This window comes from Alteromonas sp. ABH2_165, from assembly GCF_056159945.1.
Genome location: NZ_JBSWWF010000007.1, coordinates 173,014 through 230,684, shown reverse-complemented (window position 1 = coordinate 230,684; position 57,671 = coordinate 173,014). Strand labels below are relative to the sequence as shown.

General features: G+C 49.9%; 50 protein-coding genes (2 of these 50 only partly in view). 32 read left to right on the top strand and 18 right to left on the bottom strand.

Annotated features, from left to right (window positions below; translation table 11 throughout):
* The 4 genes from ACXAFQ_RS15040 to ACXAFQ_RS15025 form a co-directional block, all read right to left on the bottom strand.
* On the bottom strand, positions 1 to 1,199 hold the start of the coding sequence (locus ACXAFQ_RS15040) for a TonB-dependent receptor plug domain-containing protein (protein ID WP_474824044.1). It extends 1,423 nt beyond the left edge of the window; 1,199 of the gene's 2,622 nt are visible here — the first part of the coding sequence; the start codon lies at positions 1,197 to 1,199; its stop codon lies off the left edge, out of view.
* Between the two features lie 197 nt (positions 1,200 to 1,396).
* On the bottom strand, positions 1,397 to 2,068 hold the full coding sequence (locus ACXAFQ_RS15035; protein ID WP_474824042.1) for an HAD family hydrolase: 672 nt from the start codon (positions 2,066 to 2,068) through the stop codon (positions 1,397 to 1,399).
* Positions 2,069 to 2,105: 37 nt separating this feature from the next.
* Positions 2,106 to 4,145, bottom strand: a complete 2,040-nt coding sequence (locus ACXAFQ_RS15030; protein WP_474824040.1) for a phosphocholine-specific phospholipase C — start codon at positions 4,143 to 4,145, stop codon at positions 2,106 to 2,108.
* A gap of 90 nt (positions 4,146 to 4,235) precedes the next feature.
* Positions 4,236 to 6,575, bottom strand: a complete 2,340-nt coding sequence (locus ACXAFQ_RS15025) for a TonB-dependent receptor (protein ID WP_474824038.1) — start codon at positions 6,573 to 6,575, stop codon at positions 4,236 to 4,238.
* A 205-nt stretch (positions 6,576 to 6,780) separates the two neighbouring features.
* On the opposite strand from ACXAFQ_RS15025, the gene ACXAFQ_RS15020 reads away from it, so the two are divergent.
* On the top strand, positions 6,781 to 7,539 hold the full coding sequence (locus tag ACXAFQ_RS15020; protein ID WP_474824036.1) for a DeoR/GlpR family DNA-binding transcription regulator: 759 nt from the start codon (positions 6,781 to 6,783) through the stop codon (positions 7,537 to 7,539).
* A 57-nt stretch (positions 7,540 to 7,596) separates the two neighbouring features.
* Entirely contained in the window at positions 7,597 to 8,904 is a 1,308-nt protein-coding gene (locus tag ACXAFQ_RS15015) for a DUF5690 family protein (protein ID WP_474824034.1), read from the top strand.
* On the opposite strand, the gene ACXAFQ_RS15010 is transcribed toward ACXAFQ_RS15015, so the two are convergent.
* On the bottom strand, positions 8,855 to 12,232 hold the full coding sequence (locus tag ACXAFQ_RS15010; RefSeq protein WP_474824031.1) for an ATP-binding protein: 3,378 nt from the start codon (positions 12,230 to 12,232) through the stop codon (positions 8,855 to 8,857). The genes ACXAFQ_RS15015 and ACXAFQ_RS15010 overlap by 50 nt on opposite strands.
* Positions 12,233 to 12,534: 302 nt before the next feature.
* Here ACXAFQ_RS15010 and urtA point away from each other — a divergent pair, with 302 nt between their 5' ends.
* The 13 genes from urtA to ACXAFQ_RS14945 all read left to right on the top strand — a co-directional run bounded on the left by urtA (position 12,535) and on the right by ACXAFQ_RS14945 (position 23,553).
* Entirely contained in the window at positions 12,535 to 13,821 is a 1,287-nt protein-coding gene (gene urtA / locus ACXAFQ_RS15005) for an urea ABC transporter substrate-binding protein (protein WP_070126030.1), read from the top strand.
* A gap of 116 nt (positions 13,822 to 13,937) precedes the next feature.
* Positions 13,938 to 15,539, top strand: coding sequence for an urea ABC transporter permease subunit UrtB (urtB, locus tag ACXAFQ_RS15000; protein WP_474824029.1), 1,602 nt, complete (start codon positions 13,938 to 13,940; stop codon positions 15,537 to 15,539).
* Positions 15,539 to 16,651, top strand: coding sequence for an urea ABC transporter permease subunit UrtC (urtC, locus tag ACXAFQ_RS14995; RefSeq protein WP_474824027.1), 1,113 nt, complete (start codon positions 15,539 to 15,541; stop codon positions 16,649 to 16,651). Before urtB ends, urtC begins: the two co-directional genes overlap by 1 nt.
* Entirely contained in the window at positions 16,648 to 17,445 is a 798-nt protein-coding gene (urtD, locus tag ACXAFQ_RS14990) for an urea ABC transporter ATP-binding protein UrtD (protein WP_474824025.1), read from the top strand. The genes urtC and urtD overlap by 4 nt, the downstream gene beginning before the upstream one ends.
* Positions 17,438 to 18,133, top strand: coding sequence for an urea ABC transporter ATP-binding subunit UrtE (gene urtE / locus ACXAFQ_RS14985; RefSeq protein ID WP_474824023.1), 696 nt, complete (start codon positions 17,438 to 17,440; stop codon positions 18,131 to 18,133). The genes urtD and urtE overlap by 8 nt, the downstream gene beginning before the upstream one ends.
* A gap of 6 nt (positions 18,134 to 18,139) precedes the next feature.
* Positions 18,140 to 19,033, top strand: a complete 894-nt coding sequence (locus tag ACXAFQ_RS14980; protein WP_474824020.1) for an urease accessory protein UreD — start codon at positions 18,140 to 18,142, stop codon at positions 19,031 to 19,033.
* Between the two features lie 21 nt (positions 19,034 to 19,054).
* The gene (gene ureA / locus ACXAFQ_RS14975) at positions 19,055 to 19,357 is read left to right on the top strand and encodes an urease subunit gamma (RefSeq protein WP_070126025.1); all 303 of its coding nucleotides are present in this window, start codon (positions 19,055 to 19,057) and stop codon (positions 19,355 to 19,357) included.
* 13 nt (positions 19,358 to 19,370) lie between these two features.
* Positions 19,371 to 19,709 (top strand): urease subunit beta, encoded by a 339-nt coding sequence (locus ACXAFQ_RS14970; RefSeq protein WP_474824178.1) that lies wholly within the window; start codon positions 19,371 to 19,373, stop codon positions 19,707 to 19,709.
* Complete coding sequence (gene ureC, locus ACXAFQ_RS14965; RefSeq protein WP_474824017.1) at positions 19,696 to 21,399, top strand: urease subunit alpha; 1,704 nt, start codon at positions 19,696 to 19,698, stop codon at positions 21,397 to 21,399. Before ACXAFQ_RS14970 ends, ureC begins: the two co-directional genes overlap by 14 nt.
* A gap of 9 nt (positions 21,400 to 21,408) precedes the next feature.
* Complete coding sequence (locus tag ACXAFQ_RS14960) at positions 21,409 to 22,032, top strand: urease accessory protein UreE (protein WP_474824015.1); 624 nt, start codon at positions 21,409 to 21,411, stop codon at positions 22,030 to 22,032.
* Positions 22,025 to 22,717, top strand: coding sequence for an urease accessory protein UreF (locus tag ACXAFQ_RS14955; protein ID WP_474824013.1), 693 nt, complete (start codon positions 22,025 to 22,027; stop codon positions 22,715 to 22,717). Before ACXAFQ_RS14960 ends, ACXAFQ_RS14955 begins: the two co-directional genes overlap by 8 nt.
* 26 nt (positions 22,718 to 22,743) lie before the next feature.
* Positions 22,744 to 23,355 (top strand): urease accessory protein UreG, encoded by a 612-nt coding sequence (gene ureG / locus ACXAFQ_RS14950; protein WP_474824011.1) that lies wholly within the window; start codon positions 22,744 to 22,746, stop codon positions 23,353 to 23,355.
* Positions 23,356 to 23,370: 15 nt separating this feature from the next.
* On the top strand, positions 23,371 to 23,553 hold the full coding sequence (locus ACXAFQ_RS14945; protein WP_474824009.1) for a hypothetical protein: 183 nt from the start codon (positions 23,371 to 23,373) through the stop codon (positions 23,551 to 23,553).
* Between the two features lie 128 nt (positions 23,554 to 23,681).
* Here ACXAFQ_RS14945 and ACXAFQ_RS14940 read toward each other — a convergent pair whose 3' ends face one another.
* Positions 23,682 to 25,775, bottom strand: coding sequence for a TonB-dependent receptor (locus ACXAFQ_RS14940; RefSeq protein WP_474824006.1), 2,094 nt, complete (start codon positions 25,773 to 25,775; stop codon positions 23,682 to 23,684).
* Between the two features lie 113 nt (positions 25,776 to 25,888).
* Between ACXAFQ_RS14940 and ACXAFQ_RS14935 the strand changes: the two genes are divergently transcribed.
* The 11 genes from ACXAFQ_RS14935 (at position 25,889) to ACXAFQ_RS14885 (ending at position 40,660) form a co-directional block, all read left to right on the top strand.
* Positions 25,889 to 26,326, top strand: coding sequence for a BlaI/MecI/CopY family transcriptional regulator (locus tag ACXAFQ_RS14935; RefSeq protein WP_474824004.1), 438 nt, complete (start codon positions 25,889 to 25,891; stop codon positions 26,324 to 26,326).
* Positions 26,326 to 27,246: a M56 family metallopeptidase gene (locus tag ACXAFQ_RS14930; RefSeq protein ID WP_474824002.1), complete on the top strand. Its 921-nt coding sequence runs from the start codon at positions 26,326 to 26,328 to the stop codon at positions 27,244 to 27,246. The genes ACXAFQ_RS14935 and ACXAFQ_RS14930 overlap by 1 nt, the downstream gene beginning before the upstream one ends.
* Before the next feature lie 186 nt (positions 27,247 to 27,432).
* On the top strand, positions 27,433 to 28,326 hold the full coding sequence (locus tag ACXAFQ_RS14925) for a response regulator (protein ID WP_474824000.1): 894 nt from the start codon (positions 27,433 to 27,435) through the stop codon (positions 28,324 to 28,326).
* An 8-nt stretch (positions 28,327 to 28,334) separates the two neighbouring features.
* The gene (locus tag ACXAFQ_RS14920) at positions 28,335 to 29,903 is read left to right on the top strand and encodes a tetratricopeptide repeat-containing sulfotransferase family protein (RefSeq protein ID WP_474823998.1); all 1,569 of its coding nucleotides are present in this window, start codon (positions 28,335 to 28,337) and stop codon (positions 29,901 to 29,903) included.
* 224 nt (positions 29,904 to 30,127) lie between these two features.
* Positions 30,128 to 32,563, top strand: coding sequence for a TonB-dependent receptor (locus ACXAFQ_RS14915; RefSeq protein ID WP_474823996.1), 2,436 nt, complete (start codon positions 30,128 to 30,130; stop codon positions 32,561 to 32,563).
* A 54-nt stretch (positions 32,564 to 32,617) separates the two neighbouring features.
* On the top strand, positions 32,618 to 34,090 hold the full coding sequence (locus ACXAFQ_RS14910; protein ID WP_245680383.1) for an agmatinase family protein: 1,473 nt from the start codon (positions 32,618 to 32,620) through the stop codon (positions 34,088 to 34,090).
* A 73-nt stretch (positions 34,091 to 34,163) separates the two neighbouring features.
* Complete coding sequence (locus tag ACXAFQ_RS14905; RefSeq protein ID WP_474823993.1) at positions 34,164 to 34,955, top strand: peptidyl-prolyl cis-trans isomerase; 792 nt, start codon at positions 34,164 to 34,166, stop codon at positions 34,953 to 34,955.
* A 3-nt stretch (positions 34,956 to 34,958) separates the two neighbouring features.
* A complete protein-coding gene (locus tag ACXAFQ_RS14900; protein WP_474823991.1) occupies positions 34,959 to 35,966 on the top strand; it encodes a HupE/UreJ family protein in 1,008 nt (335 codons plus the stop codon).
* Positions 35,967 to 36,007: 41 nt separating this feature from the next.
* Positions 36,008 to 37,489, top strand: a complete 1,482-nt coding sequence (locus ACXAFQ_RS14895; RefSeq protein ID WP_474823989.1) for an agmatinase family protein — start codon at positions 36,008 to 36,010, stop codon at positions 37,487 to 37,489.
* Between the two features lie 194 nt (positions 37,490 to 37,683).
* Entirely contained in the window at positions 37,684 to 39,198 is a 1,515-nt protein-coding gene (locus tag ACXAFQ_RS14890; protein WP_474823987.1) for an agmatinase family protein, read from the top strand.
* Complete coding sequence (locus ACXAFQ_RS14885) at positions 39,188 to 40,660, top strand: agmatinase family protein (protein WP_474823985.1); 1,473 nt, start codon at positions 39,188 to 39,190, stop codon at positions 40,658 to 40,660. The genes ACXAFQ_RS14890 and ACXAFQ_RS14885 overlap by 11 nt, the downstream gene beginning before the upstream one ends.
* Before the next feature lie 95 nt (positions 40,661 to 40,755).
* On the opposite strand, the gene ACXAFQ_RS14880 is transcribed toward ACXAFQ_RS14885, so the two are convergent.
* The 7 genes from ACXAFQ_RS14880 to ACXAFQ_RS14850 all read right to left on the bottom strand — a co-directional run bounded on the left by ACXAFQ_RS14880 (position 40,756) and on the right by ACXAFQ_RS14850 (position 47,572).
* The gene (locus tag ACXAFQ_RS14880) at positions 40,756 to 41,766 is read right to left on the bottom strand and encodes a LysR family transcriptional regulator (protein ID WP_474823982.1); all 1,011 of its coding nucleotides are present in this window, start codon (positions 41,764 to 41,766) and stop codon (positions 40,756 to 40,758) included.
* Positions 41,767 to 41,834: 68 nt separating this feature from the next.
* The gene (locus ACXAFQ_RS14875; protein WP_474823980.1) at positions 41,835 to 42,335 is read right to left on the bottom strand and encodes a c-type cytochrome; all 501 of its coding nucleotides are present in this window, start codon (positions 42,333 to 42,335) and stop codon (positions 41,835 to 41,837) included.
* A 60-nt stretch (positions 42,336 to 42,395) separates the two neighbouring features.
* A complete protein-coding gene (locus tag ACXAFQ_RS14870) occupies positions 42,396 to 42,944 on the bottom strand; it encodes a methylamine dehydrogenase light chain (protein ID WP_070126007.1) in 549 nt (182 codons plus the stop codon).
* Between the two features lie 17 nt (positions 42,945 to 42,961).
* On the bottom strand, positions 42,962 to 43,567 hold the full coding sequence (locus ACXAFQ_RS14865) for a thioredoxin-like domain-containing protein (RefSeq protein ID WP_070126006.1): 606 nt from the start codon (positions 43,565 to 43,567) through the stop codon (positions 42,962 to 42,964).
* A gap of 13 nt (positions 43,568 to 43,580) precedes the next feature.
* The gene (locus ACXAFQ_RS14860; protein WP_474823977.1) at positions 43,581 to 44,117 is read right to left on the bottom strand and encodes a MauE/DoxX family redox-associated membrane protein; all 537 of its coding nucleotides are present in this window, start codon (positions 44,115 to 44,117) and stop codon (positions 43,581 to 43,583) included.
* A gap of 9 nt (positions 44,118 to 44,126) precedes the next feature.
* Positions 44,127 to 45,245, bottom strand: coding sequence for an amine dehydrogenase large subunit (locus tag ACXAFQ_RS14855; protein ID WP_474823975.1), 1,119 nt, complete (start codon positions 45,243 to 45,245; stop codon positions 44,127 to 44,129).
* Between the two features lie 77 nt (positions 45,246 to 45,322).
* Positions 45,323 to 47,572 carry a TonB-dependent receptor gene (locus tag ACXAFQ_RS14850; RefSeq protein ID WP_474823972.1) on the bottom strand — a complete coding sequence of 750 codons (2,250 nt, stop codon included), beginning with the start codon at positions 47,570 to 47,572 and terminating at the stop codon, positions 45,323 to 45,325.
* A 698-nt stretch (positions 47,573 to 48,270) separates the two neighbouring features.
* On the opposite strand from ACXAFQ_RS14850, the gene ACXAFQ_RS14845 reads away from it, so the two are divergent.
* The gene (locus ACXAFQ_RS14845) at positions 48,271 to 48,576 is read left to right on the top strand and encodes a c-type cytochrome (RefSeq protein WP_474823970.1); all 306 of its coding nucleotides are present in this window, start codon (positions 48,271 to 48,273) and stop codon (positions 48,574 to 48,576) included.
* A gap of 100 nt (positions 48,577 to 48,676) precedes the next feature.
* The gene (glf, locus tag ACXAFQ_RS14840) at positions 48,677 to 49,795 is read left to right on the top strand and encodes a UDP-galactopyranose mutase (RefSeq protein ID WP_474823968.1); all 1,119 of its coding nucleotides are present in this window, start codon (positions 48,677 to 48,679) and stop codon (positions 49,793 to 49,795) included.
* Positions 49,796 to 49,860: 65 nt separating this feature from the next.
* On the opposite strand, the gene ACXAFQ_RS14835 is transcribed toward glf, so the two are convergent.
* Complete coding sequence (locus tag ACXAFQ_RS14835) at positions 49,861 to 50,880, bottom strand: glycosyltransferase (RefSeq protein WP_474823966.1); 1,020 nt, start codon at positions 50,878 to 50,880, stop codon at positions 49,861 to 49,863.
* Between the two features lie 267 nt (positions 50,881 to 51,147).
* On the opposite strand from ACXAFQ_RS14835, the gene ACXAFQ_RS14830 reads away from it, so the two are divergent.
* A complete protein-coding gene (locus tag ACXAFQ_RS14830) occupies positions 51,148 to 52,077 on the top strand; it encodes an AraC family transcriptional regulator (RefSeq protein ID WP_474823963.1) in 930 nt (309 codons plus the stop codon).
* A gap of 1 nt (position 52,078) precedes the next feature.
* Here the strand turns inward: ACXAFQ_RS14830 and ACXAFQ_RS14825 are convergent, their stop codons facing one another.
* The 4 genes from ACXAFQ_RS14825 to ACXAFQ_RS14810 all read right to left on the bottom strand — a co-directional run bounded on the left by ACXAFQ_RS14825 (position 52,079) and on the right by ACXAFQ_RS14810 (position 55,529).
* On the bottom strand, positions 52,079 to 52,885 hold the full coding sequence (locus ACXAFQ_RS14825) for a sensor histidine kinase (RefSeq protein WP_474823961.1): 807 nt from the start codon (positions 52,883 to 52,885) through the stop codon (positions 52,079 to 52,081).
* Positions 52,886 to 53,056: 171 nt separating this feature from the next.
* Positions 53,057 to 53,419, bottom strand: coding sequence for a RidA family protein (locus tag ACXAFQ_RS14820; RefSeq protein ID WP_474823959.1), 363 nt, complete (start codon positions 53,417 to 53,419; stop codon positions 53,057 to 53,059).
* A 93-nt stretch (positions 53,420 to 53,512) separates the two neighbouring features.
* Positions 53,513 to 54,292, bottom strand: a complete 780-nt coding sequence (locus ACXAFQ_RS14815; protein ID WP_474823957.1) for a glycosyltransferase family 2 protein — start codon at positions 54,290 to 54,292, stop codon at positions 53,513 to 53,515.
* Between the two features lie 139 nt (positions 54,293 to 54,431).
* On the bottom strand, positions 54,432 to 55,529 hold the full coding sequence (locus ACXAFQ_RS14810) for an MBL fold metallo-hydrolase (protein WP_474823955.1): 1,098 nt from the start codon (positions 55,527 to 55,529) through the stop codon (positions 54,432 to 54,434).
* 219 nt (positions 55,530 to 55,748) lie between these two features.
* On the opposite strand from ACXAFQ_RS14810, the gene ACXAFQ_RS14805 reads away from it, so the two are divergent.
* From ACXAFQ_RS14805 to ACXAFQ_RS14795, 3 genes are all read left to right on the top strand, one after another.
* Positions 55,749 to 55,955 carry a ParD-like family protein gene (locus tag ACXAFQ_RS14805; protein WP_070125995.1) on the top strand — a complete coding sequence of 69 codons (207 nt, stop codon included), beginning with the start codon at positions 55,749 to 55,751 and terminating at the stop codon, positions 55,953 to 55,955.
* Complete coding sequence (map, locus tag ACXAFQ_RS14800) at positions 55,948 to 56,718, top strand: type I methionyl aminopeptidase (protein WP_474823952.1); 771 nt, start codon at positions 55,948 to 55,950, stop codon at positions 56,716 to 56,718. Before ACXAFQ_RS14805 ends, map begins: the two co-directional genes overlap by 8 nt.
* Positions 56,719 to 57,132: 414 nt before the next feature.
* A protein-coding gene (locus ACXAFQ_RS14795; protein WP_474823950.1) for a TonB-dependent receptor crosses the window boundary here: on the top strand, positions 57,133 to 57,671 show its 5' portion. It continues 2,344 nt past the right edge of the window; 539 of the gene's 2,883 nt are visible here — the first part of the coding sequence; it begins with the start codon at positions 57,133 to 57,135; the stop codon falls past the right edge of the window.

Sequence of the window (57,671 nt, the reverse complement as noted above, 5' to 3'; positions counted from 1 at the left end):
AAGTCGTGATAGTAAGACGTACTCTTACCGTAGTTCACGGTACCTTTTAACTTCCAGGTATCAGTTAGCTGATAAGTCAGGGTTGGCGTGATTTGCCATTGCTCATACATGGACGGGTTCGCGCCAGCGCTGCCCCATACATCCGCATACGAGAATGAAACGGTGTTAGAGGTTTCATCACCTACAGCCACAAAATAGGGGTTGTCAGAGGTAATCGTTGCAGAAGCACGAATATCGGAAGGGTCGTAATCGGTTGCTTCACGGCGAGAATAGTACGCCAGCACATCTAAACTCAGGCGGTCAGACAATTCCTGAGTCAGGTTAGCAAACAGCGAATAACGCTCTTCTTCCGGATAGTAAGACTGATCGTCGTAGGTAGAACAGTAGTTCGGCGACGATGCATCAACACCCGGCATGCCGTACAAAGTATTGTCCAGCAGGATGTTGCCCGGTGTACAAGATGTTGAGCGATAGTCGGCGCCGCCAACATCGGTGAGATCTTCTTTAATGAAGTCCTGATCTTTACCGTACATCGGTGAACGGTCGCCGTACGAGAAAGCCGTCACTAAGGTGCCTTTATCCCAGCTGGTACCAAAGCCGCCAGAAATATCGATGCGATCGTAATCGCCATGGCCCATGCCATACTGAGCGCTGATTTCGCCGCCTTCCATATCCTTTTTAGGAATGAAGTTAATGACACCGGCAACGGCATCAGAACCATAGATAGACGAACCACCGTCAGGAATCACTTCTACACGTTCCAGCAAACTTGCCGGAATCATCGACGAATCAACCCAGTTCATCGGGCCCACTGGCACTAAACGGTTACCGTTCAGCATAACCAGCGTTGCCATACCACTTAAGCCGCCAATACCGCGAATTTGTGGTGGCTCAAAAGGAATGGATGCTGTGAGGGTGTTTTCCGGCACGGCGTTGAAGTCGGCCATTTGTGGAATGCGACGAAGCAAATCGGTGGCAGAAGTTACACCCTGCTCAATGATTTTCTCTTCGTTCAACCCGATGACATTGGAACCAACAGGGTTAACGCCTTCAATCAACGTACCGGTAACGGCGATGACTTCAACGTCTTCCTCGTCTTCTGTTTGTGTGTCCTGAGCAATGGCAGAGGCGCTTAATGAAACGCTTAATCCTGCTATTACAGCCAGGGAAAGTTTGTGTAGTGGCATGGTTTTGTGCATTGTTTTATCTCTCAGTGTTAACCGACAGGTGCTTAATTTGTTAACAAGATTTAACAATGCGTATACAAAAGTAAAATACTATATTTTTAATAATGTATTGGCTGAGACTATGGAAGCGCGGGTGCGCAGAACTGGAAAGGGTTGCAGGCTGGCTAAAATTAGAATGAGTGAATGTAAATAAGGTGAAAAAGTATTATTTAGGCTGTTCTCCAGGACAAAATTTCCCAATTTTCACGTCTGGCTATCTCAGTCACAAAAGGGTCGGCATTCACCACCATGGCCTTTTGGGCGTGGTTAAGCAGCGGTAAATCGTTGCGGGAATCGCTGTACATTGTGGAGAGCGGCAAGCCGGTTAATTGATGTTCCTGAAGCCATTGTTCTAAACACAAAAGTTTGCCTGCACCAAAGCTGAAAGGCTGAAAAGCCTGCGAGGTGAACTGGCCATTTTCAATGGCTACATCAATGCCAATGGCGTGCTTAATGCCTAACAGCCGAGCAATGGGGCGCACCACCAACGAAGGGCTGGCGGAAATAAGCATTACGATGTCACCCCGCTGCAGGCACGCTTTTACATGGGCAATGCCTTCAATGAAGATATGTGCGTTTACCGTTTGAAACGCAAACTCTTCGGCCAACGCCTCTATGTCGCCAACTGGCTTATCCACAATGGGCTGAACCCATTCGGCCATATAAGCCTGCATATCCATTTGCCCACTGGTATAGCTTTCCATTATGGCTGCACAGCGTGTTTCAGCGTAGCAGGCGCCCGGCCAGTTCTTCTGCTTCAGAAAGGTCAGCCAGTCCTGGGCGCAGTCTGCATCAATGAGGGTGCCGTCTAAATCGAAGACGGCCAGAGCTGGTTGCGACATTGGGTTTCCATGTTGATAAATACTACTGAACAATGCCTTAAGACGGTAAACGACCGGCGTATTGTACAAAGCTGGTGGCGCTACCTGGCAGCGAAAGGGTTAAATCATACCGGCCATTTTCATCAACCGGTACCGGCACTTTTACGCCCACCGGCAGCGGTTGCTTTGCAAGTTTCGCGTTATTCAGCGACAGCGCATAGCCTTTTGCATAAGCGGTGATAAAGCAACCTTCCGTATTGGCGGTAAGGGTTATCTTTTCAAGCTGGTTAAGTTGCGTTTTGTCTATGCTAACCCGACGATGAAAGCCTTCCGGCCCCATTATCTGCAAATCAAATTGCGATGAGCCGTTTTTCTCATGGGCTTGCCAGGACGAGTTGTGCTTACCGGTCGTATCAATGGTGAAACGCCGGGGGATCTCATCAAGAGCCATGCGGTCGTAAACGTGGAAAACAGCAGCGCGACTGCCACGATTAATGAAACACAGCGTAAGCGCGCCTTCAGTCGTTTCCAACTCTACATTGATATCGTAAAGGTTTGGCCGCTGAGGCCGACGTCCTTTTTCCTGTTGTGGCATGGTCATATCACCGGGTATCACCGGCACGGTGCGCTCTGGGAGTACTCCTGCCAGCCGGGCATCTTCACGCGGATCGGGGAATACCGGTAAACTGCCTTTATTTGGCGTTTGAAAATCAAAGGCACTGACAAAATCGCCGCAGACAGCCCGACGCCACGGTGTGATATTGGGTTCCATTACGCCGAAGCGTTGCTCCAGAAAACGGATCACCGAAGTGTGGTCCATGACTTCTGAACTCACAAAGCCACCGCGGCTCCAGGGTGAAATAACATAAGCCGGCACCCGCGGGCCAAGACCATAAGGATTCCCCATCAGATCGGGTCGCTCCAGGCTTTTATCTGCTTCGGAGACATGCTGGTGGTATTCGCCGTTTGTGGCAATCTGTGAATGACCAGCAAACTCGCCGTTTGTGCTTTTTGATGGCGGCGCGGGCGGCGGCATGTGATCAAAGAAGCCGTCGTTTTCATCGAACATGATAAACAGGGCGGTTTTCGACCACACATCAGGATTCGCGGTGAGCGCATCTAATACATCAGCAATGTACGCTGCACCCTGCGCCGGACTTGACGGACCGGGATGTTCCGAGCCTTCCGCCGTGGCGATGATGTAAGAAACCTGAGGCAAACTGCCCTTTGCGGCATCGTCGCGAAGTTTATCCAGCGCGCGGGTGGTGAGCGCCCGTTTGGCTAATTCGGGGTCACTGTCTGGTGTGCCAGCGTAGGAATCCTGGAAGGCTTTGAAGCCCACCAGTGGATTGTCGGTAAAGTTATCCGCCATGTCCTGGTAGATGGTCCAGTCGATACCGGCTTTCTGCAAACGCTCAACGTAGGTTGTCCAGGAGTACGCTTCAGCATAACCGCCGTTTTCCGGCAGATTGTCGTGGGAATTACCAATCGCCGGACCACCGTGTGTGGCATTGCCGTCGTTGGTGCCCGACCATAAAAAAAGACGGTTAGTATTGGTGCCGGTTTGCGATGAACAATAATAGGCATCGCAAAGCGTAAAGGCTTCGGCAAGGGCAAACTGAAAGGGCATGTCGTCCCGGTTAAAGTAGCCCATGGCGTGTAGGTATTTGGCATCTGGCCAGTGGCTCATGCGACCGTGATCCCAGGCGTCCTGTGCATCAGGCCAGGAGTGCGGTGTGCCTTCAACCCGCATGTGGGCGAAATTCTGGCGGGTATTCAGCGGAAACGGGTGCACCCATTCCGGCCCTTCTTTGGTGGTATTTTGCTGAAGAAAAACATCCCTGTTCTGTTGTTTTTCCGTTGCTTTCGCTGGCGCCGGGTAGGGATCGGAGAACCCACGTACGCCAGAGAGGGTACCAAAGTAGTGATCGAACGACCGGTTCTCCTGCATCAGAATAACAACATGCTCCACATCTTTAATACTGCCGGATTTCACATTGGCGGGAATAGAAACGGCGCGGGCAATAGATGGGAAGGCTGCGAACAGTCCGGTTGCCCCGGAAGCGGCCAGAAACTGACGACGGTTAATATCGGCCATACAATCACCTTGAATTCGTTAAAAGAATATTCCCCCGAAAAGGGCGGGGGAATGTTAGTCTTGCATTATGACAGATTAAGGGCTGACTAATTAAAAGTCTGCACCAACTGTCAGGGTAACGGTACGCGGCGAGCCCGGGTAAACGCTGTTAGTGCCCACACCAATGATGTATTCACGGTCGAGCAGGTTGTTTACGTTCAGGCGAACGTGCACTTCTTTAAGCTGCGGTGCAACGTCGGTGAAATCGGCACCAATGTAGGCATCAACCACTTCGTAAGCCGGCGCAGAAGCGCTGTTTTCAAAGTTGATGTAACGGTCGCCAATGTGACGCAACGACAAACCTGAGCTCATGGCTTCACCCATGTAATCCACTGCCAGTGAGTAGAAGGTTTCTGGTCCACCGTAAACCTGGTTACCCGCTACGATACCTGAATTGGCATCCAGACCGGCATCACCAGTACCCAGATATTCAGAATCATCGAAGGTATAAGAACCGGATACACGCAGGGCACTGGTCAACTGATAAGACGCCAGTACTTCCACACCGCGGCTCTTCTGACCACCGGCGTTGATGTATGAGCCGTCGACCTCTTCCTTATAGTCGATGCCTTCCAGTACGTTGGTATCGAGCTGAACGATACGGTTTTCAAACTTGATGTCGTAGAACGTTACCGCCGCTTTGAAATCACGATTGTTAAAACGGAAACCCACTTCGATGTTGTCGGAGGTTTCAGGATCGATGGTGCCAAGCTCGTTGTTCGACAGGCCAGAATCGATGATTCCAGGGGTAATAGACTTGTAGTTTTCGGAGTAGCCGGCGAACACTTCCAGGCCATCTACCGGCGTAGTGTAAGTTGCACCGACATACAGCAGCGGATCAGAAGTGTTATCCAGTTCTGCCGTGCGGTCGTCGTTGTAGAAATGGTCTACGGTGGTGTCTACCTGGAACTGCTTCACACCAATGCTGGCCGCTAACGGACCGACTTCCAGATTTTCCTGCACGTAGTACATCAACTCTTTCGTATTGGCTTCGGTTTTGTACTGTACCCAGTATGGCGTACTGCTGAATTCCACGCTGGTTTGCGGGTTATTGATCAGGTGCCATTGACGAGTCACATCGGCATCGTAATTTTCATACCAGAAACCGGCGCGCAGGGTGTGCGCCACATCGCCGGTGGTGAAATCGTAAGAGGCATCACCGGTCAGGCCATAGCGACGGTTTGAGTAGTTAGACGTGCGGTAAGAGCTTACCGGCTCCACGTTGCCTACATAACATTCCGGGTCCTGCGCGGCGCTCAGACCAAAGCGGCCAGTACAGCTGCTCATTACTGAACCCGGCGTGGTAGTACCGGCATTTACGAAGTAGATATCGTCGCCGTTGTAATCGCCGTACAAGGTGTCGCCAGACAATTCTGCATCCAGTGTGCCGTCGCCGTCTACGTCAGTGACATAAGGCGGGATCCAGTCGCCACGACCATCCATGCGATGGAAGTAAGCCGAGGTGTTAAACGCGAAATCGCCAAAATCTTTGTCCAGTTTCAGGCTGTAGAATTTGTTGTCACGCAGGGCGCGCCAGCCGTTACGGTTATTTTCATCGAGGCTTGGCAAACCCGTCCAGTTGGCGTGCAGCGCATCGTGACGCGGGTTCTCGGCGTATTGTTCCAGCGAAATATACTCGTACTCATTTTCGTTGGAATCGTTGAACGTGGCGAACGCGGTAATGTTGTAGCCGTTGTAAGCGGTGATGAGCTTACCGGTGAGATAGTCTTTTTCGGTTGTCGCGGCATTATCCCATACGTCTTTGTTTTCAGACGAAGAGCCGCTGATGAAGAAGTACGTATCCTGGGCTATTTCGCCAGAGTCGTAACGGAAGCGGTATTTACTGGCATCCTGATCACCGGCCATGTAATACACGCTGATGTTCTCATCCATCATCGGGTCGGTAGTGATAAAGTTCAGCGTACCGCCCAGTGCTTCGTTCGAGCGCGAGCTGATGTCTGCCGTACCCTGACTCACTTCAACGGTTTCCAGATCGAACACGTCGATGAATTTGTTCGCCTTACTGCCGCCGCCGTAGCCTGAACCGCCGTTTGGCATGCCGTCGAGGGTGGTACCAATCTGACCATTATTGGTGTTAAAACCGCGCATGCGGATGTTGGTCATCCAGTCAGAAGAACCAAAGGTATCGGCCTCCTGCACGATTACACCCGGCAGCTCCTGCACCACGGTATTTACCGAGGCATTGGCCGGACGACGGGAAATCATATCCATAGAAACGGTATTTGAGGCAAACGTTTGCTTCTGACCAATGACGACAATCTCTTCAGTCTGCTGTTTTTGTTTTTCTGTTTCAGCTTCCTGTGCAACAACCGTGGCGCTAGCCATGGCAAGCATGAGTGGTGAAAGGGCAAAGCAGCTAAGCTTTTTCATTTCGATTCCTTGTGTGTGGTTTTCTGTGTGATTTCTTTTTCGGTCGGAAAGGCGCTACCCGACGCTGTGACGGCAGTCAGACTAGGACTGAAATATGACAGTTTGTGTGAATTGGTGTGACATTTTGTGGATTTGTGTGGTTTTGTGCTTGAGCCAAAACGCGAAGCAGATATACTTGCGCCATCATTTTCCCGGAGTGTTATTCATGACAGACAGGCGAACGGCAATGCTGGAATTGGTGGAATTACACCGTTCTATGTCGGTATCAGAGCTTTCCAAACAGTTTGCCGTTTCGGAAGAAACCATCCGCCGAGACATCAAACAATTGGAGTCTGCGGGACGAGTGGAAAAGATCCACGGTGGCGTGCGCTTGCCCGCTACCCAGCTTGAGCCGCCTTACTGGCAACGGGTAAATCGCAGCGCAGAAGTGAAAAAGCGCATAGGCCTGAAAGCTGCCGAGCAGGTACAAGACGGCATGACGGTATTCATCGACAGCGGCACGACCAGTTACTGGCTGGCGAAGGCACTTACCAGCCAGAAAAGCCTCACTGTGATCACCAATTCATTGGAAGTGGCGGCAGAGCTTGCTGGCAGACCAGATTGCAAATTGGTGATTGTGGGCGGTGTGGTGGATATGGATTACCGGGCCGCCTTCGGCGTTGAAGCCATTTCCCAGGCGAGTCGTTATGTGCCTGATATTCTGTTTCTCTCTGCTGGTGGTGTAAGTGCAGACGGGGGCTGGCTGGATTTCAGTCATGACGAGGCTGATTTTAAACGGGCACTACTGCCGCTGGCCCGCAAAAAAGTGGTGGTGACTGACTCATCGAAATTTGAAGCCCCAGGCACTGTGCAATTTGCTGCGTTAGGCGAGATAGACGGCGTTGTTTGCGAGCTGCAACCGTCTACTGCGCTAGCCAGTGCGCTGCAAGCTGCAGGGGTAGACGTGGTGTGTGCGCCTCAATAAATTGTTCATATTTCATTGCTAGACTGAGCGCATCACTTTTCTTTTGAATCGCGGGCAATGCCTGAACCCAAAGTCACTTTCCCGGCACGCGAGCAATGGTTGTTTGTACTTAGCGCTGCCATCGCCGCTTTCTCTACCTATTTCTGCATGTATGCTTTTCGCAAACCCTTTGCGGTGGCAAGTTACGAGCAGGCCGATGGGGTATTCGGGCTGGATTTCAAAAGTGCCCTGATCATCGCTCAGGTATTGGGTTACGCGCTGTCGAAATTTATCGGCATTCGGGTTATTGCCCAGATGACCGCAGCAAACCGGGCAAAAGCCATCTTGTTGCTGGTGATGACATCGGAAGTCGCACTGATTGCCTTTGCCTTACTACCCGGCGAAAGTAAGTTGCTGGCCCTGTTCTTAAATGGTTTGCCATTAGGCATGATTTGGGGGTTGGTGTTCAGTTATCTGGAAGGACGGCGCACCACGGAAGTGCTTGCTGCCATTCTGTCCGTCAGCTTTATTGTGTCTTCTGGTGTCGTCAAATCTGTTGGTTTATTTTTGATGCTGGATCTCGGCGTCAGTGAGTACTGGATGCCCGCCGTCACTGGCGCGTTGTTCACTTTGCCACTGTTTTTGTCGGTGCGTTGGCTCGCCAAAACACCGCCACCCTCTGCGATGGATATTGCCACGCGTCGTGCCCGGAAGCCTATGTCTCGCCACGATCGCCTTGCGTTGTTGAATCAGTATTTTATTGGTTTGTCCTGTCTGATTATTGCCTACATGTTGTTGTCTGCCATTCGTGATTTCAGCGATAATTTTGCGGCTGAAATCTGGCAACATCTAGGCTATGGCGATGCGCCGGGCATTTTCGTCATGTCCTCGCTGTATGCTTCTCTCGTCGTGCTGGCCCTCATTGGCTGCGTGATGTGGATTAAACAGCACTTTCGCGCGCTAATGGTGAATCATCTCATGGTGGTGGGCGGCTTTGCTGGTATGGGTTTAAGCGCGTTGCTGTACCAGCTACACATCATTTCCGGCCTGAGCTGGATGATATGTCTGACCATCAGCATTTATCTGGCGTACGTGCCTTTTAACTGCATTATCTTTGAAAGGTTGGTGAGCCTGATGAATGTGCGGGCAAACGCAGGTTTTCTGATTTATGTTGCCGACGCCACGGGTTACGCCGGTGGCGTTGCAATTCTGCTGTTTAAAAGCGGCTTCGACGGTGATATCAGTTGGACCCGCTTTCTCATCGACAGTGCCTATTTTGTATCGGTATCAGGCATGGTATTGATGTTGGCGGCAGCACTTTACTTCCGCCGCCGGTTTATTCACTCGCTGCAATCAGCCCATCAAGAATTTCCACGACTTTCTTAAACTGTATTTTTGAGGCTAACTGCCGTAGCGCTTTGGCTTCTATGGCCGGAATAGTATGGGTTTCATTGATGGCGTCCAGCTTTGAATTAAAGCCAGACAGGTAGCCAATCTCTGCCATGGAACGCAGCGACACATACTGGTTTTTACCTGCCGGTGGTAGTGTCGATTCTGGCGCTTCAGCTTCTTGCGGTAGTTCCGGTTTTTGTTCGTAAACCCACTGAATACCCAGCCAATGACCTACTTTATCCAGAAGATCCGGAATGAGGAACGGTTTGGTCAGGTAGTCGTTGTGGAAGTGCTGGGCGTTATCGTCGGCATCCAGTTCCCGCACATTTGCAGAGATAATAATAATAGGAATTTTGTTCTGCGCTTGGCGAATCAATCGTGCTACTTCCCAACCGCTGATTTCAGGCATTTTAAGATCGAGTAGCAACAAATCGGCTTCGCCCTGCATTACCCGCACAATACCGTGTTTAGCCGACTCCGCTTTAATCACATCGAAGCCAAGGGGCGTGAGAATATCGGCCAGTAAATCCCGCTGACCGGCCTCATCGTCGATGGTGATGATGGTTTTGCGTTCACCTTCGTAGCCGTAGATTTTCTTCTCTTCCAGAATGACTGCCCGGTTTTCATCGGTAAGACGTGGCAGCATTAAGCTCAGCCGGAACTTACTGCCTTTTTCCGGTTCGCTGGTCACGCTAATTTCACCCCCCATGAGTTCAGCCAGAGCACGGGAAATGGTAAGGCCAAGACCGGTTCCGGCAACGGTCGTTTCGGTACCGGCTACCCGCTCGAAGGGATGGAAAATGGTCTCAAGATCTTTCTTCGCAATACCCGTACCCGTGTCTTCAACCGTAAAATGGGCCACTTCGTTGCGGTACGTCACCGTGAAATTTACGCTGCCCTGACCGGTGAACTTAATCGCGTTGGAGATGAGGTTGATCAGAATTTGTCGCAGGCGTTGTTTGTCTCCGGAAACCAGTGCCGGCAGATTTTTGGTAAAGCTACAGTTAAACTCGAGGCCCTTCGACGACGCCTGCTGTTCAAACATATTCACCATCTGTTCAAGAAAGCTGTGAAGCTGAATGTCTTCTTTGTGCACCGATAAGCGTCCGGCTTCGATTTTCGAGACTTCCAGCACGCCTTCAATGAGATCTCCCAGGTGCTCGCAGTTGCGACGCATGGTGTTTAGCGGGCCCTGAATGCGGGTAGGGAGCTGGTCGTCTTTGAACAGCAATTGTGAATAGCCAAGCAGTACATTCAACGGGGTGCGTAATTCATGGCTAAGCCCGGCAAGATAACGACTCTTCGCTTTGTTGGCCGATTCCGCTTCCTCTTTGGCAATTTGATAAGCCATGGACGTTTTTTCGTGGGCTGCCACTTCGGTAGCCAATGCCATGGTTTGAGAACGGAGCTCTTTCAACGCAGAGCTATTACTGATTTTGGCCAGCGTAAACAACCAGCTCACCACACCAATAATAATGAGCAGAAAGAAAAACACCTTGAATAGTGTCTCGCGTAATATCTCTCGAAGCTGAATGGATTCTGGCGGAATTTGCCAGTAAATCAGTGAAAGAATGGCGGCTGATATCACGCTGAGTACAAGTGTAAGAGCCAAACTCAGCGCAATGGGCGACGTAAGCAATTCGATAGTTTTCGGACTAAAGCGATTACGGAAGTAAGCTAGCGCCTGTGCCGATAAAGTGGCCCCTGGACGGCATTGGTCATTACAGCGCACATCCAGGCTACAGCACAGCGAACAAATGGGTTGTTGATACGCCGGGCAAAAGCTCATGTCTTCACGGTCGAAAGTGTGTTCGCAAATGCAGCAAGCTTGTTGGTCGCCCTCAAGATGCGCATGGGTTTGGTTGGGCACCAGATAATACTTGCCCCGTGTCATATAGCCGATAAGTGGAACGGTAATAAAGGGCAGAAAGAAGGCGATAAACGACCCCATCGCCACACCATATTCACCTAATAAGCCGAAGTGCGCACCGAAGCCTACCAGCGAGGCGAAGAACATCGAGAAAGTCCCTACAGGGTTGATATCGTATAGCTTGGAGCGTTTGAACTCGACGATGGGAGGGCTAAATCCCAACGGCTTATTAATCAACAAATCGGCCGCCACCGAACTCAGCCATGACAGCACGAGTACGGAGTAAATCTGCAGCATTTCTTTGATGGTTTGGTAAATCCCAAGCTCCATGAGAAGCAGGGCAATCAGAATGTTGAAGATCATCCACACCACCCGGCCGGGGTGATTGTGGGTAACGCGGCTGAAAAAGTTCGACCACGCTAGCGAACCGGCGTAGGCATTCGCCACGTTAATTTTGAGCTGTGAGATGATCACAAAAGCCGTGGCGATGACCACGCTGGCAGTGGTGTTGTTAAAAATGTACCCAAACGCCACCTGATACATGTGGGCAGGATCTGATGCTAAATCTCGGGTGACGCCTTGTTTCAGCGCCAGGTAGGCCAGAAACGAACCTAGAAACAGTTTTCCAGCACCAAAAATTATCCAGCCCGGGCCGGCCATGATCAGCGCAAACCACCATTTGTGTGCACCTTCATTTTTCGGTTTTGGCGGCAGGAAGCGCAGCACATCAACCTGTTCGCCAATTTGCGCTACCAGCGATAACAGCACGGCAGAGGCCGCACCAAACATAAAAATATTGAAGGTGCCGGGCGACACTTCGGCATCGCCGGTGAAGTTCACCCATTCCCGCAAACTGGAGTCAGGATGGTTAAACACATACAGCAGGGGGATCAGTTGTAGCACTATCCAGATGGGCTGAGTCCACACCTGAAAGCGGCTGATATAGGTAATACCGTGGGTCACCAGCGGCATCACTACCAGCGCACTAAGGGCGTAACTTAGATACAGCGGCAGACCAAAAAGTAACTCCAGCGCCATACTCATAATGGCGGCTTCAAGAGCGAAAAAGATAAACGTGAATGAGGCGTAGATTAACGAGGCTATGGTAGATCCGATGTAACCAAACCCGGCTCCCCGGCTCAGTAGGTCTATATCGACACCGTATTTTGCCGCGTAATAACTGATGGGCGTGCCGCTAATAAAAATGACAAAGATAAGCGCAAGTATTGCCCAGGCGGCGTTTGTGAAGCCATAGTTTAAAGTTATGGCCCCGCCAATTGCTTCGAGCACCATGAACGACACAATGCCTAGTGCGGTGTTAGCTATTCGCGAGTAAGACCATTTTCGGGCACGGATGGCAGTGAATCGCAGGGCGAAGTCTTCCATCATCTCGTTGACCACGAGTTTATTGTAGATCCGGCGGCCGGTAGTTATTTTCGGAGTAGGCTGCATAAAGGTTTCTGGCCCGGTTTATGGCGATAAAAAAACATTCTGGCGCCGCGCAGAAATCGTCAGCGAAGCGTTGTACGAAATCATACTCGTAGTTTGGCATTTACAGTATGGGAATAACGCGAGTATCAACTACGTAATTTAACTCATTCTTTTCTTTGAAGTCTCACCATACCATTTAGCCATAGGTATAAGGTATGACGCCAATCAGCAGTTTCTTACGATTTGCTCACCTTCCATAATCTCGCGTCGAGATGACACAAAACGCCAATAATAAAACGCCGGAACAACTTGAAGGACTTCACATGAAACTAAAAAAACTGACACTGGCTGCGGCCCTTATTGCCAGTTCACTCGCTTCCTCAGTCACGTTCGCAAAAGATGACGATACCATCAAAGTGGGTGTGCTGCATTCTCTTACCGGCACTATGGCCATTAGCGAAACCACACTGAAAGACACCGTACTGATGATGGTGGATGAGCAGAACAAGAAAGGCGGTCTGCTGGGCAAGAAAATTGAAGCGGTAGTGGTTGACCCGGCGTCGAACTGGCCTTTATTCGCAGAAAAAGCCCGTGAGTTGTTGGTGCAGGAAGATGTGGACGTGATCTTCGGCGGTTGGACGTCGGTTTCCCGTAAATCCGTTCTGCCGGTTGTGGAAGAGCTGAACGGGATGATGTTCTACCCGGTACAGTATGAGGGTGAAGAATCATCGAAAAACGTGTTCTACACCGGCGCGGCGCCAAACCAGCAGGCCATTCCTGCAGTTGATTACCTGATGAACGATATCGGCGCAGAGCGTTGGGTACTGCTGGGTACCGACTATGTTTACCCGCGTACCACCAACAAAATCCTTGAAGCGTACCTCAAAGCCAATGGTGTTGAAGATAAAGACATCATGATTCAGTACACGCCGTTTGGTCACTCGGACTGGCAGAACATCGTATCTGACGTGAAGAAATTCGGTTCCACCGGCAAGAAAACCGCTGTAGTTTCTACCATCAACGGTGACGCCAACGTGCCCTTCTACAAAGAGTTAGGTAACCAGGGCATTTCTGCGGAAGACATTCCGGTAGTGGCGTTCTCGGTAGGTGAAGAAGAACTGTCTGGTTTCGATACGTCACCACTGGTGGGTCACCTGGCGGCATGGAACTACTTCCAGAGCATTTATACCGATGAGAACGATGCCTTTATTGCCAAGTGGAAAGCATTCATTGGCGACGAAGACCGAGTAACGAACGACCCAATGGAAGCCACCTACATTGGCTTCAACATGTGGGCAAAAGCGGTAGAGCAAACTGGCACCACCGACGTAGACACCGTTTCTGATGCATTGATTGGTATGGCAACGCCTAACCTGACTGGCGGTATTGCTGTAATGAACCCGAATCATCACCTGTCTAAGCCAGTATTCATTGGTGAAATTCAGGATGATGGCCAGGTTGAAGTGGTCTGGGAAACGCCGGGAACCGTGCGCGGCGATGCCTGGTCCGACTATCTCGAAACTTCTAAAAACCTGATGTCTGATTGGAGTGCACCCATGAACTGCGGCAGCTACGACGTGGTTAAAGGTGCCTGCACCGGCGCCAAATAATCCCTGCTCTGGCAACCGGGGCTGGCTCCCGGTTGCGCTGAACGAATCGGTTATCATTTAGCAAATCAAGCTCGCAGCGGTAACCCCATCCATTTCGTATTAGCGAAGGAATCTTCATGGTTAAGCCTTTCCTGGCCTTATTCTTTGTTCTGTCTTTTCTGGGAATGGCGTTTAACGTCGGTGCCGAAGAGCAGAGCTTTGAAGAACTGGTCGCCGAACTCCCCGATACCAATTTCAAAACCTTGCCTGCCTTGCTCGATAAATTTGCTGAGCAGGAAGACCCGCGCACGGCAACCTTGCTGACTAATCTGCTGGGTGGAGACGTGTATTATCATCCACGCTCTCAACAAGTTATCACCATGACGAAAGTGCAGGGTGAACGTCAATTTACCGATGTATTAACCGGCGAAGTCATAGCAGAACCGTCGGGTGTTCGCCTGCGTAAAGTGCGCGTGAACAACAGCGTGCGTAGTCATATTCGTCAGTTGCAAGCACAGCAAAATATCAGCGACAGCAATCCTGATGTGCGCTTGAAAGCCGTAAAGAACCTGCTTTCCGATGTCGATCAAATTTCCCCTCAGCTACTAGCGAATCGTTTGCAGAAAGAGCAAGACAGCGACATACATGCGTTGCTGTCGGCAATCGCCGCGCTGCAGGAACTCAATAGCGGTGATGAATCTAAGCAACTCGATGCGATTAATACCCTGCGTGGCAATCTGCAGCCAGACGTGCGCATTGCGTTAATGCAACTGCAGCAACAAGATGCGTTGCCAGAAACCGTGCGCGATGCACTGAACTCTACCCTGGCGGGTATTGAAGCGCAGCGTAAATGGTACGGCTGGGCAGAAAATATTTTCTTTGGCGTGAGCATGGGCTCGGTGCTGTTGCTGGCGGCCATTGGTCTTGCCATCACCTTTGGTGTAATGGGCGTAATTAACATGGCGCATGGCGAGATGATCATGCTGGGAGCGTATACCACTTACGTTATTCAACAAGCCTTTCCGGCTTTAATTGAATACTCTCTGCTGATGGCGGTGCCGGCGGCCTTTCTGGTTTCCGGGTTCGTGGGCATAGTCATCGAGCGGAGCGTTATTCAGTTTTTGAAAGGCCGCCCGCTGGAAACGCTGCTGGCCACTTTCGGCATCAGCCTTATTCTGCAGCAATTGGTGAGAACCGTGTTTTCACCACTGAACCGTCAGGTGGCAGCACCGGAATGGATGAGCGGCTCATTGCAAATCAATCCGGTTTTCTCGGTTACCTACAACCGTCTGTACATCATTCTGTTTTCTCTCACCGTGTTTTTCGCGCTGATGATTTTCTTGAAGAAATCGTCGCTGGGTCTGCATGTACGTGCGGTTGCACAAAACCGAGATATGGCCCGTGCGCTCAGCGTAAAAAGTAACTGGGTGGATGCGGCAACCTTTGGTTTAGGTTCCGGTATTGCCGGTGTGGCTGGTGTGGTACTCAGTCAGCTGACCAACGTAGGTCCGAATCTGGGTCAGTCTTATATTATCGATTCCTTCCTGGTAGTGGTATTCGGAGGCGTGGCCAGTCTGTGGGGCACGTTAGTATCCGCTATGACATTGGGTATTGTGAACAAATTCCTGGAGCCGGTCACCGGCCCCGTATTGGCAACGATTATCGTGTTGGTGGGATTAGTGTTCTTTATCCAGAAACGTCCTATGGGCCTGTTCCCGCAAAAAGGGAGAGCTGAATAATGTTGAATAAGTTTATGCAGCTAAGCAGCGTGCAGCGGGTTGTATCCATACTCGCCATCGTCGGTATTTATGTAATTCTCGCTAACACTCTGTTTCCTGAAGGCTCGTTGTTTCATGTGAGCAGTTATTCGGTGAATCTGCTGGGCAAATACCTGTGTTATGCCTTGCTCGCACTGGCGCTGGATTTGGTGTGGGGTTACTGCGGTATTCTCAGCCTCGGTCACGGCGCGTTCTTTGCGCTGGGCGGTTATGCCATGGGCATGTACCTCATGCGTCAGATTGGCGATCGCGGCGTGTACGGTAACCCTGAACTGCCAGACTTTATGGTGTTCCTGAACTGGGACAGTTTGCCGTGGTTCTGGCAGGGTTCCGACAGCTTTGTGTGGATGATTGCCATGGTGGTACTGGCGCCGGGTCTGCTGGCTTATGTGTTCGGTGCCATGGCGTTCCGTTCCCGGGTTAGCGGTGTGTATCTGTCTATCATGACTCAAGCCATGACTTACGCACTGATGCTGGCGTTCTTCCGCAACGAAATGGGCTTCGGCGGTAACAACGGCATGACCGACTTTAAAGACATTCTTGGTTTCTCGCTGCAGTCGGATACCACCCGTTTAGTGCTGTTCGGTTTGACGGTGGTGATCCTGGCGGCGGCCTACTACCTGTGCGACCGCATCGTGACCTGCAAGGCCGGTAAAATCATTACCGCTATCCGCGATTCAGAAAGCCGTGTGCGCTTCGTGGGTTACAACTCCGCGTCGTATAAGGTCTTCCTGTTTACCTTCTCTGCTGTGCTGGCCGGTATTGCCGGTGCGCTGTACGTGCCACAAGTTGGCATTATTAATCCCGGTGAGTTCTCACCGATTAATTCTATCGAAATCGTGATCTGGGTAGCTATTGGTGGTCGCGGTACGCTGTACGGCGCCATTATCGGTGCGGTGGTGGTGAGCTTTGCCAAAACCCGTCTTACCGGCATCATGCCAGAAGCCTGGCTGTTTGCATTGGGCGGTTTGTTCGTGCTGGTCACCTTACTGTTACCTAAAGGGCTGGTGGGATTATTCGACAAACGTTTCCCTGCGAAGAAAAGCACCGCAGCACAGGAGAACGCCGCATGAGACAAGCGATGTTGACCCCGGAACAGAAGGGGCCGGATACCCGGCACGGCATGATCCTGTACATGGAAAACGTGAGTGTGAGCTTCGACGGTTTCAAAGCGTTGAACGACCTGAACCTGTATATCAAAGAAGGCGAACTGCGCTGCCTGATTGGTGCCAACGGTGCGGGTAAGACCACACTGATGGACGTGATCACCGGTAAAACTCGCCCAGATACCGGCACCGTAAGTTATGGTCAGCAGTTCAACCTGCTGCAGCATAACGAAGAACAGATTTCCCGCTTAGGTATTGGCCGTAAATTCCAGAAACCCACGGTATTTGAAGCGCTAAGCGTAAAAGATAACCTGTACCTGAGTCTTAAAATGGACAAGGGTATTTGGACTTCCTTGTGGCATAACCTGAGCGGCGAACAGAAAGATGATATCGACCGTATTCTGCACACTATTGGCTTAACTGAACATCGCGACCGTCCTGCATCGGTGCTCTCTCATGGTCAGAAGCAGTGGCTGGAAATCGGCATGTTACTGGCTGCGAAACCAAAACTGTTGCTGGTGGACGAACCGGTAGCAGGGATGACGGTCTCTGAGGCCGAGCGTACCGCTGAATTGCTTACCTCACTGGCCGGTGAACACTCGGTAGTGGTGGTGGAACACGACATGGGCTTTGTGCGCTCTATTGCTCGCACGGTTACTGTACTGCATCAAGGTAGCGTGTTGGCAGAAGGCACCATGGATGCCATCCAGAGCGATCCGGAAGTGAAAAAGGTGTATCTGGGGGAAGAAGGTAATGATTAATATTTCTCAGCTGAACCAGCGTTACGGCGGCAGTCACATTCTTTGGGATGTAGATATGAACATCGCTCAAGGCTCCCGTACCTGTATTATGGGCCGTAACGGCGTAGGTAAAACTACCTTGCTGAAATGCTTGATGGGTCTGCTGCCATCGGCCAGCGGTTCCATTACCATTAACGATCAAGACGTGACAAAAAGCAGCATCGAAACCCGAGCCAATATCGGCGTGGGCTACGTGCCACAAGGGCGGCATATTTTCGGTCAGCTTACTGTTGAAGAAAACCTCAAAGTTTCGCTGAACTGCAAACGTCAGAAATCCCGCACCATCCCGGAAGAAGTGTTTGAGTACTTTCCGGTGTTGAAAGAAATGCTGCAGCGTCGCGGTGGTGATTTATCCGGCGGTCAGCAGCAACAGCTTGCTATTGCCCGGGCATTGGTGCTTAATCCGAATATGCTGATCCTCGATGAACCCAATGAGGGCATTCAGCCAAACATCGTTCAGCTCATTCGTGATGTGCTGCTGCGACTGAATAAAGAAAAGAACATGACCATCGTGCTGGTGGAACAGAAGCTGCCATTCGCCCGCGCCGTCGGTGAGGAATTCTACCTCATGGAGCGGGGCAAAGTGGTGTCCCACGGGGAGATGCCAGCGCTTACTGATGAACTGGTGAAACAGTATCTGTCTGTTTAGGAATTAATGACTACAGCAATACCTCAGGTAGCGGCCGCCTATGAACACTGGCTGGCCCGCCTCGACATGACGTTTAAAGCCAGGCAGGGAAAAACCCGCCTGGTAGACACCAAACGCGAAGGCCCGCTGAGCGTTCAGCGCGCCTTTTATCCTGAGCGCAGTGGCGCAGCTCATCTTTATCTTCTGCATCCGCCCGCTGGCATTGTGTCTGGTGATGAGCTGAACATTGCCGCACACCTCGATACCGATTGCGAAGTACTGCTCACCACGCCAGGGGCTAATCGGTTCTACCGCGCCCGTGACGCTGTGGGTATTGCCAGCAAACAAAGCCAGCACAATCGCTTTTATGTGCAGGATAACGCCCGGCTGGAATATCTGCCTCACGAAACCCTGGTGTACGCCAACGCCAACGCGTTCAGCACTACGGACATTTTCGTGGAAGGCAACGCCAGCTTTGTGGGCTGGGATATTGCCTGCCTTGGTCTGCCGCATATTCAGCAGCCTTTCAACAAAGGCCGTTTTACGCAAACCTTAAGCCTGTATCACAACGGTCGCATCCGTTTCCATGACCGCCTCGCGGTAGAAGCCGAGGACGACATGTGTCGCTCGCGCATCGGTCTTGCCGGTCATCATGTGGTGGGCAACATGGTGTTGTTCAATGGTGAACATGCCGGTTCAACGGCCATGGCAAAGCAACTGGTTGAGCTTGCCCGCAACGCCTCAGAGGCGGAGCATGAAAACGGTGAGCTGGCCATTACACAATTACAGGGCGTGGTGATTGCCCGCTACCTCGGTGACGACAGTGAAGCCTGCCGGGAATGTTTCGCCCGCATATGGGCGGCAACCCGGCCGCTAATGTCTGGCAGAGACGCGGTGCCACCGCGGATCTGGTACACCTAACCGCATTTTCAGGAGAGAACGTTGGAACTATTACCCAGAGAAAAGGACAAGCTGCTGTTATTCACAGCAGGTCTGCTGGCCGAGCGGCGTCTGAACCGCGGCCTGAAGCTAAATTATCCGGAAGCCGTGGCATACATCTCGCTGGAAATTCTTGAAGGCGCCCGGGACGGTAAAACCGTGGCAGAGCTGATGGATTACGGACGCACCGTGCTCACCGCCGAGCAGGTCATGGAAGGCGTACCGGAAATGATCCACGACGTTCAGGTGGAAGCTACGTTCCCCGACGGTACCAAGCTGGTTACCGTTCATGACCCCATCGTGTAAGCAAGGAGGCAACATGATCCCCGGCGAGTTTATTACTGACGATGGCGATATCGAACTGAACGCAGGTTTACCGGTGACGAAAATCACCGTGGTGAACAGCGGCGACCGTCCTATTCAGGTAGGTTCTCATTATCACTTTTATGAAGTGAATCCGGCGCTGCAGTTTGACCGCGAAGCTACCAAAGGGCTGCGTCTCGATATTACCGCAGGCACGGCTGTGCGTTTTGAACCCGGTCAGAAACGCAATGTGGAGCTGGTGCCCTTCGGCGGTACGAAAACCATTTACGGATTCCGCGGTGACGTAATGGGCACCTTGTCTGACGAAGAGGATGCAACTGATGTCAAAGATTGATCGACACGCTTATGCCCACATGTTCGGGCCTACTACTGGCGACCGCGTGCGTCTGGCCGATACTGACCTTATCATTGAAGTAGAAAAAGACTACACGCGATACGGCGACGAAGTGAAGTTCGGCGGCGGTAAAGTGATTCGTGACGGCATGGGGCAGGGGCAGTTCAGCTGCGAAGAAACGCCGGATCTGGTGATCACCAACGCGCTCATACTCGATTACTGGGGCATTGTGAAAGCCGATGTGGCAGTGAACAATGGCCGTATTGCTGCCATTGGCAAAGCCGGTAACCCTGACGTGCAGGACGGCGTGGATATTCTGATAGGTCCGGGTACGGAAATCATTGCCGGTGAGGGCAAAATCCTCACCGCCGGCGGCATCGACGCCCACATTCACTACATCTGTCCGCAGCAGGTGGAAGAGGCGCTGATGTCCGGCGTGACCACTATGATTGGCGGCGGCACCGGTCCGGCAACGGGCACCAATGCGACTACCTGTACACCGGGGCCGTGGAACATCGCCAAAATGATGCAGGCCACCCAGGATATGCCGATGAATTTTGGTTTCCTCGGTAAAGGCAACGCCAGCCTGCCCAAAGCGCTGGAAGAACAGATTGAAGCCGGTGTGTGCGGCCTCAAACTGCATGAGGACTGGGGCACCACTCCAGCCTCGATTGATAACTGTCTGGCGGTGGCCGACCGTTACGATGTGCAGATTGCCATTCACACCGACACCCTGAATGAAGCCGGTTTTCTCGAAGATACCCTGGGCGCGTTCAAAGGCCGCACTATCCACACCTATCACACCGAAGGGGCCGGTGGCGGTCACTCGCCGGATATCATTCGTGCCTGCGGCGAAGCCAATGTGCTGCCGTCGTCGACCAATCCGACCCGGCCTTACACTGTTAACACCATTGATGAACATTTAGACATGCTGATGGTGTGTCATCACCTTGACCCGTCGATTCCCGAAGACGTGGCCTTTGCCGATTCGCGCATTCGCAAGGAAAGTATTGCCGCCGAAGATATTCTGCAGGACTTGGGCGCTATTAGCATGATTGCGTCAGACAGTCAGGCCATGGGGCGGGTGGGCGAGATGATTTGCCGTACCTGGCAGACCGCTCACAAAATGAAAGTGCAGCGCGGGCCACTGCCGGAAGACTCTGAGCGCAACGATAACTACCGCGCCCGTCGCTACGTGGCCAAATACACCATTAACCCGGCTATCAGCCACGGCGTGTCTGACGAAGTGGGTTCGGTGGAAGTGGGCAAAATGGCCGATTTAGTGCTGTGGAAACCGGCGTTCTTCGGCATTAAGCCCAGCCTTATCCTGAAGTCCGGCTTTATTGCGGCTGCGCCCATGGGGGATGCCAACGCCTCTATTCCCACGCCACAGCCGGTGTATTACCGCCCTATGTTCGGCAGTTTCGGTAGCGCCGCATCGCAGATTTCGGTGACCTTTGTGTCGCAGGCATCGTTGGATAACAACATTGGTGAGCAGTACGGCATTCGCCGCCAGCTGATTGCGTGTAAGAACACCCGCAATATCACCAAGAATGATATGAAGCTGAACGACTGGCAGCCGGATATTACCGTGGATCCACAGACTTACGAAGTGCGCGCCAACGGCGAACTGCTGACCTGTGAGCCCATGGAAGTATTACCGCTGGCCCAGCGTTACAGCCTGTTTTAAGAGAGTTTTATGCTGACATTTCAGGAACGCCTGAACCATTATCACGGCGACATCATTGATACGGTAACGCTGGATTTCGACACCCGCCAGAAAGCGCGGATCAAAACCGTTACCGATGGCGGCAGTGACATCGGCATTTTTATCGAGCGCGGCAAGCCGCTGCTGGTAGATGAATGTCTGAAAAGTACCTGCGGCAAAGTCATTCAGGTCAAAGGGGCCGATGAACCGGTGACCACCGCCAGCACCGACGACTGGCTGACCTTTTCCAAAGTGTGTTACCACCTTGGAAATCGTCACACCCGTTTGCAGGTAGGCGAGCGCTGGCTGCGTTTCCAGCCCGACCATGTGTTAAGTGAACTGGCGACCCTGTACGGCCTTACGCTGGATCATTCGCCGGCGGTGTTCGACCCGGAAAGCGGCGCGTATCAGGTAGGCGGCCATTCCCATGGCCACTCTCATGATCACGCACATGGTCATTCCCACAAACATGATCACGCGCACGATCACTCCCACAAACATGACCACGCGCACGATCACTCCCACAATCATAGCCATGCACATGGGCAGATTCATTCACATGAAGATGGCCATTCACATGAACATGGGCATTCACACGAGCATGACCATGACTGATCTTAGTGCCCTGCAATCAGCACGACTGCTTCAGCTTTGCAGCGCGAACCTGCCCGTAGGTGGTTTCTCGTTTTCGCAGGGACTAGAGCAGGCGGTTGAGCGGGGCTGGGTGAATTCAGCCTCAGCACTGGAAGAATGGCTCACAGTAATGTTAAAAAGCAGCGTGGCCCACGCTGACGTGCCCATGCTGAAGTTGCAGTATGAGGCCATCAGTAATAACGCCGCTGATGAATTTGAAGGCCGCGATGCCTGGATAGCCGCCACCCGGGAAAGCGAAGAAATCCTGCTGGCGGAACAGGCCATGGGTAAAGCATTAAAACGCCTGCTGAAAAATCTCGCCGACAAGCCAGAAGGCACTGCTGCTGACTGGGTGCTAACCCGCAATGCGGACTGCTTTATCAGTCAGTTCGCGCTGGCCGCCCATTTGTTCGGTTTGGATTTACCAGCCTGTCTCAGCGGCTACGTGTGGACGCTGCTGGACAATCAGGTGGCAGCGGGCACCAAACTTATTCCACTTGGCCAGACTGATGGCCAGAACTTGCTGTTTCGTCTTACTCGCAATATCGCCGATACATTGGATATTGCTGCCCAGGTTGCGCCGGAGAATATCGGTCAGTCCATGCCGTCAATGGCCATGGCGAGCGCTTGGCACGAACAGCAATATTCAAGACTATTTCGATCATAGACGTCGATCATAAGGACTCAGAAACAATGCAAAAACAGACATTACGCGTAGGCGTTGGCGGCCCGGTTGGTTCAGGTAAAACTGCACTGCTGCGGGCATTGTGCTCGGCCATGCGTGAAAAATACAATATGGCGGTAGTCACTAACGATATCTACACCCACGAAGATGCCCAGTTCCTTACCCGTCACGGCGCGCTGGAAGAAGACCGTATCATCGGCGTGGAAACCGGCGGTTGCCCGCATACAGCGATTCGTGAAGATGCCTCCATGAACCTGGCGGCTATCGATGAGCTGCAGTCGCGCCATGCGGATCTCGACTTTGTGCTGGTGGAAAGTGGCGGCGATAACCTGAGCGCTACTTTCAGTCCGGAACTGTCTGATCTCACCTTGTATGTGATTGATGTGTCGGCTGGTGATAAGATCCCCCGTAAAGGCGGCCCGGGTATTACGAAATCCGATCTGCTGATCATAAACAAAACCGACATCGCCGATATGGTTGGCGCGTCACTGGAAGTAATGGATCGCGACTCTCGCAAGATGCGTGGCGACAAACCGTTTGTATTTACCAACCTGAAAGCCGGTGAAGGTCTTGACGACATCATCAGGTTTATTGAGGGTGAAGGTATGCTGGTTAAATAAATAAGGACACACACCATGAAGAAAATTTCTGCGCTATTTACATCTTTGTTCACCGCGTCAGCCTTTGCCCACGACGATAAGCTGCTGAACCCGACCTTTCATGAATTTTATCACGCCGTGTTTTATGGCCTGCTGGCTGCGCTGGTGGTGTGCGCCGGTGTTTACGGCCTGAAGCGCCTGAGCAAGAAAAAAGACTAAGTCTTCAAACAAGAAAAACGTCCGGCCTGCAAAGCCGGGCGTTTTGGTTTGTGTTGCCTGCGCTAACTGAAAAACTAGACACCGTGCATGGCTAGCCGCTGCGTATCGCGCTGTACAAATTCGCTCAATCAGAACTGATACATCACCGAGGCGCGCAGGGTACGAGGCTCAATCAGGTGATAATGCAGGCCTTCTATTTCAGCGCCCGCCGGGTCAGACTGCAAACGCGATGCGTAGTAATAGTCGATATCGTGTGCATCGGAGTCGGTGAGGTTGAGTATGTCAAGCTGGAAGGTCCAATCGTTGACGCGGTAGCCCGCACGCAGATTCACAATGGTGCTGTTATCGGAGCTGACTGAACCGTCTTCAATTAACGGGCGACTGCCAAAGTAACGTGCTCGCAAGCTGCCGAAAAGGCCGCTGTCTAAATCCACTGATACACCGGTTTGCAATACGTTTTTAATCGCACCGGGAATATAATTCCCTTCCGGTGCATCATCGGTGAATTCCGCATCCGTATAGGCGTATTCAAAATCGAACATCCAGTCTGGTGCGAAGCGATAATACAACGCCAGTTCCGCGCCTTTGCGTTTTGATGCCCGGCTAGCTTCGGTGTTACCGGCATCGCCAACAAACAGCAGTTCACTGTCGAGTTTCAACTGCCACAACGAAAACGACAGGTTGAGTTTATCGTTAACGAAACCGCGTAAACCCGCTTCTACCCCGGTAGAGCGCACCAGCGGGTCCACTTGATCAACCGCTTCTCCGGTTCCTGGGTCAACATTAATGGTGGTGCCACGGGCGTCGTTAGAGTGAAGCCCCTGACCGGCCGACAGGTAGGTTTCCCAGTTGTCGTTCACAGTGTAAACCACGCTGCCTTTCAATGACGTCATGTTGTCGTCGTTACTGCCACTGTTGGAGGATAAATCCACACCATTGGCGTTTACCCCAATACGGTCATTTACATCAAAATCGAAGTAATCATTGCGCAGGCCAATCACGGTGCGCAGTTCTGATGTCCAGTGAATGGTGCTTTCCACAAAAGCGCCAATGCTGGTTTCTGTAACGCTGTCGCTACGAATCGCACCGAGGCGCTCCCGGGCGGCAGTGTGATACAAACCCACTTCGTCGATATCGTCGATGCGCAGTTCGCCGCCCACACGGGTAGAGGCGTCGTGTCCGAAAATTTTGTGCTCAAACGTGTACGCCGCATTACCGCCATAAATTGTGCGGTCGTCCACCTGTTCGAACTGGTCGCCGTTTACCGGATCGTCAAGGAAGTAGGTGAAGTTCGACCACAGGTTCATGGAGTAGGACATCACATAAGCATTGGCAGTAAAATTACCGCTGCGATATTCCGAGCTCAAACTATAGCGATCAGACTCGCCGCCCACGGTGGTGTCTAGCGAGCCCAGCGCATCAATAATGCCCTCATCCACGGCGCGGCCGGGGATTTGGTCGGCACTGTTCCAGCTGTTGTCGTAACCCATGAACGTCAGCTCAAAGTGGCCGTCTTCCAATTCATGGTTCCACTTTGCCAATACGTTGGTTTTATCCAGATCTTCTTCGATGTCTGTCCAGGGGCCATCGTAGGTATTGCGCTCGGCGGCAACGAATAAGTTGTCTTTGTCGCTTAAGGCAACGCTGTCCATGGCCATTAAGCGCACGTAGTTGTTCTCGCCCAAGGTTGCACTTACCAAGCCTTTGTCGGTCTTGCTCAGGGTATGAAAGCTGGCGCTGCCTGCGCCGCTGAAATCACCCACATCGGCATAGCTCACGCCTTTTTGGTAGCTCAGAGACTGCACCACTTCGGGAATGATGAAGTTAAGGTCGGTGTAGCCCTGGCCATGACCGTGGGTACGCATGTTTACCGGCATGCCGTCGACGAAAGTGGCGAAGTCAGTACCGTGGTCGAGGTTGAAACCGCGAAGGAAATATTGGTTGGCTTTACCTGTGCCCGAGTGTTGGGTCACTACCATGCCCGGCACAAACTCAAGAATTTCACCGGTGCGCAAAATAGGGCGCAGTTTAATGTCTTCTTTGCCGACGATGCCTTCAGAAGCCGTAGAAGCGCGGCCCAACAAGCTAGTGTCGCGACCAGAAATTTCAATATGTTCTATATCACTGTCATTGCCACGTTCCACTTCCTCGTCGGCAGCCAAAACGAAGGTAGGTGCCTGTAACGACAATGAGGTAAGCAGGGCAAGATAACTGATTTTCATTTTTTTCCTTCGATTTTTTTTAATGTCAAAACTACGTCAATTGCGCACTATCTGATACATTCAATTCCCGTAGTATTGAGGTATTCCTTAAAACCGATAAGAGGTCGGTGTTCATGAAAAACTTCTGTCAGAATTTGTCAGCCTGGTTGGGCGGAAAAAAAGCCCCTGACTCACTCCCCGCTCTGGGTAGTCGAGAAATCGATGTACTCAAATTAGTATGGCAGCATGGGGAGCTTAGTGCGCAGGAAATGGTGCTTTATTTTTCCGAGGAGCAACTTTCTCTGAGTACTATGCAAAGCACGCTCGAGCGCCTGCACAGAAAAAATTTACTCAAAAGGCACAAAGTTGGTCGCGCATACGTATACACCGCAGCAGTGTCGCAAAGTGACATTGTTAGCCGCTTGATGGATGACATTGCGCAGCATCTTGGCAATGGCAATTCCGAAGTAATGATTAGCGGTTTTATGTCTTACATTGAGAACCAGGGCGACGACGCCACTCACCAATTAATGAAAACTCGGTTTAAAAAGGATTCTGGTACCCAAAAATAATGGCAATACTGACAGAGCTGTTCAGCTGGTTAATTCTTCTTGTACTCCTTTCCTGGTGCGTATCTGGTCTGTGGGCGGGCATAACGCGGCCGGTGGAAAAGCTGGTGCCGTCGTTGCAAATTCACACCATGATGTTACTGGTGGCAACCCCTGTCGTTGTAGCTACCTTCACCCTTTGGTTTTATCAATTTCCTGCCTTTTCAGATTGGCTGGTGCGAGAGCATTGCCACGATGGTAACTGCAGCCCTCATTCTCTTTACTTACCCGCATCGTTATCATTCAGCCATATTTTGCTGCTGATTGGTGTTGTGGCCATTGCCATTGGCATTCTTATTGTTATTCGAACGGTGCGGCTTAATGCGCGCTATACCCGGGCGCTCAAATCATTTTCAAAGCGGGCCCCGGAAAGCTTGTATCGGGTGGTCGACAGCGAACAAGTCAGTGCCTGGTGCGCGGGTTTCTTTAGTCCGCAGGTGTACGTAACCAGTGGGCTTGTGGCGTCTGCATCGAAAGACGAATTGCATCTTATTGTTCTACATGAGCTTAATCACGTCCGTAGGCTGGATAACTTGAAGCGCGCCTTGGCCAGTGTACTGATGTGTTGCTGGCTGCCGCCGCTAAGGCGCGCCTTTTCCAGTCAGTTGGCAAATGCGCTGGAAATTCGCAGTGATGTGTACGCAATGAAAACCGCTGACGAAAAAGACGTTGAAAAGTTGCCGGTGGATCTCTGTGCCCGTGATGCCACAACCAGTATTCACTCTGAAGGGCGTCGCGCCATTCTCGGTGCACTACTTTCCAGGCCAGATGCCTCTATTTACGGCGCCGCCATGGTTTATCTTGCAATGGCGCTGTGGTTGTTACTGCTGTTTGCTGTTACCGTTAGACTGGCTCACCCGTTATTGGAATATTTACTTCAATAAACGGCTTGCGATGATTAAATTAAATGTAAATTTATGCGAAAAAGCCTAGCGCTTTGTTATTAGTATTTTATTTACAATGAGTTAGCTTAATCTACGCAATACTCCCCATATCGACCTATGGCCGCTATAGGTATAGTATATGCCTATCCTCCAGTATTGATGACAACACTAACTCTGTGAGTAACTATGTATACGGTATTAGTAGTTGATGACTCTCCGGACTCACTGAGTCTGATAAACGATATTCTCGAAAAAGAAGGGATCAGCACACTCGTAGCTTTGGAAGGCAGTCAGGCTATTACCATTGCTGAGCAAATCAAACCCGATATTATCCTTCTCGATGCCATCATGCCGAAACTGGACGGTTTTGAAACCTGTAAGCGGTTAAAGCAAAACCGCGAACTGCAGCATATCCCCGTAGTCTTTATGACCGGCCTCACCGACACTGAAAGTACCTTAAAAGGGCTGAACGCTGGTGGTGTGGATTACATCGTCAAACCCGTTAATCCCGAAGAGTTGATTGCGCGCATTAAAATTCATGCGAACAATGCGCAGATCGCCTCCAGCGCACAGCAGGCTCTGGACTCCATGGGGCAAAACCTGTTTGCCGTGGATCAGTCAGGTGAACTCTTGTGGGCCACGCCGCAAACCCACGATTTTTTGTCTCGCATACCCAATGCCGACAACTGGTTTAACGACACGCTGTTACCTGCGGTGAAGCAAATTCTCTCCAACGGTAGCGACAAATCGGCGAATCAAAAAGTTCCCTACGATGGTGGCGACTGTGAGTTGGCCTTGCTGTTCCATCGTCCAAATGGTGAGTGCACATTCCGCATTAGTCATGCGGTGGAAAATATTTCCGGCGAAGAAAAGCTACGGACTAAATTGCAACTTACTGCCCGGGAATCCGAAGTACTGTATTGGTTATCCAACGGTAAAACCAATAAAGAAATCGCATTGATTTTAGATATTGGCGCTCGCACGGTGAACAAGCACCTGGAGCAGGTATTCTCCAAATTGAAAGTCGAAAACCGCACCACGGCGGCTGGTATTGCCATCAGGACGTTAGCGGAAGGGTAGTTGGTGCAATGGTCGTAAATTCAGATGCCTCCTCAGACCGGTTGAAACAGGCTAATGCGTTGTTCAGCGCCGGAGACATCAAGCAGGCTCACCAGATCTGTGTCGATTTGATCCAGCAGCGCTTGCTTATCGGCGATGCCTATCACTTACTTGCTCAAATTCATCTTTCCCTGCAACAGTTTCAAAAAGCGGCCGAGTTGTGCAAGCACGCTATCAAAAATCAAGATAAGACAGACTTCCGTGTAACTTTGTGCCGGGCTTATGTGTTGCTCGGACAAACCGACGCGGTGCTTGCCATCGCCGGTACTGTGCCGCCGTCAGCTACCACAACAGCCTACCAGGCAGACACGCTTGGCGTCGCCCTTTCAGGCTGTAATGAGCACGAAAAGGCGCTGGAATATTTTACTCAAGCTGTGGATCGTAGTCCCACCGCCGCGTATCTGTATAACTACGCGGTAAGCTGTAAGTTCTGCGGCGAGTTAGAGAAAGCGCAACACGCATTGCATCAGCTCCTCGATACTGACCCTGATTACTATCAAGCGCACTTTGCGTTATCTGAACTCACCACAGGCGACCAGGCACTCAACCATATTCAGGTGCTACAAAACAAGCTAAGCAACAGCGAACTGGCCCTGGAGCCTTGCCTGCATCTTAGTCATGCCCTGTCCCGTGAGCTTGAGAAGCAAAAAGACTATCACCGCGCATTTACTGTGCTGCGTGATGCAAAAGCAAAAAAACAGCGCGACCTGCCGTATAACCCCGAAGCTGACAAGGCGCTATTTGGTTATCTAAGTGAACAATTTAGCCAGGCAGACGCCAAAACTGCGAGTACGCCGTCTCAATCGACTTCAGAGCGGCCCATTTTCATTGTTGGTATGCCCCGCTCGGGCACAACACTGGTAGAGCGTATTCTGAGTAGTCATGCCGATGTATCGTCAGGCGGCGAACTGCAAGATTTCAGTATGCTGCTTAAGCAGATATCTGGCGCGGATGGACACCAGGTGCTGGACGTCCCTACCTTGCAACAAGCGGAAACCGTTGATTACAACCTTATCGCCAGTGCCTACTTGCAGCGCACCGCGCACATTGGCAAAACCAAACATTTTGTCGACAAGCTACCTTTCAATTTCTTTTATTTACCATACATTCGCCGTGCCTTTCCGAATGCGAAAATACTCTGCCTGTTACGGGACCCGCTGGACACCTGTGTAGGCAATTACCGGCAACTGTTTAGCATTCAAAATCCTCACTATCACTACACCCAGACACTGGAAGACTGCGCCGATTTTTACCAGCAGTTCAGCGACTGGGTGCACCAATGGCAAACCGTAGATACCGACAACTTTCTGCTGCTGAGCTACGAAGTGCTTACTGCAGAGCCTGAAAAGCATATCCCGGCGCTGATTGAATTCTGCGGACTGCCCTGGGACGACCGCTGTATGGCAATGGAAAACAACACCGCACCGGTATCGACGGCCAGCAAAATGCAGGTAAAAGAGCCGATAAATCAGCGATCTGTAGGGCGTTGGAAACGCTATCAGCCATTTACAGATGTCATTGAAAGTCGTTTTCGATAAAGACATAAATCTATATTTCAATATTGAAACAATTATTTAACATGTTGATGTGAAAGCATTTTCTGCGTCAAATAACGTAGTTCAAATAGCAATAATGCCAGTATTCGTTGCAAATCCTTCAGCACATACTTAATTCGCTGAGGAGATTTACTAAGACCAAAAAGAACAAGAAGCGGTTTGTACATTTCTTTTGGGTAATCAAACAACATAAAACGAGTACACCAATGATGAAAAGCAATGAACAAAGGAAAGTCAGCAAGCTTGCAACAGCTGTAGCTGCAGCGCTTATTCCCATGAGCGGCGTTATTTATTCACAAACGGCTTTTGCGCAGGAAGCTGCCGAGAGTGGCGTTGAGAAAATTGAAGTTACCGCTACTCGCCGTGCTGGCTCACTTCAAGAAGTGCCAATTAACATTTCTGCCGTGACGAACGATCTGATGGAACAGCAGGATATCGAAGAAATTGAAGATATCGCGCGCTGGGTACCGGGTCTGACTATTTCAGATCAAGGCGGTCGTGATTCATCACCAATCATTGTTCGTGGTCTTAACACCAACTCTTCAGGCGGTGGTTCAAATGGTACCGTTGCCACTTATGTGGGTGAAGTACCGCTATTTGTTAACCTGCGTCTTTTCGATATCGACCGTGTAGAGGTACTCATTGGGCCTCAAGGTACGCTTTACGGTGCCGGAACACTGGGCGGTGCTATTCGTTACATACCTAAGAAAGTCGACCTGGACTTTGTATCTGGTTCGATTAACGGCGACCTGTATAAGACTGCTGAAAGCGGCAGCATGGGTGGCGAAGCCGGGTTCGTGTTTAATGCGCCAATCATTGAAGGTGAACTGGGTTTCCGCGCTGCATTTAACTATTCTGATGATCCTGGTTTCATTGATTACAATTACCTCGTTCGTGAGTCTGGTACATCACTGCCTGATCCTGATTTTTCAGACCCTGAAGCCGTAGCAGCGAACCTGTACTCAGAAGAAGACGGCAACACGTTCGAGCAGACGGCTGCCAAGCTGCAGCTGCGCTGGGCGCCGACTGACTGGTTTGATTCCACACTGGGATACACCTATCAGAAGGACGATATTGGTGCCAGTGCCGATACTCACTATCAGTCTCTTTCAAGCGAAAACCCGCTGAGTTCGCTGGTCGGTGAATACGACAACGCATCTCGTTTCCTTGACCCTATGGAGCGTGAAACGGAACTGTTAAGCCTGGAAATGAGCGTAGATTTAGGTTTCGCCGAGTTGGTTTCTTCTACCGGTAAATCTAAAACAACCCGCGATCTTAGCGGTGACGTTACCGATTTGCTGATTCGTCTGAGCTACGGCTACGAGGAATTTCCGGCATTCTCTGGTGTGACACAAAGCTACAGCGAAGAAGAAAACTTAACGCAGGAACTGCGCCTGGTTTCTACTGACGATGGTCCGCTAAGCTGGATTGTGGGTGGTTACTACAACAAAAACGATTACCGCCGCGACTATCGTGAGTTAACTGAAGGCTTCGATGAATTTGCCATTAACACCTGGGGTGCTACTGGTCCGTTGCGTCCTGATAGCATTGAGTACATTTCTTACGGTATTGATGCCGTGAAAGAAATGGCGATTTTCGGTGAGCTGAGTTACGAAGTGACTGACAAGCTGGATATTACGCTGGGTATGCGTCAGTACAAGTACGAAGTTGAAACGGAATCAGATACCGACTTGCCGTTATACCAGACTGTATTTAATGGCCGCGATCCAGACTCCATCGTATTCGAACCGAACACCGCTGAGGGCGATGACAACGGTAACCTGTTGAAATTCAACGCTAGCTACCAGTTTACTGATGACCTGATGGGTTACGTAACGGTAAGTGAAGGCTTCCGTATTGGTGGCGTAAACACGGTGGCGGCATGTCCTGACAACGTAGACGAAATTGAAAACCAGCTTATTTGTGCCCGTGCAGACGAAATCATGTACGAAGCCGATACCACCACAAACTATGAAGTGGGCGTAAAAGCAAGCTGGCTGAAGAACAAGCTTACTACCAACCTGGCGGTGTTCAACGTAGACTGGGATGATCCACAGGTTGCTGGTATCACTGAAAACGGCGCGGTAGGTATTACCACTAACGCTGGCGGTGCAAACGCAAAAGGTGTCGAATTAAGTGTTCGTGCCTCACTCACTGACGAACTCACCATGTATAGCGCCTATTCTTACGCGACTACAGAAATGACCTCAGACGCCTACGGTATTTTCGGTAGCACTGGCGATGTGGTTTACGACGGTGATCGTTTGCCGGGTGCGCCTGAGCATCAGATTTCTGTTGGTCTGAACTACGCCACTGAGCTGTGGAGCCGCGCCCTGGACCTAAGCTATGGTCTGACTGCCCAGAGCGATTCATACTCTACTTTAGGTCTTAAAAACTTTGGTGAAGTGGTACCGGGCTATGCACTGAGCAACTTAAGTGCGAAGCTGTCTGATGACGACTGGGATGTGACCTTCTACATCAACAACCTGTTTAACAAGTATGCGTTCACCAACCCGTCACGGAACTGGGGTGATATCCTCGACCCAGAAATGAACCGTACCGACCTGCAACGTGGCTACTCGCACTATGTGCTAACCCCGCGCACCATCGGGCTGAAGTTCCAATACCGTTTCGGTATGTAAGCTAAAAGGGGTTCGGCACAAGCCGGCCCCTGTTTTGTTTAAGGAAGAAGAAAATTGAAACAACGCACACGCTTTATGAGCGCTCTAATGAGCGGATTGCTGGCCTGTTCTTTGGGTTTTTCTGCGTTTGCTGAGGAAGCTGAAACGCCAATGCCAGACAGCTTCAAAGCCAAAATAAAAAACATTCCGGAAGAAAAACTCGAGATTCTCGAATCGCCCATGCCAGAGATGCTGCTGGGCACCATGGAACGCTTTTACAAAGCCATGGAAAAGAAAACCCCTGAGCAGGTTGAAGCTTATCTCGACGGTATGATTGAAGTGGCGGAAGCCAGCAAGTTCAACCCCGAAACGGATATGGCGTCTATTCCGCTAAATACCGAATCTAAAGGCTTTAACTCGTGGAAAACCGAGCGTCCACAAGTGCTGAATCCCAAGCGTGAGCCGGGCCCCATTCATTTAAGTCGCTACATGGGCGGCTGGAATACCGGCATTAAAACCTTTGCCAATGCGCCCCTGGCTATCTACCCCGACGACCTGATTGCCGGTGATGTAGACGTGGCCATTGTCGGTGCTCCGCTGGACATGGGTTCGTATTATCGCGGTCAGAAATTCGGGCCTCAGGCCATGCGCAACGAATACGGCGCTGGTGGTGTAGACATGAACACCATGGTCGATCCAAGCCGTGTGTTGAGCATTGTGGATTATGGTGATATTGCCATCGACAACATGAGCACTGAGCTATCGGTTCAACATGTGCGGGAACGGGTTCGTGAAATCGCTGAAACTGGCACTATTCCATTCATTGTGGGTGGTGATCACTCACTGGAATATCCTGACGTGGCGGCGCTGGCGGATGTTCATGGCAAAGGCAGTTTCGGTGTGGTTCACTTTGACTCCCATTACGATGCCGGTAAAGGTCGTCCACACTGGCTGACACACGGACAACCGGTGTACCGTGCGGTGAAAGAAGGGCACGTGAATCCCGAAAACTACATCCAGATTGGTTTGCGTGGTCCATGGCCGGGTCCGGAAGGGTTTGAATGGATGCGTAACAACGGCATGCGCTATCACACCATGGCGGAAGTCGAGAAGAAAGGCTGGAAGGAAGTGATGGAAGCGGCGCTGGCAGAAGCCCGTGAAGGTGGCAAGAAGCTGTACATATCTTTCGATGTTGACGTAATCGACCCGGCATTTGTGCCTGGCACGGGTACACCGGTTCCTGGCGGTTTGACCATGCGTGAAGCCATTCCAATCGTTCGTGGCCTGTGTGCACAGAACGACATGGTGGGTTTTGAAATTGTAGAACTCGACCCGCTGCTCGACCCGACTTATCGTTCAGCACTGAACTCCAACTTTGTCATGCATGCTTGTTTAACCGGTATTGCCATGCGTAAGGAAGGCATTGCCGATCCCCATTATTTCTCTGAACTCACCACCGAACACATGCAGCCGGAAGCGGGCATTAAAGGTCGCGAGGAAGGGTTAAGGGAAGAAGTGGATGTTAACTACGCGAAACCTCAGCAGTAATTAAACAGTAAGTCTGGCCGGTGGCACACCCTGCCGCCGGCCTCATAGTTTTATATTTACAGGTGCAGTATTGATGCTTAAGAAATTTTTGCGGGACCCGCTTCTCATGTTTGTGGTGTTGGGCGTAGTGGTATTTGCGTTGTATTACAGCGTGGAAGATACCAGCCAGGAAGTGGTGGAATTAAGTGAAATTAACCGCAAAGTCTTTGCTGAACAGTTTGAAATGCTCACCGGCCGGGAAGCGACCGCAGAAGACCGGGAAAAAATAGAAAGTGATTATATTCAGGAAGAGGTGCTGTTCCGGGAAGCAATAAAAGCGGGCATGTACCTTACCGATCCGGAAGTGCGCTCGAAGCTTATTGAGGAAATGCGCTATCAGGTAACGGGGGCCATTCCAGAGCCCGAAGAAACCGAGCTGGTGGCGTATTACTTGGAACACATCGACCGCTATTTCGTTGAAGCCACTTATAGTTTTCGTCACGTTTACTTTGAACAGTTACCAGAAAACGCCGATGCCATTCTTGCGCAGTTGCAGGCGGGAGAAGAGGTTGCCGGTGATGAATTCTGGCGTGGTCGTGTATTGCCCAATTACGGTATCAGCATGATTCGCGGTATGTTCGGTAAAGCCTTTCTGGATGAACTGGGCACGCACATGGATGGGCAATGGTATGGCCCGGAAGAATCCCTGCTCGGCTGGCACTATGTGCTGGTGACTGGCGCCACTGAACGCTCGCCGCTGAGTTTCGACGAAGCACGTATGCAGGTCACTAACGACTACACGGTAGATAAACTGCAGCAATCGGTAGAAGACTACATCGACGGCTTGGGTGATGAATACAAAATCATTCGTCACAGCGGAGAATAAGTCGTGAGCAGAATATTCTCACTTTGCTCTGCGCTTATCTTTTCATTACTGATGCTGTTGGCGGGTTCCGCTACGGCAGATGTGTTCAACGCTGCAGAGTTTCGTCTTACCGATGATGAACACGGTGATGGCTATCGCTTCACTGCTCAGCTACCTACTTCTGTGGCGGTAACCGATATTCTTGAAGTACCCGAGAACTGTCAGGTTGAAGGTATCAACCAGCAACGCTTTGGTACAAATACCTTATTTACCTACGATATTGCCTGCTCAGGGCCACTGGCCGACGATGCGGTGATCATAACGCCCTGGTATCTCGATGGCGGCAAACTGCAGGTAAATACCCGAGATGATCAGTTTGCTACCACGCTGAAACGTTCTCTAAACACCATGGAAATTCCCATGGTGAAGGCTGGGCCGCTTACGTTAAGCGCAGAGGAAACAATAAAGCGTTACCTGTGGCAAGGCATGCTGCATATCTGGTTTGGCTGGGATCATCTGGCGTTTGTACTGTGCTTGTGTCTGCTGGCCAGTGGTTATCGATTATTGGGGCTTATCAGCACCTTTACGGTAGGGCATTCGCTTACACTGGCGCTGTCTTATTTTCAGGTGTTGCAGGTTCCAATCGCGCCCATTGAAGTACTGATTGCCCTGTCAATTTCGCTCATGGCCCGGGAAGCCATTATGCGTATGGGCGACCAACAAAAGGTGGCGATGACAGCCAGCATTGGTGTGGTCATTCTGTTCGGGCTGATCCATGGCTTAGGCTTTGCCAGCGCATTGTCTGAACTGGGTGTGCCGCAGAATGAAGTGGGCTTAGCCTTGTTGTTCTTCAACGTGGGTGTGGAAGTCGGGCAGGTGGTATTTATTGGCTTAGTGTATCTCGTCGGCCAGTTATTAAAAGATACCAAAGCGGACAGACCGGTGCGCTACAGCGCGCTGGCATTTGTCGGCACCCTGGGCATGTTCTGGGTGATTGAACGGATTAACGGATTTGGTGGCGGACTGCTTTAAGTCAGACGCCGCAATAATAAAAATTTAGAGGAATAAAGACCATGGCAAAGAAAAGATTGGGACTGCTGCTATTAGCCTGTCTGTTAAACAACCTGCCATTGCACGCCGCAGAAGAGAACAAAGCCGCGGAAACTCAGCCGTTACCGGCCTGGTTCCAGGAAAAAGTAAAAGGCATGTCGGAAGACGATCTTGCCGTATTACACACGCCCATGGTGGAAATGTTATTGGGCACCCGTGAGCGTTTCTTCGACTCCATGAAGGAAAAGTCGAAAGAAGAGATTGCAGCTTACATCGCGGGCATGAACCGGGTACGCAGCGACAGCTTGTTTAATCCAGAGAAAGACATGGCCTCGATTCCACTGAATACGGAATCTGAAATGTTTAATTCATGGAAAGTGGAGCGGCCGAAAAGCTTAAACCCCGAGCGCGAGCCGGGCCCGTTCTATCTTTCTCGCTACGCCACAGCTGGTCGTCAGCAACCCGGCGTGCAAACCTTTGTGGGCGCACCGGTGGCGATTTATCCTGACGACTTAATCGCCGGTAAAGTGGATGTGGCCATTGTTGGCGCGCCGCTGGACATGGGCTCTTACTATCGTGGTCAGCGTTTCGGGCCACAGGCTATCCGTTCCGGTCGTTACCGTGGTGGCATTGATATGGCCACGTTGGTCGACCCTAGCAAAGTGCTGAGCATTGCCGACTACGGCGACATTGCCATCGATAACATGAGTACCGAAATCTCTATTCAGCACGTACGCGAGCGGGTGCGAGAAATTGCTGAAACCGGCACCATTCCGTTCATTGTCGGCGGTGACCACTCGCTGGAATACCCGGATGTTGCCGCATTAGCCGATGTGCACGGCAAAGAGAGCTTTGGTGTGATTCACTTTGACTCCCATTATGATGCGGGTAAAGGCAGCGTGCACTGGATGACTCACGGGCAACCGGTTTATCGCATTGTGAAAGAAGGGCACGTTAATCCGGAAAACTATATTCAGGTGGGACTGCGCGGCCCGTGGCCAAGCCCGGAAGGGTTTGAATGGATGCGTAACAACGGCATGCGCTATCACACCATGGCCGAAGTCGAGAAGAAAGGCTGGGATGCGGTGGTAGAAGAAGCCTTAACCGAAGCGCGAAACGGCCCTGAGAAACTGTATATCTCGTTTGATGTGGATGTTATCGACCCGGCATTTATTCCTGGCACCGGCACACCGGTTCCTGGCGGTTTAACCATGCGTGAAGCCATTCCATTGGTGCGTGCACTGTGTGCAGAACACGATATCGTTGGCTTTGAACTGGTAGAGCTAGACCCGCTACTCGATCCAACATACCGTTCTGCGCTGAACGCCGGTTATATTATGCAGGCGTGCTTAACCGGTGTAGCCATGCGAAAAGAAGGCATCACCGACGGTAAATATCTGTCTGAATTGTCTACCGAGCACCATCAACCGCAAGCGGGTATCGAAGGCAAAAAAGCCGGTAAGCGTGAAGAAGTCGACCCGGATTTCGCTTATCCTCAGCGCTAATTAACCTTAGCTAGCTATCCCAACAAAAGCCGTCTGTAAGCACTACGCTCAGGCGGTTTTTTTTCGTTAAAACACTGTTCAGTTTTTCTACTACGTCATTTTACGGGGGAGATGACTTATTGTTCTGCAACACCCCGGATTTTATAGTCATTCTACGTCTTCTTTTAACGTAAGCTCCTATAACGTAAATGATTATGAAAGCGAAACTTGTTCCTCTGGTTGCCGCCACCCTGGCAGCCCTGTATTGCTCTACGTCGCTTGCCGCTGCAGATACCGAGGAGGCCATTGAAAAGCTGCCTCCTTCACTGCCAGGACAAGTCCACGCAAGAATTGATTCTGCCACACCGGGACTGATGCCGGTTAAGCCTCTCGAAGAGGTGCCAGACGATATTATGGCCATGCTAAACAAACTGCCTGAGGCAAAACGGGAGTTTGTGCTTAGCGGTAAAGGTGCTGGCGTGCTAAAGCCCGACATTATGTACGAATTACTGCGTAAAGCCTCTGCGGCTGAAGTGACTCAATATGTCGATACCATGATGGAAGTGTACGACCGGGTGCAGTACAAGAAAGGTCGCGACACCGACCAAATTGAAATGAATCGTTCAGCAGAAAATTACAATACTTGGCGCGTAAAGCGTCCGGCAGAGCTAGACCCTGAACGTGAACCTGGACCTATCTCACTAGGGCGGTATCTTGGCGGTGGTCGTTCTGGCATTCCTACGTTTGCTGGTGCGCCTGTGGCGAAAACGCCGGAAGATTTAAAAGCAGGGGAAGTGGATGTGGCCATTCTGGGTGCGCCATTAGACATGGGGTCGGGTTGGCGTGATGCCATTCATGGCCCACTGGCCATGCGTATGAATGGCCGTGGACTTGGCGGTACAGATGTATCTACCATGGTAAACCCCGGTGCGGTATTGAATATCGTGGATTACGGTGATGTCGCTATCGATCAATTAAGCACGGAGCGAAGCATGCAGGAAGTACGCAGCATGGTTCGCGAAGTAGCGGAAACCGGCACCATTCCGTTCATTGTCGGGGGCGATCACTCCCTCGAATATCCTAACGTAGCCGCCATGGCCGACGTTTACGGCAAAGGCAAAGTGGGCGTGGTGCATTTCGATGCGCACTTAGACACCGGTCGCGGCCGGGTGCACTTGCTTGACCACGGTCAGCCTATCTATCGGCTGATGAAAGAAGCCCACGTTCGCCCCGAAGATTACATTCAGGTGGGCTTACGTGCGCACTACAGCAAAAGCTACTACGAGTGGGAAAAAGAAATTGGTATGCATTATCATTCAATGGCGGAAGTTGAGCGCCGTGGCTGGGATGCAGTAATGGAGCGTGTGGTTGAAGAAGCGTCTACCAATACCGAGTATTTGTATGTGTCGTTCGACGTAGATGTGCTCGATCCCGGTTTCCAGTCGGGCACCGGCACACCGGTTTCTGGCGGCCTCACCATGCGTGAAGCCATTCCTATTGTGCGCCGTTTGTGTGCTGAAAGTAATCTGGTGGGTTTCGACATCGTTGAACTAGCCCCTGCGTTGGATGCCAGCTACGTAAGTACATTAAACGCTAACAGCATCATGTTTGCCTGCCTCACCGGTGTAGCCATGCACAAGAAGGGTATTAAGCAGAAGGGCTTTATCAGTGACCTGTCTTCTGAACACGGTCAGACCGACTACTACGGAGACAGCAAAGATGAAAAATAAGATCACCGTTTCTGGCCGTTTGGGCTTGATCAGCAGCGCAGTTGTCGTTGCCCTAACCCTAGGTGGCTGTGAGTCTACGGCGAAACCGGCAGCAGAAATGCCGGAAGTGACCATAAACGCGCACACCGAACTTTTTAATCAAACAGAAAAAGCGTTCATTGCTGATGCGCGAAGTTTGGCGATTTTTGGTCTCACTCCTGACAAAATGCAGGTGAAGCTTGCCGAGAAGTCGCCGGAAGAGGCTAAAAAGCTGGTTGCGGCGATGATGGCCACCCTGGCTCAGCGTAGTTATTCTTCGATTACACAGCCAACCAGCGATACCGATGAAAACGGTATTCACGAGCCCATGTCGATCATGGCTGACACCGGTATTGTGCCGCTAAACCCCGATGCGGGTGGCTACAATGGTCGCACTGTGTTGCAGCCTGCACTTTTCGATAAATACAAGCGTGAACCAGGCCCTTTCAGTCTTGACCGTTATCTTGACGAAAAAGGCGGGATCCCAACCTTCGCTGATGCGCCGGTGGCGATTCGCCGGGCCGATTTAGAAGCCGGGAATGTGGAAGTCGCTTTCGTCGGCGTACCGCTAGCGCTAAGCTCCGGCTGGCGTGACTCGAAAAACGCACCCACCATCATGCGCGGCATGTACGGACTTTCCGGCTATAACGTGAATGGCGGTGTGGATCCGTCGCTAGTACTGAATATTGCCGATTACGGCAATATTTCAGTAGACAATATGAGCCCGGAACTGAACGTTGAACACGTTGAAGAACAGCTTTCCGACATGATAGCGGCGGGCACAATTCCGTTTATTGTTGGTGGCGACCATTCGCTAATGTATCCCAGCGTAAAGGCGGTAACGGCAAGTTACCCTGAAGAGAGCGTAACGGTGCTGCATCTCGATGCTCATTACCGTGGCGAGCGTGGCCTCGACCATTATTATTCTGATATGCAGAGTGTGTCTAATTTGATTGAGCAGGATATTTTGCCTGGCAGTCAGTTGGTACAGCTTGGATTACGCGGAGCATCGCAGGATAAAGAAGCGCTGACCTGGTTACGTGAGCAGAAAGTGAAATATCACACCATGGCCGAAGTCGACAGCAAAGGCTGGGAGCCGGTGATGGAAGCGGCATTAAGCGAGCTGAAAGCGGGTAAAGGGAAAACCTTTATTTCCTTTGATATGAGCGTTGTCGATCCATCGCAAGTAAGCGGCGCGGGACAGCCGGTGGCGGGAGGCATTTCCGTTCGCCAGGCCATGACTACCGTACGCAGGGCCTGTGCGGAAACCGATGTGGCGGGTTTCGAACTACTGGGTATGGCGCCGTATCTCGACCTCACCTACAACTCCGCACTGAGTGCGAATCAAATCATGCACGCGTGTCTCACCGGCGTGGCCATGCGTAAGGAAGGCATAAACAAAACAAACTATGTCGACCCGATGGCCCTGTCCCACGGTGGCTAACTGCACGTCTGCAATCTGAAGCAAAAAAGAAGAGGCTGACGCCTCTTCTCTATTGTGTCTCCCTGTTAAAGCCCGTCAGAAATGATGGGCTTTGTTTATTTACAGGCTGCGAGATAATTTACATTGCTTTTCGACTGGCAAAGCTCAGTTTCAGAGTTGCGATAGATAAAGTCGCCGGTCCATGCGCCGCTGACGTTGGCTTCACGGGAAAGCGAAACCACTTTATCAATCACCAGGCTCATCGCTTTGGTAATGGTTTTATCTACGTGGGTGTTTATGTTCACTTCGCGCTTGAGCTCTTCATCTCGTAGTGGCACTAACTTAACCAGTCCATGCTCGGCTAAGTGATAGGCGGCTGAGGAAGGCACAATCATAAGTCCCTTGCCATCGGTAATCACACGTAGGGCGGTAGAAAGTTGACCAAATCCGGGCAGCAGTTTTAACTTCTTGCTGTGCTTGTCTTCCATGCTTTTTAGCACTTCGTATAGCGACTCTTTGTGGCCCGGTGTCATGATTTCCAGATTACACAGTGCATCAAAGGTCAGAGCATCGAGGGATAGGAGCTGCCGGTAGGTGTTGCATTTCCCTTTTGTACCCACCGCAAGATATAAATCTTCCCGCAGTAGCGGCTTACTCAGAATATTCGCTGTTGGCATTTCTTCTTTATAGCTCAGCGCAATGTCGATTTCTTTGTCGGCCAGGGCTTTATTGAGAATTTTAGAGGGCAGCGTGGTGATCTGCACTTTAATGTCGGGAAAAGACTCGCAAATATTTTCGATAAGAGGAATGGCGAGCACGTTACCAATAGCTTGGGTAAGTCCAAGGGAAACCGTGCCGCTGGGGTATTTTGCTAAATCGGTGATAACTGCTTTAGCATGAATCATCCGGTTAAGGAGCTCGGTGGCATGGGTGTAAAACAGCTGACCGCTTTCGGTTAGCTGCACGCCCTTGTAATTACGCTCAAACAGCGCGTTTTTTAATTCGTACTCTAAGTTCGCGAGTTGCTGGCTAATGCTGGGCTGAGCAACATCGAGCTCTCTGGCTGCTGCGGTAATGCTTCCGTGTTTAGCGGTGGCAACAAAATATTGAAGTTGCTTGAAGTTCATCAGTGATTCTCCATTTTACCGGTACACCGTTGTGCGTCCTGACAGTGTTTAGCCTCCGTAAAAAACCACTAATTCCACGGGTAATGGTCGGGCAGTGCTATCCCTCTTTTTTCCAGTCTCTTGCTGATATCACGGCGAAGTTTTACGAGATCTTCAGGGGGATTTTCCCGTAGTTTAGCAACCTGTTCGGCGGTGAACCTATAAGTTGAATTAGGGACACTTTCCGCGCCAAATGACGTAATTACATAGTTCATAATATCTGCTGCGTCCTGATCGCTAATTCCCGCGCTCATAACACCGCCTACATTCACCATGTACCAGGCACCTTCTTCGTCATACAAAAACGCCCCAATTCTAGGTGGCATCATTGGTACATCGGCTTCAATTTCTCCCTTGCCATCAAGGCCATGGCAACCGCCACAAAACAGCGCGTATTTGTTGGCTACCGGTGCATCTTCGGCAATGCCGTGAATAGAAGAAAGGTTGCTGTTAGCAAAAGTTGAAGCACTAAGCAGTAAGGCTGCCGGGAGCAGGGCGCGACTGAAAATTTTCAGCGTTATTGATTTCATTATTACCCTCCGATAAAGCCGGCCGAAGCCGGCTTAGTTTTAGAAATTACGTATTAAAATTTACGCAGTACCGACAATGGCAGCAACAGTACAGTGATAGGCGTTTTTGTTGTTCGCCATACACCAGTTAATACCGTTGTGCAGGCCAAGACGGTACCCCGGACGCTCACGCTCGTGATTACTACAACGACAGCCATTACAAGACATCTTGCCGCAACAGTCGTTATAGCTGATGAGGTAAGACTTTTCGTCGTCTGGGTTTTCACAGGTACCAATCCAAGACACTTTTGAGATGTCGCTGCCAGGAGGGCAGTCGGTTACTGAACCGCCGCAGCAAGTACATAAGGTGCCCGACAATGCACAGTAGCGCCAATAGTCGCACTGCTGATCGTCGGCGCTAAATGCGCTGTCACCTTTTTGTTCGAATTCTGCAGCAGCCGCTTCGCCAAAACGGTCGTAGGGCAACATGGGCACTACCGCCATGCCTACCATGGCTTGGCCGGCTTTAGCCAAAAAGCTTCGGCGACCGGAATTAGTAGCCTGGCGACGGACGGAACGTTCAGCCACGCTATCTAACTTGTCTTTAAGTTTAGATAAAATTTCTATCATTATTGTCTCCTTCGGGGTTATGCGTGGGCAGAAGTTTCCGCCTGCTCAATATAAGTTTGTACCGATGCAACACCCATTTCCTTGGCGTTGAACAGGCTTTCGATTTGTTCACGGTTGTTTACCAGACCTTTCGCCAGTACGTTGCCGTTTTCACCAATCAGCACCGCGAACGGCAGACGGCTAACGCGGAATGCCAGGCCCAACTCAGTAGACAGTAGGTAAGGGAACGCAGACAGCTTGTGCGACTCAATAAACTTCGCGTGCTCTTCTGCCTTGCCGTCGCTGGCCAATACCACGTTCAGCCAGGTACGCTCGTCGTTCTGAATTTTGTTCAGTAGCGGAATAAGCTTCTTACATACCGGGCAGGTAGGTGATAGGAAGAACAGCAAGGTGCTGTGCGACTGCTGACCACCTACACTTACCGCGCCAGTGCCACTTAATGACTGAATATCGAATTGCGGAGCAGGCTGGCCAACAGCGGGACCGCTATCGGTAACCAGTGCTCCTAATGGCGCTACACGTTCAAACAGAATGCCGGTTTGACGGGCCAGCGCCCACACGGCAACAACCAGTGCCAGCACCACAACGAAGAGAACACCAACAATAATGTCAATTGCTTCCATAATATTTTCCTTATTAACGTAACTTTGATACCACGATGTGGGCTTTAATTTTGAGAAGTTGTTCGAATAGCATGATGCCGCACCACAGCATGACGATGCTCAGCACGCAGGTGGCCGCAGGGGCAAAACCGCTGATTTGTTCAACCGGCAACAATGCCGCTGTTGCGGCAATAGCGGCATACACGCCGTTGCGCAGTAAATGCCACGGCGTAATACCCTGACCGGTACCGCCACAGCCACAGTCGATAGAAACCCGACCGCGTTTGAGGTTGATACCGATTGATGCAGCATAGGCCAGCAACATTGCCATAGCGCCTAATGCGCCTGCGCTTCGCAGCGACGGGACCAGCAGTGAAACGGTAATGGCCAGTTCAGCAATGATCACCAGCACGGTAACCGCAGGCACAGTGGCTTCAGGTAACAAACGGTAGTCCCGAATGATGCCCTGTGTTTCGAAAAAGTTGAGCAGCTTGCCTACCGCTGCTTTAGCAAAGATCAGTGCGATAAGACCGGCACTAATGGCGGATAACATGGCAATTCCGGAATCCATAAGCACTCCCTACAGCACAAACGCTGACGGACGGTCCATCTTCATGAACTTGTCGCGACGCAGGGTATAGGCAGCGTTAGGATCAACGAAATAGCGCACCAGACCGTGAGACTTGGTACCCAGGAACAAATACTTGCCATCTCCCGAGTAGTACTGCACAGAGATGCCGTCGGAAATGGTGCTGCGCGACACTATCTTGTTGGCTTTGTAGTCGTATACCCAAGCTTCGGTAGCCGGTTCGATGTGCGAGCCGTCCCAGGCTTCTTCCTGCATCAGGATATACAGGTAGCTGGTGCCTGGTATTTTGCTCATTAGCTGATAGCCGCTGGGCTTATAGTTGCCTGGCTCACCTTCAGGAACGATTTGCTTTTTGCTTTTCAGTACGGCGCGGTCGCCGCTGATATCGATGGTGTAGAAATTGCCGTTGAAGGAAACGAAGAACAGGGTGTCGCCATCACGCTCAGCAAAGACAAACAGTGGGTCTTGATCCACATCGAAAATCACGTCGCTACGCTTGGTGGAGTCGTATTCGCCAGAGTCTTTCACGGTAACCGTGGAAATACGGCCGTCACCACACAGAGCCGCAAAGCGGTCTTCGTCTTTCATCACCGGATACACGCCCCAGCAACCCGGTAGAGGCACTTCTGCAGCCTGTTCTTTGGCTTTCACATCAAACACGGTGACCGAGGTGGCCGGTGTCGCGTTTTGCATGAACAGCCACTTCTGCTTTGCTGAACCTTGCATGAAGGGGATTTGCATGCCGGTCATGGCAAGTTTGTCGGTAATAGGCACTTCCAAAGTGGGCTCTAGAGTTTCTAAGTCCCAAAAGCGGATGTTGTCGTGCTTGGCACCCTCACGACCTTTATCGTAGTAAGTGCGGGTGGTGTAGAGCGTTTTTTTATCCAGCGACATCACTTTCTGCGTCGCTTCTGAAATGGTGCCCTGATGAGTGAAATCTTCAGGGTTGATCACATGAGAGCGTTCCCACTCCGACACAATGATGTGCGGGGTGTCAGGGAGCTTTTCGACTTTGCCGACTTTCTCAATAGCCAGTTCGGCACTGGCTGAATGCACGATAGCCGCGGCAGAAAGTGCCGAACAAACCGTGATGAGCTTGCGTAGTTTCATAGTGTTCCTCTTTTTATGAAGGGCGCGCAGCAAATCTGCGCTATGTTCCTGTTTTAACTGCCTGAAATAACGGGTTATCAAAATGTGTATTCAACGCTGCCGTATAGCGTTCGTGGTGTTCCCATTTTGTATGAGCCACTGTCGGTTTCGCTGGTACTGATGGCCGACAGGTAGTCCTCATCCAATAGGTTGTAAAAAGCTAACTGGAAGCGCATGTTGGCGAACTTACCGGTATCGTCGCCTACCCAGCCTACAGAGCCGTTTACTAGCGTGTAGGCATCGGTTTCTTCGGTATTAATGGCGTTGGCCCAGCGACTGCCGGTGTATTTCACATCCATGTTGAAAAAGTAGTTATCACCCTTCCATGCAGCTACCAGACTGCCGCTCACTTTCGGTTGGTCGAAAATGTATTTGCCTTCAACCGGGATCAGCACATCGGTGTCGGTATCGGCGTCGTAAGTGAAATAGTCGTTTTTATACTTGGAGCTGTTGTAAGAAAGCGACGCGGTAAACTTCCATTGGTTATCAGGGCGATATTCACCTGATAACTCCGCACCGTACGTTTCCATGTCACCTACGTTGGTGTACGCCGAGCCGGAAATGGTTTGAATATTCCGCGACGCGATAGACACAATGCGATCCTGATAATCAATGCTGTACAGCGCGAGGTATCCACTCCAATTCTCGCCGCTGGTGCGCACACCAATATCAATATTGGTAGATTGCTCAGGTGAGATATCCGGGTTAAACACCGTGGAAACCAGTGCGGCGCTTGGCGCGCCGGCGTAGTTCTCAGCGTAGTTCGCAAACACCTGAGTATCCGGTGTAACGTAGTAGCTCACACCGGCCTGCGGCTGAAACAAGTCTTCATTTTTCACGTCAAAATCGCGGTAGGTGTTGGAGTTGTAGTCAGTCAGGTTCGCGATACCCTCAAAGTGACGGTCTACGGTGAGTGCTTTAGCGCCCACTTCCACCGTGAGGTCGTCGTTTAAGAAACGCATGGTGTCTTTGATGTAAAAGTTCGCCGTTTGCGTGGAGAAATGACGGTCGTAGCTCCAGCCAATGATTTCATTAGTGATGGTGCCGTCGACCAAACTGGAGTTTTGCAGCGGCAGATTCGGGTCGTAATCGTAGTCTTCATACCAGCCACCGAAAGCGAGTGTATTGGTGGCAGAGATATCCCACACTGCATTGACCGTGGTACCGTAGCGTTCGCCGGGACGCTGACCATTGCGCTGGGCCATGATGCCGTTCGGTTCATATTCGATATCAGTGCGACCGCCGGCAATGGCGCTGTCGTACAATGACTGGGCGTTAGCCGGGGTTACTGAGAACCAGGCGTAGCCATGCTTCTTCTCGTAATAAGGTGTCACTTTCAGATTGAAGTTTTCGGTGAGCCAGAAATTCCCTTCCAGGTTATAAAGCCAGGTACGGCGGCCGTTACGCCAATACTCGTAATACATCCAGTCGATTTCCGGATCGCCGGTTAGGCCATCGAGAATGGTCCACCAGGCTGCAGGATTGCCGTCGAGGTCGTATTCCATGTAATCGTGGTCGTCGCGATTGTCCCAGGTCATGCGGAAAGTCAGGCTATTGTCGTCCCAGCTTTGTTTAATCTTCGCTTCAACGTGATCGTTAGACAGCGTGGCGTTATCAATTTCGAAGGTGTTGGAACGCAAGCGTGCACCTGAGATATAAGCCGTTGGACCGCCATCCCATAGTTCGCCGGTATCCACACGGATAAAGCTGCGCTGGAAATTGTAAGAGCCCACGGTAAATGAGGCTTTTCCGCCGACTTCATCTTCAGGATCACTACTGAAATAACGAATAGCACCACCCAGCGCGTGTTGCGTTGGCTGACTCACATCCCCCGAACCTGGAGACACTTCTACGCCCGCTAAGTTTTCACTCAGCACATAACGCATAATAGTGCCGCCTTCGCTGTTGTTGACGGATTCCAGCGGCACACCATCTACCGTCACACCTAACTGTCCAGCGTTAAATCCGCGAATGGAAATGGTGTTAATGAGCTCGTACATGCCGTATGGATCAGACGTTTGAACGGTAACGCCGGGTAAGTCTTTCAATAAGTTTTGTGGCGCAATCCCCGGTGCTTGTGCTTCGATATACTCGTTGGTAATCGCTGCCGTCGTGCGGGTTGTTTTGGCGCCGATAACACTGATTTGCTCGATGTCGCTATCGTCGGGTAGGCCAGCAGCGTCGGCTTCTTCGGCGTTTGACTGCATGGCGGTTAGTGCGAGGCCTATCGCAGTAACCAGTTTAAGCTTTTGTCTTTGTTTCAAAAATGCTGATGTGCTTTCTTTCATGGCAATACCTGTTTCAATTTTTTGTGTAAAGGTATGCCTGCAGTAGTCGTTTACCGTACTAGATAACCTCTTGAGTCTATTGATTCGCATTGCCAGGACAATTCGTGTTCTTCTTATTTCCCTGCAGACCGAACTTGCCGTATCACAAACCACATACTCCTCGTGAGACAGACATGATTACCATGACAATCCGAAAGGAAACTGTGAAGAATCATTCCCCTATGGCCGGACAAGTAAAAAACTATGTACGTCAAATACCCCCCATTTTTTGAAAATGAAAGAATGACCTGCGCGGCTATTTATGAATGTAGAAAACTGAACTGGTGTGTAATTGCAGTGTTTTTATTGTGTAAATTTCGCGATGAAAGGAATGAAATTGAGGGCGACTAGCACAAAATATGAATATAAAAGGGGAAGTTAATATTTACCATATGAATTAATGTAGGGTTATTTATGCGTTATTTTAATGAGTTTAAATTAGACTAAAGTCGAATTCTTATGATCGGGAAAGCAAGAGGGATGAAATTGTTAGTTTGATTAAATACTTGATTTTTATGTGTTAAATGTCTTTTTGAAAGATGTGTTCGTCGATTGACGTATATTGCTACTGAATAAATATGTGTAATTTTCCAATATTCAAGCGGAATTATCACCACAAATTAATACGCCGCATTGCACAATAGAGGATCAAATCGACGATGATACGCAGCTTAACAATATTGGGTTTATTGATGTTTGGTTCGTTCGCCAAGGCCGAGAGCGATGATAAGGGGGCCGAGGTTTATAATCAGGCTTGTGTTATGTGTCACGCTGCGGGTATTTCCAACGCCCCGTTGGTGCACAATCAGGAACAATGGAATGAGAGAAAAGAGAAAGGCATGGACGTGTTACTCAAAAATGCGATTTCAGGTATCAACCAAATGCCACCGCGGGGGCTTTGCATGACCTGCAGCGATGAAGATTTGCAGGCAGCGATTGATTATATGATGTCTTCCCAGCAGTAAAGAAGCTTAACCAGCGAGAGTCGGGCAGTTTCATAATCATCATTCATTGTCACAAGGATTTTGCTATTATTCGGCAAACTCTTTTATACAACGACATCTGATGCAGAAAAAATACGACTATCTGATTGTAGGCGCCGGACTCTTTGGCGCTGTATTTGCCCGTGAAGCCACCCAGGCAGGAAAGCGGGTTTTAGTGATAGATAAGCGGGACCATACCGGTGGAAATATCTATTGTGAGCAGATAGAAGGCATCAATGTGCACAAGTATGGTGCTCATATCTTCCATACCAGTAATAAAGAGGTATGGGATTACGTGAATCAGTTTGTCACGTTCAATCGATATACTAATTCTCCAATCGCCAATTACAAAGGCAAACTCTATAACCTGCCTTTCAATATGAATACATTTAATCAGTTGTGGGGTGTAAATACCCCCGCTGAAGCCAAGGCGAAAATTGATGAGCAGCGAGCACCATACCTGGATAGCGAACCTCAGAACCTGGAAGAGCAGGCGTTATATTTGGGCGGACCAGACATATACGAAACCTTAATCAAGGGGTATACCGAGAAACAATGGGGCCGTCCTGCGACCCAAATTCCGGCGTTCATCATTAAGCGTTTACCATTTAGGTTTACTTTCGATAACAACTATTTCAACGATTTATATCAGGGTATTCCCGATGGTGGATATAACGCTTTGACGGACAAGTTGCTGGAAGGTATTGAGATAAAAACTGGCATTAATTACTTTGCCGACAAAGCCGAATTGGACGCATTGGCGGATAAAGTTTTATATACCGGTAAAATCGATGAATTCTTTGATTGTCGCTTTGGTAAGCTTGAGTATCGCAGTTTGCATTTCGAAACAGAAATACTCGACGAAGACAATTTCCAGGGTAATGCAGTGGTAAATTATACCGAGAAAGACGTGCCTTATACCCGTATTCTTGAGCACAAGCATTTCGAGTTTGGTACCCAGGAAAAAACCGTGGTAACTCGCGAATACCCTCACGAATTTAGCAAAGACAATGAGCCGTATTATCCAATCAACGACGAGACCAACAATGCCCTGTTGGAGCAATACCGGGCCTTGGCGAATGAAAAGGAATACAGTGATAAATACATTTTTGGTGGGCGTTTAGCAGATTATAAATACTACGACATGGACGACACGATTGAAGCATGTCTTAAGTTGGTGAAATCAGAGTTGTTAGCCTAACAAAAAGCCCGGCGCCCAATCGCATTGGTGCCGGGCAGCTTAATTATTAGATGAATCAAAGATTGTTATAACGTGATGGCTTTTTCTAAAGCCGTTTTCAGATAAAAGCCACCCCCCAATTTTTCAGCTATTGCTTCGGCGTTCACCTTCATTGTCGCATAATCTTTGTCAGACAATTTGGCGAGCGCTGCGTTAATGTCTGCCAGCGAAGCAACTGCTAGACCAGCATTATTATCTAGTACATATTTTGCCATGGCTGCCTGATCCCAAATAATGACCGGGATACCTGCACGCAGGTACATAGATGTTTTGTGCGGATTGTTTATTTTCAGATATTCCCCGAAACTACCGGCACATTCTTCTAGCGAAATCCCGTCCCATACCAGGCCGAATTCGCCCTCAATGCGACTGACAATCTCAGTGGCCGGAAATACGCCTTTGTAATCTACTACCGTACTTTGGGGTAACGCTGAGCCGTCAAAGCCGGGACCATAAAGATTAAAACCAAAAGAAATATCTGTAAGAGTATCGATGGCATAAAGAAAGCCATTTTTTCGCTGATCAAGCTGACCGGCAAAAATGATGTTGTAGCCAGGAGTGGAAGGCGTATTTTCGGTCTTCTCTGAGTCGTTAAAATAATCGAAGATTTCCAACTCGACCAGCTTACACGTTAGTCCGTTTTCTCGTAACCATGCACTCATTTTTACATTATGAGAAATGATGACATCGTTCTTATTCAGCAAAGACATCTCGTTTGAGATATCCATCTTTTGCTTACGGTGAGAGCGTAAGTCATGAATGATAGTAATAACTTTACACTTCTTCAGCCGGGCTACGCTGAGCATAAGATTGTAGTATTTCTTTGTGGGATATTGCAGCACGAGCGTACTGCCCGTGGGCAATCTTAGTAATCCGAGTATGACGCCGGCCAAAGTGAGGAAAAAACCTTTAAATGAACTAGGAGTAGTGGTTCTCTCCAAGCCGAGATTTTTGAAGCCAGATTGCTCCATGACCTTTTCACAGTCGATTTTTGCTTTACCGGCTGCAGAAGCCTGAGCTTTGTAATTTCTAGAAATAAAGAACATGAAAAATACCGTATTTTAGTGCGCTGGCGTCGCTGTTGTTATCTTTAGCAGGATACCAGCAATATGGTTTTCGCACATTAGCAAAATGTTCTGACTGCTCAATATGGCATGGCAAGTGAAGCACTATAGCGGGGGCATACGATTAGATAGAGCTGCGAAAAGTCGATTTTCTCAGACTATTAGGCAAGTTTTCCAGAGTATGTATGTAACCATTAGCTCGTGTTTAGCGGTACTATAAAACAGGGCAGCGAGTGGAGAATGACGCCAATGACAAACCATAAAGATGCGATTGACGTAGTTTCAGAAAATATTGCCGAGCGAATAAAGCACCACGTTGGCAGTACTTTTAATCTGGAGACCTCCATTCCCGGACTGATGTTTTATCGCCAAAATTCTCCAACACAATGCACCACTTGTGTTGCTGAACCAAGCATCGCTGTGGTGGTGCAGGGCCAGAAAATGATGGCACTGTCAGACAAATCTTTTCATTTCGACCGCTATAACTTTCTGGTTACCTCCCTGGATTTACCTGCAAGAGTGCAGATTAAGCAGGCAGAAAATGCCGTGCCTTATCTTGGCTTCGTTCTTAAATTAGATTTTGCCGTACTCAGCGAATTACTTATGCAAATGCCCATCGATATTAAGAAGCCGAAAGCCCCTTCAAGCGGTATGGGAATGGGCGCTACTACGCCAGACCTTTTGGATGCCTGTTTTAGGCTCATTAAACTGCTCGATGACGAAGCATCTGCGCCCATACTGACGCCGCTCATTAAAAAGGAAATCTTCTGGCGCGTACTGAACAGCGATCAGGGTGTTAGGTTAAAAAACATTGTATCTGCTGGCAGTCACGGATTGCGCATCGCAAAAGTGATTGAGTGGTTGAAGGCGAACTTCAGCGAGTCTTACGCTGTTGAGGAGTTGGCTGAACGGGCACAAATGAGCAAATCGACTTTCCATCATCATTTTCGTGAAATGACATCAATGAGCCCGTTGCAATACCAGAAAAGTCTGAAGTTAATGGAGGCGCGGCGTTTGATGGTCGGTGAGCAAATCGACGCATCAAATGCGGCTTATCGGGTGGGATACGAAAGTCCGTCGCAATTCTCTAGAGAGTATTCACGCTTCTTTGGGAATTCACCAAAACGAGACGTTGAGAAACAATGGCGACTCATTGAGGGCCAGGTACAGGCCAGTTAATTTATTCTTCCATAAGATTATGCAGTTTGAAGGAAATGGTAAAACCTTCTTCGGGCTTGCTCTCGTTATAAACGTTACTGGCCAGTGTTACCTTGATCAGGTTGAACACCACACTTAATCCCAAGCCCGCATTGCCACTGCCTCGCTTCGTGGTATAGAAAGGCTCGAATACCTTTTTCAGTTCTTCCTCGGAAATACCGACTCCGTCATCTGAAAACGTAAATTGGTAACCGTCACCCGCAGGGGCAATAGTGATGGTGATTGTGCAATGCTCGTGATTAGGGCCAGCGGCATGGATCATTACGTTGGACGTTAATGCCGTAAGGATTTGAGTAATTACCGCTGGGTAAGTCGAAACAATAATGTTTGGCGGAAATCTGGGAATAAAGGTCAGTGACTTGTCTTGAGAATGGTGCTCGTAAGACGCAATGAATTCCGTAACCAGTTCTGAAACATTGGTTTTTTCAAGCAGACTGGCTTCTTCAGACTTTTTAACAGCAACTTTCTTGAAGCTTGTGAGGAGCTTAGAGGCGCGCTGCATGTTTTTTAGCATACTGCTGGTGATGTCCTGAGAGGTCGTCAGAAAGTCTGCAAACTTCTCGGCGTCGAGTTCGCCGCCATCGAAATCCTCTTTCAATTCTGCAAGCAACTCCATCAACAACGTACAGTTGGCAATGTTAACACCCAATGGCGTATTGATTTCGTGGGAAACACCGGCCACCAGGCCGCCCACAGCATCCATTTTTTCTGCTTCAAATTGCTTTTCCTGATCGGAAATCTCAGGCGTGGTTGGGATTTGTTTTTTCATGCAACGTCTGCTCTTTAAACAACCCCGAGCAGCAGCAAACAGGCTATCGGGACTGTATTACTATTCAGATAACAGCGTAGCGGTAAGTAACAACTTTGGCAAAATATTGATGATAGACTTTTGGCGAAGCATAAAGCGGTTATCCTTCGCCAAATTTAGTGTGCAAATAACTTAAAGGTAGTCTTCGCCAGCCGCAGCAGTAAATGCCATTTCCACGAGCCATGTTGGGTCGGCTAGCTCTACTTTTACGCAAGCTCGGCTCGGTGCTGTACCCTCGTCAAACCAGGCATCCCACACTGCGTTAAGTCGGTCTACATTGGCAAAATCAGTAATGTAAATTGTAACGGTGAGAATGCGTGACTTATCGCTACCTACCATCGCCAGCATGGCTTCGGCTTGTTCAAATACAGCCTTTACCTGGTCTTCTATGGTTTCTGCTTTTTCGTCTTCCGGTACCTCAACAAAGTTCGCAATGCCGTTGAATACTGTTACTTCAGACCAGCGACGGGTGGGATTAATTCTGTGGATTTTCATAGCTTTTTTCTGTTTCATAAAAAGCCCATTCTGCCATGAATAGTTCGCTCATTCTATTCAAGACCAGACCTAACATTACGCACTTAAGCCGTATTATTTGTTATTCGCGGCCTTTTTCTCAGCAACCAGTGTCGCCAATGTCGCATATTTATTAAATGCATATTGCCCGAGAACTATCGCCATAAGAAATCCGCGCCAGCCATCAAGAAATCCACCACGTAGGAAAAATTGTTGAATGAAATCTGTAAAAAACCTCAGGACAGCGTAAGCGAGCCCCGACTTTTTTCCGCGCTGAAATTTGTCCTCCGCACCTAAACTCGCATATTGAACATGCTTTTCCTGACAATGACGAAAGCTACGCCAGCTGTAGTGAAGTATGGGGGACTTCAGGTTGCGAGTTTTAACATAAGGAAGCACGATGGTTTCGTGAACTTGACGATGTTTAAAATGAGCTCCTTCTTTATGAAAGAGTTTGCCTTGAGGGGCTGAGTAGCGGCCGTGTTTCAATAAGCGCCCGAAAAAGTAGGTGTGCCAGGGCATTTTGATGAAGTTTGCATCTAAATCTGGTTCTGAAAGCACCTTATTTATTTCGTCTTTTAGCTCTGGGGTGAGTACTTCATCTGCATCTACCGTCATTACCCAATCGTATTTACACCAAGCTAGCGCGCGATTGCGTTGCGGGCCAAACCCGGGCCAGTCAGTCTGATGCACTTCATCTGTGTATTGTCGGGCTATTTCTACCGTTTTATCCTTACTACCAGAGTCAACCACAATGAGTTGATCGGCCCAGCCGGCCAAAGACTCTAAACACGCACCAATTCTGTCTTCTTCATTACAGCAAATTACAAAACACGAAATTTTACGAGTGCGCATTCTTTGGCTTTTCCTTTTCGATCAGGTCAGATAGAACATGACATATTCATGGTCGACCACAACGGTCAATCACGTTGCATATTACCTGAATATTACTGCAGTTTATCGCAATATATTATCGAAAACAGGAGCCTGAACACTACCACCACGTCTCGCCTATTGGGTAATCCAATTTAAAGGTTTGCCCAATGTAGGGCGTAGCGACGTTAAGATCGGTACTCGATGCTGCTTGTCTGAAACGAATCACAGGTTCGTTCCAATTGTGGAAGGCCAAGTCGAATTTTCCCCAGTGAATCGGCATGACATTTCTTGCTTTTACGTCGAGTGCAGCCTGTACAGATTCTTCTGGCAACATATGGATTTCAGGCCAGTATGGGCTGTAAGCGCCATCTTCCATGAAGGCGATATCGAAAGGCCCGTATTCCTCACCAATCATTTTAAAGTCAGGGTTGTAACCGCCATCACCGCTAAAAAACGCCTTTAGTTCTGGCGTGTTAATTACCCACGAGCCCCATAAGGTATCATTGCGCACACCCGGTTTACGGCCACTAAAATGCTTCGACGGCGTAAATACGAGCGTGTTACCGCCAAAGTCAGCTTCTTCAAACCAGTCCAGCTCAGTGATTTTCTCGTCAGAAATGCCCCAACGCAAAAGGTGAGCGCGAACGCCAAGTGACACATAGAAATGACCCACTTTTTCATCTAATTCAGCGATGGCTTTCGCATCGAGATGGTCGTAATGGTCGTGGGAGATTAACACTGCGTCGATATTTGGCATCGATTCAATGGTAAAAGAGTGATCAAAGGCATAAGGGCTGCCCACCGGCCATACGGGAGATGCACGATAGAAAACGGGGTCAGTGAGAAGTCGCAGTTTGCCAGTATCAATTAAAACAGTGGAATGGCCATACCAGGTAAAAGTGGGCTCACTTTGATGAACGTAGTTCGGCGTTTTAGTTGGCAGTGGGCTGTCAGGATGCTTGCCCTGAGGCGGAAAAAGTACCGATTTCAACCAGTCGATCATTGGCGGCTTCGGACTGTCAGGATCATCGGAAACAGGATGACGATTAACGAAACTGTCGTTCTTGAAGTTGTCAGAGGCCAGCATCCGCGATTTCGTTTGTTCGTCTGGCGCACCGCCAAACACAGGTGAAAACTTAACAAATACGAAGCCGCTGATTACGAGCAGAATGATTATGGTCAACGACCAGAACAGAAACTTTTTGAATACGCCCAATTCAATACTCCAACATCTCAATTATTCACTGCGCATTATAGGAAAAGCGTAAGCAGGAATCTGCGGCAAATATGGCCCTTTATGCATTCGAGCTGCAACTATGCCGCTCTGACAGCCCTCAAAGCAATAGCTTCTTTTTGCGAATAGCATTCAGGACTTTTTTGACTCTTTCAATAGTGTGTAGCAATATGTAGCAAATCATATTCTATTGGTGTATTCATGGGCATTGTTAAAATCTCCGAACAATTGCACGAAGAAGTGCGTAAGAATAGTGTGGTGATGGAGCGTTCTATCAATTCACAGGCTGAGTTCTGGATGAAAATCGGGAGACTTGCAGAGCAAAACCCCACGCTCACCTATGAGCAAATTCTGGAACAGGAAAAGCGTCAGCAAAACGTATCAACAGTGAGACTGGTTCATGAGTAATGTATCGATAAAAAATGCTCAGGAAATCGAACTGATGCGCGAATCTGGTCGGTTACTGGCCAGTGTATTTCATGCGCTGGACAAAGAAATTCAGGCCGGCATGACCACCATGGAAGTGAATGATTTCGTCGATGCATTCATCACTGATACCTTGCAGGCAAGACCGGCCAGCAAAGGGCAGTACGGCTATGAATATGTGCTTAATTCATCGGTAAACGAAGTGGTATGTCACGGCGTGCCGTCAGTTGCGAAGAAGTTGCGGGAAGGGGATATCGTGAATGTGGATATCACGCTTGAGAAAAATGGCTTTATTGCCGACAGCAGCAAAATGTATTGCATCGGCAAAGTAACACCCATTGCGAAAAAGCTGGTAGATACGACTTACGAAGCCATGTGGAAAGGCATCGAAACCGTAAAGCCAGGCGCGACACTGGGTGATATTGGTCATGCCATTCAGTCGCATGTGGAAAAAGCTGGCTTCAGTGTTGTGCGGGATTACTGCGGGCACGGTATTGGCCGCGAAATGCATGAAGAACCGCAAGTTGTGCATTATGGCCGCAAGGGCACTGGCATGCATTTAGTGCCAGGCATGACATTTACCATAGAGCCGATGATTAACCAGGGCAGCTATAAAACCAAGCAGAAGAAAGATGGTTGGACAGTGGTGACTCGCGACAAAAAACTCTCAGCACAATGGGAGCACACCATTCTGGTGACTGAAACCGGATTTGAAGTGCTTACGTTGCGGGATGAAGAGCACTAAAACAAAAAAGGCAGCGTTCGCTGCCTTTTCAATATCTACACACCAAAAATCAGAACGTCAAGCCTTCACGGCGCTTATACAGCGGGTTTTTGCTGTCGTCTTTGTGCGTATCTGAAAACATTATCAGGACCACAACATTTCCTATCATACTTCCTTCATATTGCGATTTTGGTAAGGCCTATTTTCCTATCTCGCCTTATATTTGCAAATAAACTGCCCCAAATGTCGACTTAACACCTATTTTCAGCCAAATTTGAAAAAAATTAAATAAAATTGGTCAAGCCACTTGATTTGTTGTTAACTAAAAGTTAACTTTGATGGAAAGTGATTGCTTGTGCGTGATTTTAATTAACAATTGTAGCAATTTGATGAGTTGATTTTGCTGCAATACTCCTTTAATTCGAGGGATTTGGCATGATTAATTCGAAAGAAAATGGATTTAAAATTAGTAGTTTGGCGGCTTCAGTTAGCTTAGTTCTCAGTATATCTGTGATGAGCGTTAACGCTCAGGAAGCAGAAGTCACAGACGAGGACATCGAAACTATTGAGGTACGAGGTGCGTATAGCCGAAACCTGCAGGATGCACTTCAAAACAAACGCAATTCCGACTCTATTGTTGATGGAATTTCTGCCAATTCAATGGGGACATTTCCCGACTTAAATTTAGGGGAATCACTACAGCGAATTACAGGCGTGCAGATTAATCGCAGTAATTCGAACCCCAATAACAGTCCAAGGGATGCAAGTATTAATCTCCGGGGGTTACCCGATGACTTTTCCAGAACTTTAATAAATGGGCTTCCGTTTGCTGATCCCGTTGATGAAGGTGGTACATCATTTGGGGTATTTCAGTCTGACTTGTTTTCTGGTCTGGAAGTGATGAAGTCACCCACCGCTAGCACACCAGCAGGTGGATTAAGCGGTGTCATTAATTTGAAGACTTCTAAGCCATT

Excerpts from the sequence above, each read along its gene's own strand:
- ACXAFQ_RS14970 (WP_474824178.1), top strand. The coding sequence starts at position 19,371 with ATGATCCCCGGCGAGTTTATTACTGACGATGGCGATATCGAACTGAAC.
- ACXAFQ_RS14925 (WP_474824000.1), top strand. The coding sequence starts at position 27,433 with ATGTATACGGTATTAGTAGTTGATGACTCTCCGGACTCACTGAGTCTG.
- urtC (WP_474824027.1), top strand. The coding sequence starts at position 15,539 with ATGTTGAATAAGTTTATGCAGCTAAGCAGCGTGCAGCGGGTTGTATCC.
- ACXAFQ_RS15020 (WP_474824036.1), top strand. The coding sequence starts at position 6,781 with ATGACAGACAGGCGAACGGCAATGCTGGAATTGGTGGAATTACACCGT.
- ACXAFQ_RS14815 (WP_474823957.1), bottom strand. The coding sequence starts at position 54,292 with ATGCGCACTCGTAAAATTTCGTGTTTTGTAATTTGCTGTAATGAAGAA.
- ACXAFQ_RS14830 (WP_474823963.1), top strand. The coding sequence starts at position 51,148 with ATGACAAACCATAAAGATGCGATTGACGTAGTTTCAGAAAATATTGCC.
- ACXAFQ_RS14895 (WP_474823989.1), top strand. The coding sequence starts at position 36,008 with ATGGCAAAGAAAAGATTGGGACTGCTGCTATTAGCCTGTCTGTTAAAC.
- ACXAFQ_RS14880 (WP_474823982.1), bottom strand. The coding sequence starts at position 41,766 with ATGAACTTCAAGCAACTTCAATATTTTGTTGCCACCGCTAAACACGGA.
- ureC (WP_474824017.1), top strand. The coding sequence starts at position 19,696 with ATGTCAAAGATTGATCGACACGCTTATGCCCACATGTTCGGGCCTACT.
- ACXAFQ_RS14835 (WP_474823966.1), bottom strand. The coding sequence starts at position 50,880 with ATGTTCTTTATTTCTAGAAATTACAAAGCTCAGGCTTCTGCAGCCGGT.
- glf (WP_474823968.1), top strand. The coding sequence starts at position 48,677 with ATGCAGAAAAAATACGACTATCTGATTGTAGGCGCCGGACTCTTTGGC.
- ACXAFQ_RS14875 (WP_474823980.1), bottom strand. The coding sequence starts at position 42,335 with ATGAAATCAATAACGCTGAAAATTTTCAGTCGCGCCCTGCTCCCGGCA.
- ACXAFQ_RS14860 (WP_474823977.1), bottom strand. The coding sequence starts at position 44,117 with ATGGATTCCGGAATTGCCATGTTATCCGCCATTAGTGCCGGTCTTATC.
- ACXAFQ_RS14960 (WP_474824015.1), top strand. The coding sequence starts at position 21,409 with ATGCTGACATTTCAGGAACGCCTGAACCATTATCACGGCGACATCATT.
- ACXAFQ_RS14940 (WP_474824006.1), bottom strand. The coding sequence starts at position 25,775 with ATGAAAATCAGTTATCTTGCCCTGCTTACCTCATTGTCGTTACAGGCA.
- ACXAFQ_RS14870 (WP_070126007.1), bottom strand. The coding sequence starts at position 42,944 with ATGATAGAAATTTTATCTAAACTTAAAGACAAGTTAGATAGCGTGGCT.
- ACXAFQ_RS14905 (WP_474823993.1), top strand. The coding sequence starts at position 34,164 with ATGCTTAAGAAATTTTTGCGGGACCCGCTTCTCATGTTTGTGGTGTTG.
- ACXAFQ_RS14825 (WP_474823961.1), bottom strand. The coding sequence starts at position 52,885 with ATGAAAAAACAAATCCCAACCACGCCTGAGATTTCCGATCAGGAAAAG.
- ACXAFQ_RS14865 (WP_070126006.1), bottom strand. The coding sequence starts at position 43,567 with ATGGAAGCAATTGACATTATTGTTGGTGTTCTCTTCGTTGTGGTGCTG.
- ACXAFQ_RS14890 (WP_474823987.1), top strand. The coding sequence starts at position 37,684 with ATGAAAGCGAAACTTGTTCCTCTGGTTGCCGCCACCCTGGCAGCCCTG.
- urtA (WP_070126030.1), top strand. The coding sequence starts at position 12,535 with ATGAAACTAAAAAAACTGACACTGGCTGCGGCCCTTATTGCCAGTTCA.
- ACXAFQ_RS14845 (WP_474823970.1), top strand. The coding sequence starts at position 48,271 with ATGATACGCAGCTTAACAATATTGGGTTTATTGATGTTTGGTTCGTTC.
- ACXAFQ_RS15030 (WP_474824040.1), bottom strand. The coding sequence starts at position 4,145 with ATGGCCGATATTAACCGTCGTCAGTTTCTGGCCGCTTCCGGGGCAACC.
- ACXAFQ_RS15025 (WP_474824038.1), bottom strand. The coding sequence starts at position 6,575 with ATGAAAAAGCTTAGCTGCTTTGCCCTTTCACCACTCATGCTTGCCATG.
- ACXAFQ_RS14920 (WP_474823998.1), top strand. The coding sequence starts at position 28,335 with ATGGTCGTAAATTCAGATGCCTCCTCAGACCGGTTGAAACAGGCTAAT.
- ACXAFQ_RS14955 (WP_474824013.1), top strand. The coding sequence starts at position 22,025 with ATGACTGATCTTAGTGCCCTGCAATCAGCACGACTGCTTCAGCTTTGC.
- ACXAFQ_RS15010 (WP_474824031.1), bottom strand. The coding sequence starts at position 12,232 with ATGCAGCCTACTCCGAAAATAACTACCGGCCGCCGGATCTACAATAAA.
- ACXAFQ_RS14915 (WP_474823996.1), top strand. The coding sequence starts at position 30,128 with ATGATGAAAAGCAATGAACAAAGGAAAGTCAGCAAGCTTGCAACAGCT.
- ACXAFQ_RS14885 (WP_474823985.1), top strand. The coding sequence starts at position 39,188 with ATGAAAAATAAGATCACCGTTTCTGGCCGTTTGGGCTTGATCAGCAGC.
- ureG (WP_474824011.1), top strand. The coding sequence starts at position 22,744 with ATGCAAAAACAGACATTACGCGTAGGCGTTGGCGGCCCGGTTGGTTCA.
- ACXAFQ_RS14935 (WP_474824004.1), top strand. The coding sequence starts at position 25,889 with ATGAAAAACTTCTGTCAGAATTTGTCAGCCTGGTTGGGCGGAAAAAAA.
- ACXAFQ_RS15015 (WP_474824034.1), top strand. The coding sequence starts at position 7,597 with ATGCCTGAACCCAAAGTCACTTTCCCGGCACGCGAGCAATGGTTGTTT.
- urtD (WP_474824025.1), top strand. The coding sequence starts at position 16,648 with ATGAGACAAGCGATGTTGACCCCGGAACAGAAGGGGCCGGATACCCGG.
- ACXAFQ_RS14805 (WP_070125995.1), top strand. The coding sequence starts at position 55,749 with ATGGGCATTGTTAAAATCTCCGAACAATTGCACGAAGAAGTGCGTAAG.
- ACXAFQ_RS14850 (WP_474823972.1), bottom strand. The coding sequence starts at position 47,572 with ATGAAAGAAAGCACATCAGCATTTTTGAAACAAAGACAAAAGCTTAAA.
- urtB (WP_474824029.1), top strand. The coding sequence starts at position 13,938 with ATGGTTAAGCCTTTCCTGGCCTTATTCTTTGTTCTGTCTTTTCTGGGA.
- ACXAFQ_RS14945 (WP_474824009.1), top strand. The coding sequence starts at position 23,371 with ATGAAGAAAATTTCTGCGCTATTTACATCTTTGTTCACCGCGTCAGCC.
- ACXAFQ_RS14980 (WP_474824020.1), top strand. The coding sequence starts at position 18,140 with ATGACTACAGCAATACCTCAGGTAGCGGCCGCCTATGAACACTGGCTG.
- ACXAFQ_RS15035 (WP_474824042.1), bottom strand. The coding sequence starts at position 2,068 with ATGTCGCAACCAGCTCTGGCCGTCTTCGATTTAGACGGCACCCTCATT.
- ACXAFQ_RS14855 (WP_474823975.1), bottom strand. The coding sequence starts at position 45,245 with ATGAAACTACGCAAGCTCATCACGGTTTGTTCGGCACTTTCTGCCGCG.
- ACXAFQ_RS14820 (WP_474823959.1), bottom strand. The coding sequence starts at position 53,419 with ATGAAAATCCACAGAATTAATCCCACCCGTCGCTGGTCTGAAGTAACA.
- map (WP_474823952.1), top strand. The coding sequence starts at position 55,948 with ATGAGTAATGTATCGATAAAAAATGCTCAGGAAATCGAACTGATGCGC.
- urtE (WP_474824023.1), top strand. The coding sequence starts at position 17,438 with ATGATTAATATTTCTCAGCTGAACCAGCGTTACGGCGGCAGTCACATT.
- ACXAFQ_RS14930 (WP_474824002.1), top strand. The coding sequence starts at position 26,326 with ATGGCAATACTGACAGAGCTGTTCAGCTGGTTAATTCTTCTTGTACTC.